We start from the raw sequence: 57,671 nt of genomic DNA on the forward strand, positions 1-57,671 counted from the left end.
GTTCCAGCACTGTACCTGTTGCAGCAGCACAGCATGTCATGCCCTACGAGAGTTTGCAGCATCCCTTATCGGTATATGACCAGTTGCTGGGATTTTCCTGATGAATCTGCAATACGACCGTATAGAGCAACTTTGCCAAAAGCTTAATCTGCCTGCCATCGCATCACAATGGTCACATCATGCACAACAAACATTAGGTCAGGATGGAAGTTATGCCGACTTTGTTGAAGCGATCTTGACGCATGAATATGCTGCCAGGCAACAGCGTAGCCAGCAGGTACTGATGAAACTCTCAGGCCTGCCTCAAGTCAAAACCCTGGAAGACTATGATTTTAATTATGCCCTAGGGGCCCCTAAATCACAGGTGATTGAACTGTTCAATCTGAGCTTTATTGCTAGAGCAGAAAATGTGGTGTTTCTCGGGGCTAGCGGAGTAGGAAAAACGCATTTATCTATGGCATTAGGCTATAAGGCCATCATGAACAACATTAAGATCAAGTTCATTACCGCAGCGGATTTAATGCTGCAACTGAGTACAGCCTATCAGCAAGGTAAATTGAAAACCTATATGCAACGTGCGGTACTGGGACCAAAGTTACTGATTATCGATGAAATTGGTTATTTACCGTTTGGACGTGAAGAAGCGAATCTGTTCTTTAACGTGATTGCCAAGCGTTATGAAAAAGGCAGTACGATATTGACGAGTAACTTACCCTTTAGCCAATGGTCTAAGTCATTTGCGGATGATGTTACGTTGACCGCTGCGATGTTAGATCGGCTATTACATCACTGTCATGTGGTACAGATATCGGGTGAGAGTTATCGTCTAAAAGATAAAAAGAGAGTAGGAATTCAACCACAAATTGAGTCTTAATAAATCATCAAAGGGGTCAATTTTACTTTGCTGTTTTTAAGGTAAAAGGGGTCAGTTTTAAATTGCCGTTGACAACCTGAACTTTCTTTCCAAATTCGTTTGATTTGCTCAGCATGATGCTCATCATGTAGATCTCGTTTCGCTCGATGTTCCCTTGCGAAGCAGTGCTTCTCATCGCAGAGATCTAAAGTCCGGTAATAGGTTGAAGGTGCGATAGGTAAAATTCTACAAATCGCCTCGACTCCGTACAGCTCTTTATTATGATGGATAAAATCCACCATTATTTGTGTGGGCGGTCGAGCTCCGCCTGGGCGAAAAAAGCAGCTGCTTTACGTAGAATTTCGTTAGCACGTTGCAGTTCTTTATTTTCACGTTCGAGTTGTTTAATAAGTTCTTGATCTGAAAGCTGCTGTACTTTAACTGGATTTTGTTTATCCAGATATTTTTGATGCCAAACACGTAATGTTTCAGGAGTACAACCAATCTTGGGTGCAATAGCTGTGATTGCAGCCCAATTCGATGGATAATCTTTTTCGGATTCAATCAATAATTGAACCGCTCTGTCTCTGATTTCAGGAGTATATTTTGGTTTTGTCATTGGGACATTCTCTCAAGAAAAATGGTCTCCGACAAACCCGGTACGGTTCAAAATGACGATGCTTGTCCTTTACGTAGTGCACGCATGACTTCAATACCTTTAATTGTGGCATAAGCCGTCTTCATAGATTTGAATCCTAATGTGGCCCTGATGATCCGCTTTAGCTTGCCATGATCACATTCAATCACGTTATTTTTATACTTAATCTGCCTGTGCTCAAGGTCTGGTGGACATTTACCTTCCCGTTTTAACCGTGATAAAGCACGTCCATATGTGGGTGCTTTATCCGTGTTGATCACTTGTGGAATTTGCCACTTCTTCACATTATTTAAAATTTTTCCAAGAAAACAATATGCTGATTTGGTATTACGTCTAGAAGAAAGATAAAAATCAATGGTATCGCCACGTTGATCGACTGCACGATACAGATAAGACCATCGTCCATTCACTTTTACATAGGTTTCATCAATATGCCACGAGCTCAGATCTGTAGGATTACGCCAATACCAGCGTAAACGTTTTTCTATTTCAGGAGCATAACGTTGAACCCAACGGTAAATAGTCGTGTGATCAACATTCACACCCCGTTCGGCCAGCATTTCCTGCAGTTCACGATAGCTAATGCCATATTTACAATACCAGCGCACAGCCCAAAGAATGATTTCGCCCTGAAAATGCCGACCATGGAAAGGATTCATATGCTGCACCTTTAGCTAAAACAGTCTTCAGCTTACCATTCGTGGTTATTTGCAACAGTGCCGTTTAAAGTGCGTGTGATAAATAGAAGTGTAATACAGGAAAATGGTAAGGTTTATCAGCCTAGTCATCTGTCCATTATGTAGAAAGAGCAGCACTTTAATGTTTATGCTGTTCCAATGTATTACATTCCGTACTTTCTATTTGTAACGTAATTTCAGTAATACTATGATTATGTTTTAGAACGTCTAAGGCCTTTTGATAGAGCTGATCTGGATCGCTATTAGGAGCAACTAAATGAGCAGTTAAATGAATGTTTTTTGAAGATATAGCCCAGACTTTCAACTGATGAATCCCTTCAACACCCTCTAGCATCAATAAATCATTTCTTAACGACTCAATATCAATCTCATCAGGAACCCCTTCAAGCAAAATATGGATACTTTGTTTTAATAAAACCCAAGTTCGAGGTAAGACCCAGAAGCCAATTAACACAGCGATTAAGGTATCTACCCACATCCACTGGGTAAAATAAATGACCACTCCTCCGATAATCACGCCTATCGATCCCAGTGCATCACTAAGAACTTCTAAATATGCGCCTTTCACATTTAGACTTCCTTCAGCACTCGCAGAAAGGATTTTCATTGAAATCAAATTTATGACCAAACCAATGACTGCGACAATCATCATTCCAATACTTTGAATTTCAGCAGGATTCGTAAAACGTTGGTAAGCTTCATAGACGATATATATCGCCACTACAAAAAGCATCACTGCATTAAACAGAGCCGCTAAAATTTCGAATCGCTGATAGCCAAAAGTTCTTTTATCATCTGCGGCTTTTTTACCAATTTTGATAGCGGCAAGAGCAATAGCTAAAGCGGCTACATCAGTAAACATATGAGCTGCATCAGATAACAAAGCCAAACTTTGGGTAATAAAAGCAGCGACAACTTCTACTATTAAAAAAGTAGTCGTTAAACCTAAGGCAACCATTAACTTCTTACTATTTTCTTCAGTAACAACCGCATGGCTATGATCATGATGTTCTGACATAAAATATTTTCCTTATTTAATCCATGATTAGCAGAGATATTTGAGACAGACCCAATATCTCTGCTAAAAATTGCTTAATCTAATGGATTAAGAAGCTTTATTTTCATTCATCCAGCGGTACAGTACGGGCAATAAAACCAATGTAAGCAGGGTAGAGGAGATAATTCCTCCAATAACCACTGTTGCTAAAGGTCTCTGTACTTCTGCCCCAGTTCCGGTTGCCAAAGCCATCGGGACAAACCCAAGGGACGCCACACAAGCTGTCATCAGCACAGGTCTAAGACGCAAAATTGCACCCTGCCACGTTGCATAATAAAGGTCATATTGTTGTCGCAACTCTTTGATAAAGGTAAGCATGACTAAGCCATTCAGTACAGCCACCCCCGATAGTGCAATGAAGCCAACCCCTGCTGACATGGATAATGGAATGTCACGCAACCACAACGCGATTAAGCCTCCACATAAGGCAAACGGTACACCACTAAAGACCAGTAAGCTTTCTTTGATATTATGGAATACAGCCATCAATAAAATAAAGATCGTCAACAATGCGAGCGGAACCACCAATTGCATACGCGCTTTTGCAGACATCAGATTTTGAAATTGACCGCCATAATCTATCCAATAACCGCTTGGTAATTCCTGTTTGGATAACGTGCTCTGAAGCTCTGTTACGAATGAGCCTAAATCACGTCCTTCTACATTTGCAGTAATAACCACTTGACGTTTACCATTTTCACGGCTGACCTGATTAATACCCAGGATATTTTCAACGCGTGCCACATCTTGCAGTTGGACTAAACCACCATTCGGCAATTGAATAGGAAGTACCGCTAACTGTTCAGGACTACGCTGGGATTCATCTAGACGGATGACAAAATCAAAACGCTTGTCTCCCTGTAAAATGGTTCCAACATTCTGGCCACCGACACTTGTAGCTACCAGATCCTGAATTGCTCTTACCGACAAGCCATATTGTGCAGCTCTGGACTTATCCACCTCTACATTCAACAAGGGTAAGCCACTGGTCTGTTCTACATTAACGGCTGTCGCGCCTGAAATTGAGTTAATTTTTTGAGAAATTTTATTCGCTTCGCGATTTAGAATCTCCATGTCATCACCAAATAATTTGACACCCACATCACTTCGCACCCCTGAAATTAACTCGTTAAAGCGCAGTTCAATGGGTTGCGAGAACTCACTGTTATTTCCCGGCAATGTCGCTAAGAAAGTAATCATTCTTTGGCGAAGCTCATCAATCGTTTGTTTTGGATCAGGCCATTCATCATGAGGTTTTAACAGTACAACGCCATCTGAAATGTTGGGTGGCATCACATCTGTGGCCACTTCTGCTGTACCGGTACGAGCAAAGATCGCTTTAATTTCAGGAAATTCTTTCAACAGTAACTTCTCAGTATTTTCCTGCATTCTCAGTGACTGTTCTAACCCTGTACTTGGGGAACGCATTTGCTTAACAGCAAAATCACCTTCACCCAGTTGAGGTGCAAACTCGCTACCTGTTTGAGTGGCTAGCACACCCGTAAGCACTAAAATACAGGCAGCCACAATAGTCACAAATAAACGAAGCTCATAGGCTTTATCTAAAAGCAGTTCATATTTAGTTTTAAGCCAATGCATCCAGCGACTTTCGGTTTCCTTGACTTCTCCAGTGACAAAAAGGGCAACTGCGGCTGGCACAAAAGTGACAGATAAAATCATGGCCCCAATTAAAGCCAGTACAACAGTCATTGCCATAGGATGGAAAAGTTTGGCTTCTACACCCGTCAGGGTAAAGATAGGTAGATAAACCACCAAAATAATTAACTGTCCAAAAATCAGAGGACGACGCGCCTGTTTTGCAGCCAAGAAGACTTCTTTAAATCTTTCAGAACGGCTAAGTAAACCACCTTTCAGCTTCTGAGCTTCTGCTAGCCGACGGATACAGTTTTCTACAATAACCACTGCACCATCAATAATAATACCGAAGTCCAGTGCCCCTAAACTCATCAGATTTGCACTAATCTTCTGCTCTGCCATTCCCGTCAAGGTAAACAACATTGAGAGTGGAATAACGCAAGCCGTGATCAGCGCAGCACGGAAATTACCTAGAAAGAGAAATAAAATAACAATGACGAGGATTGCACCCTCAATCAAATTTTTCTGAACGGTTTTGATCGCCCGATCAACCAAATGCGTACGGTCATACACAGTCTCAATCACCACACCTTTAGGTAGCGATTGCTGGATCGATTGCACCTTTTCATCAATGGCTTGAGCAACGGTACGGCTATTTTCTCCCATCATCATCATGGCAATACCCAATACAGTTTCTTCACCATTATAGGTTGCAGCCCCTGTTCTTAAGTCATGACCAATTGAGACATTGGCGACATCTGCCACCCGAATCGGATAGCCGTTTTTATTGGCAATACTGATGTTCTGGATATCTTCAATCGTGTTTAAAGTGCCAGGAACACGAACCGTTAGCTGTTGTCCATTTTTCTCAATATAGCCAGCTCCACGGTTTTCATTATTTTCTGTTAAGGCGGTTTGTAAATCAGTCAAAGGAATTTGCAATTGTTGTAATCGGTTCAGATCAGGGGCAACCACATAGGTTTTATTAAAGCCACCGATACTGTTGATCTCCGCAACGCCTTTTACACGCTGTAATTGCGGCCTTACAATCCAATCCTGAATTTCACGTAAATCCATCGCAGAATAAGCGGTTCCATCCGGTTTTTTAGCATTTGGTTCGGCTTTAATCACCCATTGATAGATTTCACCTAAACCTGTCGAAATAGGTGACATGTTAGGTTGCACATCTTCAGGCATTTCTCCCATTGCTTCTTGCAAGCGCTGGTTGATAAGCTGTCTGGCCCAGTAAATATCCGTGCCATCTTCAAAAATGATGGTCACTTGCGATAAGCCGTAGCGTGAAATAGAACGGGTTTGTTCCATTTTCGGCATGCCTGACATGGCATTCTCGATTGGATATGTAATCCGCTGTTCCATTTCTAAAGCCGTAAAACCATTGGCTGAAGTGTTAATCTGCACCTGAGTGTTGGTAATATCTGGTACAGCATCAATCGGTAACTTTTGATAACTATAAATACCAATAGCAATCCAAGCCGCAATAAACAGCATGACCCAGATTGCGTTATGGATAGAAAACTGGATCAGTCGATCAAACAGTCCTTCAGGTTTTACCGATTCGTGGTCTGGAATTTGAGGAGTTTCATTACTCATCTGAAGCCTCTCCTTTTTCCAGCTCGGATTTCAGTAAAAAACTGCCTTGAGCGGCATATTTTTGTCCCTGACTAAGCCCACTCACCACTTCAATCCACTGGCTATCCCCAGACGATTGCCCTAATTTCACAGGTTGCGGACTGAATTCAACTTTTTGTCCATGCTGAGTGGCGACAAAAACCACATCTTTTCCATCGACATTCTGAACTGCGGACTTAAGTACCCGTAATGCGGTACTTTCACTGCGTTGTTGCAACTGTACGTTCACCATCAAGTTTGGACGTAATTCGGTTGCATTCGATTCAACTTTTGCTCGCACCTGAAGACGACCTGTTTGAATATCCGCTTCAGTATTTAAAGCCTGAATAACAGCTTGATAAACCTTTTCTGTTTGCAAGGATTTAAATTCTATCTTTTGATTCGGGGCTAAGCCCACAATTTCAGAATTTGGAACAATAAACTCAAGCCAGAGCTGATCTAACCTGTCTATCGTAAAGAGTTGACTTGCTAACTGAACATTTTCTCCTTGCACCAAATCCTTTTTACTAATCACGCCGGAAATGGGGGCTTTCAAAATATAGCGGCCATTACTGGCATTCACAGCACCAAATGCACTTAAACGTGATTGGGCCGCTTGAACCTGAATTTGTGCCCGTTTATAGGCGTTGGAAGCACGTTGATAGTCCTGTTTTGCTGAGATACCCTGTGACCACAATTGACGCTCACGCTCAAAGTCTTGTTTCGCCAGTTCCAGATTGGTTTGTTCAATTTTAAGATTGGCCTGCTGATCAACTAGATCAGGAACAAGCAATGTAGCCAAAGGCTGTCCTTTCTGAACTTTTTGGCCGAGTTCTACATAAACATTTTCTACATGACCGCTAAAACTCGGTGAGACATGCGCTTGCTGATCCGTATTCACATTGAGTTTGGCAGGATAAGAACTTAATTTAACCACCGGACCTTGATCGACCGCTGATAACTGTATACCTTGTTCAACCAGTTGCTTGGCGGTCAGGCTCACGCCTTCGGCATGCTCTTCAGTTTCACCGCCATGTTCTTCTCCGCTTTCTTCCTCTGCATGTTCATCTGATGTTTCCGATTTATTCTTACCCGTTAAGATCAAAAAAATACTGAGGAGTACGGTAGCGCCGATAACCAAACTAATCAGTAGAGGTTGAGAGATTTTTCCGCTCTGTTTTTTTAAGCTTTTTTTAAGATCGAACATGTTAATTTCCCCCACCAATGACAGGCATGGCCTGTATGTCTTGCCATAAGTTTTGATTGATTTGTGCAATAGCATCTTTCGACATGACTTCACTTGGGCTAATGCCTAAGCTCAAACTTTCTGCTTCAATGGCCTTTTGCCAGCCATCCCGTAACAACTGGACTTTACGCAGACGGATGTCTTGTAATTGAAGCGTGGCTTGCTGAACATCGGTTAAAGCAAACTTGCCTGCCAAGAAACCTTGTAGCGTCTTACTTTGAACTTGAGTCGCCAAAGGAATTTGAGTCTCGTCAACGACTTTGAATTGCAGCTCTAAACCCTGCAACTCGGTTAAAATTGTGCCTATTTGCAGCGCATTTTGCTTTAGATAAAAGTCTTTCTGACGCTCTAATAAGTTCATTTTTTCTTGCGCGATTTTTATGCCATTTTGCTGACGATCGAAAATATTAAGCGGTACACTGACTCCGACTACTAATTGATTTTGTGTGGAGTTTTCCAAGGATTGGGTGCGGTTGACACCTAGGTTTAAAGTGGGGTTAGGACGTGCCTTTGCCCTTAGTTGATCAACCGTTGCTTGAGACTCTAATACCAGTAAAGCTCGATATTTCTCAACGTAGTTTTCCGCTAAATATTCTTGAACCTGCTGATGAGTCGATTTTGGCCAGAGCTTTTGTGAAGAGAGGTTTACCTTCAATGACTTATCAGAGGTTCCCCATAAATTTGATAATTGTTGGGTGGCCACTTGGACTTGTAAGTCGGCCTGTCTAAAAAGACGGATATTTTCAGCATGACTTAAACGTGCGCGATTCACATCTACTTGCGCGATACCGCCCGCAGTAAAGCGCTTCTCGATCGCTTTAAGGTTTTCTTCGCTCACCCGAAGTTGTTCATTGACAATGTTTCTTTCAAGTTCGGCAATGGCCAGTTGTGACCATACATATTTCACTGCAAGCTCAATTTGCGCTTGATAAATCTTCTGCTTCAGTGCTGTTTTATCTGTAGAGAGACTGGCTAATTTTTGGTTTGCTTTTCGCTCACCAAAAATATCCAAGGGTTGTGATATGCCAATGGCAAGCTCTTTTTCATTATTTGAACCAAATCCCGTTTGTTCAACTGACAGTTCAGGATTTTTAAACAGCTTACTTTGCTGAAGATTCGTGGCATTAATGCTGTTTTGCGTTTCCCAGAAATTTTGGGACGCTTGATACTGGTTGACCTGATCAATGGCTTGTCGCAGCGTTAAATCTTGAGGACTGGCGACTACAGAAGTACTCAAGCTGATCATTGCTGATAGCAAGACACCTGTACGGAATGCTGACCAGGATAAATTCAGGATAGAAGTATCCTGATATAATTTGTTTTTTGACATGAAATGCCCCACACATAATGAGATTAGGAGTGGTGGGCTTTTATAAGACTACCCCACCAATAGTAGGGGCAAATCAGGAGGGGGTGTTAATTGATTCAGATAAGGGGATTTATAAAAAGTTCTTCCCAAATAAGATGGTGTAAGGACTGTCTCAAAATGAGTTTTAAGCTTCAAATCATCGGGTGGGTCAATCTGAATCACGATTGTAATTGAGAAATGACTGCACTTTTCGTTAAAACAAACCTTCTGACAATAATCATAAATTTCTTTATAGTTTTCTAAGGAATAAAGTGCTTGACTAGGACTATCACTCTTTTCGTCTAAATCGATTGGATTATAGAGTATTGAATTGGGTATGTTTAGCATTTCATGCAGACACGCAGCCTCTGCCACACTCCAAATATTCTGGAATGTGAATAAGAGTACCAATATCTGGATTAGAAATGTTTTTCTCTTCATACACAAATCTGTATTTAAAACACCAATAAGAAGCTGTGAACCGTACCGGGTTTGTCGGAGACTTTTTTATTTAAGTTAGGCCACCTGACCTAACGGGTTAATCTTATCATAGTACATTGCTTCAAACTCAAAAGGCGATACATAACCCAGTGCACTGTGTACACGCTTTTTATTGAACCAATCTACCCAGTTTAGTGTCGCAAGTTGTACATCTGCTAAACCTTGCCAATCTGCTTTTAAATATTCAATCACCTCTGTTTTGTATAAGCCATTCACCGTTTCAGCCAGAGCATTATCGTATGAATCACCCGTTGTACCGACTGATGCTCGTAAATTTGCTGCTTCTAAACGATTGGTATAGCGAATAGAAAGATATTGAACACCTCTATCGGAATGATGAATCACATTCTTTGGCATGCCTCGATCGTGCAATGCTTGCTCCAATGCATCGAGCACCATATCTGTATTCATCCGTGTCGATACTTTCCATCCAACAATTGCTCGTGAGAACACATCAATAACAAATGCGGTATATACCCAGCCTGAATGAGTTTGAATATAGGTAAAGTCACCCACCCATAGTTGGTTTGGATGATCAGCATTAAAATTACGTTTCACTAAATCATCTGCCCGTTTTTGGTCATCTCGGCTACGGGTGGTTTGTTTATTCTTACCTCGCCAAACACCTTGTATACCTAGCTTTTTCATTAATCGAGCAACTGTACAACGTGCAATAACATAACCCTCACGTTTTAATTTTTGCCAGACTTTACGTACACCATATCGACCTGAACTTTCCTTCCAAATTCGTTTAATTTGTTCAGCATGATGCTCATCATGTAGATCTCGTTTCGCTCGATGTTCTGGATTGTCCGCGAGATCTAAAGTTCGGTAATAGGTTGAAGCTGCGATCGGTAAAATCCTACAAATCGCATCAACACCATATCGATCTTTATTGTTATGGATGAAATCCACCATTATTTGTGTGGGCGGTCGAGCTCCGCCTGGGCGAAAAAAGCGGCTGCTTTACGTAGAATTTCATTGGCACGCTTTAATTCTTTAATTTCACGTTCCATTTGCTTCATTTTTTCTTGATCAGATATCTGTTGTACTTTAATAGGATTTTGCTGATCTAAATGCTTTTGATGCCAGGCACGAAGTGTTTCAGGAGTACAACCAATCTTAGGCGCAATTGCTGTGATTGCAGCCCAAGTAGAAGGATAATCTTTTTCAGATTCAATCAATAATTGAACCGCTCTTTCTCTGATTTCAGGGGTATATTTTAATTTTGTCATCGGGATAGTCTCTAAGAATATTGACTCTCCGACAAACCCGGTACGATTCACTTTTCCACGCGATGAGCAGAAACAAAACGACTTATTTTGACTTCTCCTTGTTTATCCACAACTTTTTAAATTTGAATTTTAATCCCTGTTAGTAATATCATATTTAGACAAATTCTACTTCCAAACACGCCACTGTAGCGTAGGAGTATCACATGTCTAAGAAGTTGCCTATCTACTTCTCTGATGACGCATGGTCATCTTTGCAAGAGCTCATGGGTCCAGAGGGTAAGCCAAGCCCTACCATCAATACAGTTCTAGAGCAAATCGCTGTTCAAAATGAACTTGTTGAGAAATTAGGGTTAACCGCAGTACTACCCAAATCCAAAGTCTCAATTCCAGTCTCTTTAGAGCGCATTCCTGCTGGTCCTGCATTTAGTATCAAGGATGAACAAGATAAAGCACTCGATCTGAATGAATTCCTTATTCATAACCCTATTTCTACATTTATCGCTTACGTAGACAGTGAATCGATGCTTGATGCAGGTTTTGAGATTAATGATCCGATCATTGTTGATCGCAGTATAGAAGCAAAGCACTACGATATCGTAATTGCATTAATTGATAATAGTGCTTCGACAATTAAGCGGTTAATGATTACAAGCAAGATGTCTAAGTCTGAAATCAAAGAGATTTTCGGAGATGAAGACTACCCTCTTCCAGACCTTTGGTTAAAAGCTGAGAATCCTAGATACAATCACATCATTCCCAACGACAGTCAGACAATATCTATTTGGGGTGTAGTGACTTTTAATTTAAAACGTATTCATCACCGTTCATAAAAAGAAGAATAAAAATGAAAAGTGAAAATGAGATATTCGCGTTAGTTGACGTGAATAATTGCTACGTCTCGTGTGAACGTGTGTTTAACCCTGCCCTAAATGATTGCCCAACCATTGTGCTCAGCAACAACGATGGCTGTGCCGTGGCAAGAAGCCAAGAAGCAAAAGACTTAGGTATAAAGATGGGGGTTCCTGTATTTCAGATTCAGGATTTGATCAAACAACATAACATTCAGGTTCTCTCGAGTAATTTCTCTCTGTATGGTGAAATGTCCAGACGCTTTATGGAGCTTCTCGGGAGTTATGTTGCACCTGGAGAGCAAGAAGTCTATTCAATTGACGAATGCTTCCTAAAGCTCACAACGTATGAGCACTTATTTGACCTGACAGAATATGCGCAAGATATGAGAACTAAAGCATTCCAATGGTTAGGCCTACCCTGCTGTATTGGAATCGGTCGCTCTAAAACTGAAGCCAAGATTGCCAATCATTTAGCCAAGAAGAACAAGTATTTTGGTGGCGTGTGTAATTTAGTTCATATGGACCAGTGCTCTGCTGAGACTTTACTGGCGCAAGTCGATGTATCTGATGTTTGGGGAGTCGGCAGGCAGAACTGCAAGAAACTCAATGCTATGGGCATCCAGTCTGTTCTAGATCTGATTAACGCCAATCCTAAAGAAATTAAAAAGCAATTCAGCATCGTCATGGAAAAGACAGTACTTGAGTTACAGGGTTTGTCTTGTATCGACCTGACTGATGATGCAGTAGCCAAAAAGCAGATTATCAGCAGCCGTTCATATGGCAGCCCTGTGTATGAAGTGGATGATCTAAAGGCTTCGGTGCGACTCTATGCAGCCAGAGCAGTAAAGCGAATGCGTGATGATGGCTCAATCTGCAAGATGATTGGGGTTTATATTCAAACCAGTCGATTTGATAAGACTGAGCGTTACACTCCATACACCGTAGTTCAGATGCATGAGCATACAGACGACTGGTTACTTATCACCAAGGCTGCAATGAAAGGTATCGATCAGATATTTAAGAAGGGTTTTAAGTATAAAAAGGCAGGAATCGTACTTTTAGAAATTAAGGATAAATCCAAATTTGTGCCTGATCTATTCACGGACTATTCGCATAAGCAAGAGCGCGAAAAACTTTCAGATGTTATTGAAGCCATCAGTGAACGGTTTGGGAAGAATCTCGTTACGCTAGGCATTGCCAACAATCAAGAAGCCTCATGGCACATGAATCAAAACCTTAGATCACCATCGTATTTAACAAAATGGTCTGACTTACCTAGAGTAGGATAAAAACATGCACTTATTTAAATTAACTGACGAACAAATTACTCAACTCCTAATCCCGAAACGATTTGTACCACCTACTCCGCAAGAACATGAAGGCAAGAACATGGTTTATGTTTTTGATAGTGATGATAAGTTTGAACTGACTTATTATGAGCTGGTGGATATCATTAGCAAAGCGAGAATGGCTGGGCCGAAGTTGATACCTGTTTTAGGTACTGTGAATTAGATTGAGTAGAGGCGGCACGCCACTTGAATCATTATTTGATTGGAAGCGGATTTGGGCTGAGAATAATTTAGCTCAAATTTAACCTGACAGGCACACTATAAAATGGGTAACTGTCATATCGAGTTTGGACTACAACACTTTAGCTCAGCGATTTACCAATTTACACTAGTGTCTAAAATCCAGTGACGAAACTGTGATGCTAAAGCTTTTAAATTTCCCCTTTTTAAGATGCTTAGGCTATTTGATCCAGAGTTCATCTTCTTGCATCATTTTTAACATTAAATTAAATATAACCAGCGGAGTAACATTTTTTTTGTTAGAACCGACAACTCTTTGAAAACTAAATTTAACGGTTCGCTCAGGAGCACCCAAATTAACTGGGTAGTTTTGTTTTTCTAAATACAGATGATCTCCTAACATTGGCTCTATACCAGTAATAAAATTAACAATTTGTTGCTCATCACCTTTCATTCGGCATTGAAAATGTAGAAAATTCTTACGCAGTTTTCCAAGTAATAATAATATTTTAAGCGCCTTAAACATGTTCTTTTCTTTCAGTGCATCTTGCTGCCTATCATCTTTATAATGAAAATCAAGGAGAGGAATTATTTCATCTTGACGAGTCAGTTTTTTAGCCTTTTCGTAAAGTTCATCAAACCAACTCTCTTCTAAATTCTTACTATAAACATAATTCGTTTTTAAATTAAATTTTTGGCGATCCATCCATTTATTGCTCATCCATTGACATCGTTGCATCCATTCTTGAGCTTGAGTATCTTCGCTTAAACGACCTTCTCTAAAACTTATCAAACGTTGAAAAGGTGTCAGATTACTCTTCTCGATACTAAACTTCTTTTCTTGTCGGCCAGCAATCGTAACTGACTGTGTTTGCTGATAAGAATTAAACCATTTCTGCTGCTGAGTATAACGATTTAGGTTTATATAGTCTGTACTTGACTTCACTGGACTAAAACACTGTTCTAATACTTTTTTTGAAATGATACACGGCGAATTATAAATTCGATCGACTGCTAATAAATCCAAAACATGAAGGTAATTTGAAGCCGTTTGCTCAATACTGCTATGCCCCATCCAAGAGGCGAGCACCTGCCATTTATGTTGAATAATCTCTTCTTGAGCACGTGCTTTCATACCAAACAATAAATCCCTCATCTTTTTTGCTTTTACCCAAGGACAATCTGTGTAGGTCTTGATCATTTCTTTTGAACCGAGCAAAGTTATTGCTAGATAGTTAGCAGCACTGTGGCGTAATGTATGAAAACTAAAGCCATGATGCATACCTAATATTTGACTAAACAAATCTACTGTAATTTTGCTGATACATTGATCAGTTAATACACGATGATTCACACTAAAAAGTAGATCATCCTGCTGATTAACCAAATATTGCTCATAACGATGTTGTATGTAACGTTGTACTACTAAAAACTCATGTTCTGACAATGCAATTTTCAATGGTATTTGACGATTCGCACTTCGCGTTTTCAGACGGCGATATGAATTGTCTTGGATATGAAGCGTGATATTATTATAAACTGTATTTTCTTTTTCTTTATAAAGTAGCTCTGGGCAAATAATATCTTGTATTTTAAGACAACGAACTTCATTTAATCGAAGTCCAGTTCTATAACTTAGTAAATACATCAGCTTTAAACAACTCAGATGATCGACCCACTCTGATGCCGTTGGCTCTTGACTTAAATTTTCTAGTTTTTCCAATAATTTGCCAAATAGCAAAGGACTCACTAGCCGTGCATTGCAAATTTGTAAATGCTTAAAACTTGAATTCTGTAACACCAATACCCCTGGAGCATCATAATTCTCTATACAGAATTGATGAAAATCTTTTAGGCGACCAAAACGGTATTCTGCACTTTGGTGCATCTTACGAGAGGTTTTTCCTTTCACCGAATCTCGTTGAACTGCTTTTTCATCACGTTCACTGCTGTATTTCAATAGCTGCCGATATAAATCCTCATAGTCATCTATGGATTGTTGCTTTAAATCTAATTTATTGAGCCAAATCTCAAATATAAATTCTTTGCCAAACGATCCTAAGTAGCTTTCAATAGTTGATAATTGAAGCCCTCGTTTTTTTAAATGCATTAACCAGTGAATTAAGCGTAGTTGAGCATCAATTAAAGACTTTTCCTCCGTATTAGCATCAACTATCTTCTCCTCTAACACCCTTCTAGTTTCTTGCCAAAAACGTAGCGTGCGTTCTTCTTTATTCCTCTTTTTATCTAAACGCTCAACTTTTTGACCTTTACGTTTCTTTTGACCAAACAACATCAACTCATACGGAATCGTTTGTAATTTGCTTTGAACAGTCGGAACTTCAGGAAGTAACTGCTCTTGTTCAAAATGAATAGGGCGATTATCTGGTTCTGTGACTTGATTGTAATCATTATTCCACAGCAATCTAAATTCGGATGGCCTTAAAGCGACAGTATTAATCTCTTGCTGAAGCACATTACTCAAAAATATATCTATGCTGAGGTTTGGATTAAATTCGAGTACCATTTGCACATCATTAAATACACGAAATCCACGGCGTTTAATTTGATATTGCAGATCCCCAAGACTTTTTTTCCTGCCTATCTTACTCAAGCTTTCTAAAATACAATCTTCAACTGAATGTTGCAGACAAAATTCTTTCTGAGTAGCTTTCAACTTTTTTAAATATTGCAAAATGAACTGCGCATATGGGTTAAAAAAAACATGTTTCCATTGGTACAACTTTCCCTGTTCTACATCGTTGCCATATTGAGAGTTTTCAACACGATAATGTAGTAACAATGGATTAGTGATTTTTTTGTAGTCCGAATGGTATAACCGAAAACAATTCAGATCTGTACCAAGCTCAATGGCCTCCTGCAATTGCTTCTGAATAGCAATCAAATGCTGTTCATCTGCACAGCCTGAAATATATATAAAACTTAAGCATAAATTTCCCCATAAGTACTTTGGTTCATTCCAATATTCAAATGAATCTTGCCAATACTGCCTTAATTCATTAAGTACATGGATATGTAGATGCCCCTGTTCTAACCGTGACTGTGTACTCTCAATTTTTCTAGGCAGTACTATCCGTTTCGTATGTGGATTTAGCTTAATTCTGTATGATTTTTTATCTACATTCTGGTTGAATTGCCTCCTTCTTTTATTAAATTCATCTTCAGTAAATTGCATCAGTTTTGATTGTTCGTCTCGGCTCAACTTTTGACTCAAACAATCAACACTATCTTTAATGTCATGCCATTTTTCAGCGATCTGCTGATCAAGTTTTTGCTGCATGTCTTTCGTCAATACTTCAGGTGAAGAAGGCTGTCTATCTAGCGACTTTTTCACCAATTTATGAATATCAACAAATAGATCATCTAGTTGCGGTTTTATTAGTTCTTTGATTTTTTGCATACAACTATTTTCGCTCTAAGTGTTTAATCGATAAAAATTTGACATTATCTTGCAATTGCTGGCGGGCTTGCTGTACATAGACATTCGGAATAAGTGAAGAATGCGGATGAAAAGCCTCTCGGTCACGTTGATCATGACCATAAAGAGCCTGTATTAAATGGAATGCTAAAGCAGTTTTTTCTTCTTTTTTTTCTTCTTTTTCTTCTTTTTCTTCTTTTTCTTCTTTTTCTTCTTTTTCTTCTTTTTCTTCTTTTTCTTCTGCATACATCAAAAAATTCATATCAAAATGACGTAACCAATTCGAATACATATTCTTTGGAAAGATTCCTTCCATATATAAATTTACCCAGTTTCGAGATAAAGGGATTAACTTAATTTTTCTGCTCTGCCACTCTTTGACAGTTATCGGCAAGATATCTTTACTATCAATGAACTTGCCAAAAAGATCATTTACAGTAATTTTCTTTGCAAAGACTTGTCTAAAAAACGAACCGTACGCTTCAATAATTTGTTCTAAAAAGACTGTGTAATTTTGCAGTGTTTTTATGAAAAAATCAGATAATGGGATAAAACGACCATCTTTTCTTGCTTTACTATTTCTTTTATCGTTTACATATAAAAGCTTAAGCTCAACACAATAATCATCCAAATTCCCCAACAGATTTTTTTTAGGCCGACTTGCCAAACTCAACAAGCTGATATGCCACATCCAACATGCGTATGCATTCAGTTGATTAATGATATGTTGATCTTTTTGAACACTTTCCTGACAATGCCTATGTAAAATATCAAATTGCTCTTTCACAAAATTGGGTTCAAGTGCCAGTTGGCTCCCTATCCTTTCTATTGATAATGCAGATTGCACTTTGAATTGTTGTTGCAATATTTTTAGTTCAGCCGTGTCTTCAGTAAAATGTGTGGAATGTGGTGTAAGTGCTTTTTCTAAAAAGGCTAGATATGTGCTACTGAGTTGAGTTTTCGGTAGCCCGCCATAATAGATACCAGGCATGTGATGCTGACTATCCCGCCCAGCAATTACATGAGCTAGATATTCATTATATGTTTCATAATATATATGAAAATATAATTGAGCCTGCAGTTTTTCAACAGTGATCGAACCTACAAACCGATTATCAAGCCAATTCTTAAGTTTTGTATTAATGTCTGTTGAAGAAATTATTGGATTCGATGCTTGTTCTATATAGTCAAACCAAGCAGAAGGTAAATGTAGTTGATGTGTCATCACTTCATTCCATCGCTCATCATTTAAGCTCTTAATCTTCTGCTCTGTAATTTTAAGATTTAATTTGAGTAAATATTCGCGACGTCTACTTGAACCATTTTGAATCAACGTACCCTCCTGAATAAGGTCATTAAAATCCATCAGTGCTATGGGAGATAATCCAGTCAAAAGTGACAATAAACATGCGGCAGCGATTGCAGCATCATCCCAGTCCCTATTTAACTCAGTTCTCAACACATAAACAATTTGCTTCAGTATATCTGGCGCCAAATAATGTGGATTTGTAATAAATGGCGCATGACGGCGTTGGCGATGCCGCGTGTAATACGCAGCATAATCACTAATTAAATGATTAAAATTTTTAGTTTTTTCATCTTCAGAGTATAATTCTACTTCAGTGTCCAATAACTCAATTTCACGATCTTCATCTTTGTGAAGAGAGGCATCATAAAAACTGATCTTTGCGTTATGTCCGATATCTTCATGCTTACCTGATTTTATTTCACGAAATTTTTTGAGTTCATTTTTAGTGGGCCATTTCAAAACTTTGCTTTTTTTTGACTTACGCTGACGATGAACAACACGACGATCATCTAGTCTTTTAAAAATTATTAATAGAGCCGATAAATACTCTATGACTTGTACTTGTTTGAAATCTTTAATATTAAAAAGTTGATTACGATCCTCTTTTTTCAAATTACGTTCGTACGTGACATAACAATTTAGCAGCTTACTACACTCATGAAATAATTCAGCATTATTAGAATCCAGCACATATCGTGAGACATAGCGTAATAGGTCACAAACATGTTTTTGCTTATTCTCAGCTTTATCAATTTTTGCAAATTCTTGATACTGCCGATATGTTAAAAAACTCGCTTGTAGAATCAAATAACGTTGCGATGACAGCTCTTGTGTATTACTAGTATCTGGACATGCAAAATAACTTAAAGAAGCTAGAAAATAATATTTACCTAATTGTCTAGAGCTAGATATATAGCCATATATCTGTTGCGCTTCCTTATATAGAGCGTGGGCTTTTTCACGTAAATCATCTGATAGATCGACAAATTGTGTATTCACAACAAGATCACGTAACAGACAATAATCTTTTTGGAATTTTTCTGCTAAATCTAAAAAGTGCTCTTGTGTTTCAATGTTCGGCATATTCATTTTCGCTTAATATTTTTATCACATTGCATTGTCTAAATTCATTTCGATCTGAACAATTTGGTATAAGTTGATCTTTTATTGAATTCTTTGTTAGCTTAAAAAATCTAGCAAAAAATTTAGCATCCAGCTCTTTCTGAGCTTTCCTTTCAAAGCACAAGTGTTGCTGTGATTTTTCGATAAAATCATCAAGATTATGTATCAACTGTAAGATTGCAACATAATTAGAATGCACACGTAAGCCAGGCTCCGTTTGCATCAATAGCAAGATTTTTTGCCAAATTTTGACGTAGATTGCTTTGAACTTTGCTTGTACTACGGCTTTCTGACTCTGTTTAATCTTTTTGATTTTCAGTAATTCTGAGTTGATTTTTACTATCTCAAGTTGAACATTTTTTCGACCAAAGCAAAAGGGCATTATAAATTGCCCCATAAAAATCTCTATATTTTTTACTAAATAGGCAAATTTTAACATTTTTATCGATATAAAAAATGAGCATATCTTTGTATATGAAAATTCATTTAATTAATCAATCAAATCTTCTTAAAATTACAATTATCAACAACTACATAGGTTTTCCTTATTAAAGTTGATCTAAATTTCAAATATTCTTCCAATTTTTTTTAGTTTTCTGTTATTGCTAGCAAGAAAGCTGCAGTAGGCGAGAGCTACGCTAATCTTGAGAAAATACTTCTGATTGAACTACAAGATGGATTTAGAGATCGCTAAATTGAAACGATCTCTATGAAGCACACATTTTAGTTATTGTTTAGTGATATGAATTAAGCTGTAGTTGCTAACTCATCTGCCAATTGCTCCGCCTGCTCTAAGACAGTCTCTGTTGCGAGTAAAGCCATATCAGGTGGGTAGCCATACTTCTTGAGTAAGCGCTTCACAATGACTCTCAGCTTCGCCCTGGCAGCTTCTTTGATGGTCCAATCCAAAGTTACATTCTTACGAATAGACTCAGTCAGAACAACAGCAAGTTCGCGCAGGATCTCCTTCTGCATTAACTCCCGAGCACTCTCGTTATCCGCGACAGCCGAGTAGAAGGCATATTCATATTCAGTCAGGTTGAGTTCCTCTGCCATTTTGTCTGACTCTTGGATTGCCTTAGCCAATTTGATGAGTTCATCAATCACTTCGGCTGCAGTCAGTACCTTGTTCTGATAGCCCTTGATCGCAGAGCTCAGCATCTCCATGAGCTTTTTACCTTGCGTGACACTACGCTGCTCTCGCATCTTGATCTCATCGCCTAAGAGCTTCTTGAGGGTCTCTAGTGCAATGTTCTTGTGCTTATATCCTTTCATCTCTTGCATGAACTCATCAGACAGAATGGAGATGTCTGGTTTTTGGATTCCTGCTGCATCAAAGATGTCGACCACCTGTTCAGTCACAAGCGCCTGGTCAATGGTCTGTTTGACCTTGGCTTCCAATTCAGTATTGCTGAGGCCTGAGATTTTGCCTGAACCACCACTGAACTTGGCCAGTCGTGCTTTCACAGCCTGGAAGAATGCAACCACTGGCGCTGCTTCCATCGCATTTGGATGAGGTACAGCTAATGCAAATGCTTGAGACATGGCTGATACAGCATTAAGGAATCGTGTCTTACCTTCGCCCTGATCTACACCAAGGATGTGTTCCTCAGCTTCAAGGATGATGTTGAGCTTTCGAGAGGTATCGGCTGTGAAGTATTCCTGATAATTGAAGCCATGCATAATGCCATCAAGCACTTCAAGCTTCTCTTGGAGGATGGTTGCAGCTTCGTCTTGCACTAATGCCGGATCACCCTTACCACCTGCCTCAGAGTAGAAGGACAGAGCCTCTTTCAGATCTGATGCAATACCGAGGTAATCTACGACCAGACCACCAATCTTGTCTTTATAGACACGGTTTACTCGTGCAATGGCTTGCATGAGGTTATGACCTTTCATTGGCTTGTCGATGTAGAGCGTGTGCATGCTTGGTGCATCGAAACCAGTCAGCCACATATCACGAACAATCACGAGCTTCAGCTTGTCATCATTGTCCTTCATGCGATTGGCCAGAATTTGACGCTGTTGCTTGGTCGTATGGTGCTTGGCAATTTCTTCACCATCAGAAGCAGATGAGGTCATCACTACCTTGATTACACCATCATGCAAGTCATCGCTGTGCCATTCTGGTTTGATTGCTACAATCTCGTTGTAGAGGTCTACCGCAATCCTACGAGACATGCTGACGATCATGCCTTTACCTTGGTTTGCATTGGCTTTTAGACGCTGCTCAAAGTGTTCTACGATGTCTTTAGCAATGGCTTTGATACGTTCTTTACTACCAATAAGTCCTTCGACTCTTGCCCACTTTGCCCGTTCTTTTTGTGTCTGGTTTAGATCGTCTTCGGTGAACTGGTCGTCAAAGTCCTCAATCAGTTCTTTGCCTTCCTCGCTGATGGCAATCTTGGCGAGTCGGCTTTCATAGAAGATACGAACAGTGGCGCCATCCTCTACCGCCTGAGAGATGTCATAGATGTCGACATAGTTACCAAAGACTGCAGGCGTGTTGACGTCAGTCTTCTCAATTGGTGTACCAGTGAAGCCAAGGTAAGTGGCATTCGGTAAAGCATCACGCATGTACTTGGCAAAACCATAGACAGTCCGCTTACCGACAACCTTGCCATTCTCGTCTTTGACATCGACCTCTTTTGCATTGAAGCCATACTGAGAACGATGTGCTTCGTCTGCTATTACGACAATATTGGTTCGGTCTGAGAGCTGCTCATAGACACTGCCACCATCATCAGGTTGGAACTTCTGGATAGTGGTGAAGATCACCCCACCTGAACTCACCTTCAGCAGTTCTTTGAGCTCATCTCTATTCTCTGCTTGCTTCGGTGTTTGTCTGAGTAGTTGGCTTGATGCTGCAAAGGTTCCAAACAGTTGGTCATCTAAGTCATTACGGTCTGTAATCACAACAACAGTTGGATTATCCAAAGCCAAGACAATCTTACCTGTATAGAAAACCATGGACAGAGACTTGCCTGAGCCTTGTGTATGCCAAACAACACCTGCCTTCTTGTCACCTACAGCTTGTTGCTGGACCAGCTCCAGCTTGCTTCTACCTTGCTGTTGCATTGCGACTTCTGCAGACTTCGAGTCCGAGTTCACTGCAGACGCACGAATAGTAGAGAGGACTGCTGCATTCACTGCATAGTACTGATGGTATGCAGCCATCTTCTTGATGGTTTTGATGGTGATCAAGCCATTGGCATCTTCTTGTTTATTGGATTCAAACACAATGAAGTGCCTGATCATGTCCAGTAAAGTCACTGGATTCAGCAACCCATGTAGTAAGACCTCGAGCTGTGCCTGAGTACTCTTTGCCTTGGTTTGTCCATTAGTCGTCTTCCAAGCCATGTACCGACTGAGATCTGCTGAGACCGTTCCTGCTTTCGCCTCTAAACCATCAGAGATGACGTTAAAGGCGTTGTAGGTAAACAGACTAGGGATTTGGCTTTGGTAGGTCTGAATCTGCCTGTAAGCGCCATCTACAGTAGCATTTTCATCAGTAGCATTCTTAAGCTCAATGACCACCAAAGGTAAGCCATTCACATACAGGATCAAGTCTGGTCGTCTGGTCCAGCGATCCTCTTTGATGGTGACTTGGTTGATAACCAGAAATTCGTTGTTGGTTGGTTCATTGAAATCAATCAGCCAAGCATACTCACCTTGAGTATTACCATCCTTACTGACTTCGATGTTTACACCTTCGGTCAGCAAGCGATGAAATGCTTGGTTGTTACTGAGCATATCCGGGGAGTGCAGATTGGTGACTTGCTTCAGTGCTTCAATGCATTTATCTTCGCTCAAATGAGGATTCAGACGCTGTAATGCTTCTAGCACCTTGGCTTCTAAGATGACCTGCTTATAACTTCGCAGAGGATTGCTTCCCTTGGATTCAATATCAGGACCATACACATAGCTATAGCCCATTCCCTCCAGTTGCTCTATCGCCATCAGCTCTATGTCTGATTCAGTCATCTTAGTCACTATCTTCCCCCCTTGCTCACTTCTTCTTTAATCAGTATGTACGTTGTAGCCGTAATTCGTTGTCATTTCTTCTAGTGTTCCATTGAAATCGCCATGACACGCATGAGCATAAATTTCAGCATCCGACATCAAAATGCCTGGTACACCTAGATCTTTGTTCAATGGGACTACTGTCACTTGTCCTTCCATACGAACTGTCGGCTTCTCAATAGAGCAAGTAATTTGGATTGTATGAGTAGCATCATTCCACTCAGTAGACTCATCCTCCCACCCTTTGCTTCCACCCAACAAGGTCAATTCGATATCTACGTCATTTGGAGTTTGGCTTAATATTTCAAATCCTTTGACCTGTGCAACAGAACATGGATCACGATAGCAAAATTCCATGACTTTACCGACTTGAGCACCAGAGTGATTAAAGACTGTTTGAGATATTGTTGGTCGATCTTGTACTTTTGCCTCAAGTACTTGTTCGCTTGATGTATCTTGAAGATTAGATTCTTGATCCAAAGCAACTGAATTCTGATCTAGGTCTAAAGCTAATTTGGTTACCTTCCAACTTAAGCCATTACGATGCATAATGACTTTCAGCTTCTTGTCTGTATCCAATCGCTTAAGCGTTAACTCAAAATCATTAATAGTTAAATATCGAGTACTCGACTCAAACTTTACATTCTGTTCTTGCTTGACATCTTCAGTTGCCAAATCTTGCTTAATTGCATCACGAATATCCTTACCTTGAAGCATGAGTGTTACACCCTCAGGTGTCACCATAGCATCAACGACTTTATCCACCATAGCAACAGCCAACATTTCACCTAATGCTTCCCAACCATCACTATTGCTATTCGCCATGTCCTTCATAACACTGGCTTTCACCTGAGATTTAAAGCTTTCTCGAACGCTTGGATAATCAATGTAGGTTGATAGCTTTTCAGTATCACCTGCTTCTGCTGCTTTTTTAATGTTATTGATGGCAAGATATGGCGAAGCATACAAATAGCCACAGATCACGACTATGATTGCTATTAAAGCCCCTAGCAGCTTCTTGTTCATGGTTTACCCCCTGAATGTAAAAAAGGTGAAGCCATCAAATTGCTTCACCTCAATGTTATGCAACTTGTTCTGTTTGGTATTGGACCCGCACTTCACCACTCATGAGCTTTGGTAGAAGCGTATCTCTTAGGTTTTCTAGTGTTTGGATTTGCTCGACGTTATTTAGCTTATTCTCAAATAATGGTGCTATCTCTAACTCGAAATCAGTGATCATACCTATTGGTGGAAGCTTAAGCTCAACATCTTCGAATGTGCGAGTTGTGATCGTATCAAATACACTTCCATAAGCTGCTGCTGAAAGCTCATCAACGATGTAAGCCAACAACAAGTACACGAAGTAGTAGTGTGTATGCCCTTTAGGGATAATCCCATAATTGGACTGACTAAATGTCATCGGTCTAGATAACATTGCATACTTACCTACTGTACCTCTCGCACTGATGACAGAAGCTAACTTAGGTAACAACTTGGTGGAGCTTTTCTCTAAACCAAGTTCTGTAATAGCTTTCTCTGCTCTAACAATAAAGCCTTGGTGAGCATTCGCAATATCACCACCTGAAAGCCAAGGAATATCACCATCCCAATAGTCAGCTTCAGATGTTTTAGGCGTACCACCACCAACTAATGAGAATACATCCAATACTTTGGTTTCGCTCCAATCCTCTTTCGCTTCCTCAATAAACCATTGACGAAACAGCGTTTCAGCCATGGCTTCCAAGGTCTTGTTCTGACGATGCAGTAAGTCAATCTTGTCATCTAATGATGAAAGGACTGAGGCTATGGCTTTTTGTTCGGGGAGAGATGGTAACTTAAATTTGTACGCTCGTATCCCTTTCAAAGGTACATTAGGAATAGTTGTCCCTGTTGCTACATTTTCGAGGTGTGACTGAAAGTTATCAGATAAACACTCATAGTAGAAAAAATCTCGATTAACAAGATTTGTATCTAAATTTATGTAGCAGGCACTTTTCCCTAAAGCACATAATTCACCTTGATACTTAGCTACATTACCAATTGTGCCATTAATTGAAATTAAGATCGTAGACTCATCTAATGGTTTTACAATCTTAAGATACTCTTCTTCGGTAATTCTCTTGGTTTCTGGTTTTATGACAATACGCCCATTTAGCAAATTATTGCCATTGATGAAGCTGTAAAGGCCTTTATCATCATAGGTTGGTGTGCCATGTAGCCCATCCCCAATTTTTGAGCTTACATCGTCTAATACAACCTGATTCCATTCACTCATACCATCACCTTTGCCAAGTTCTCAGCAATGGCTTGATTGAGCTTGGCTTCCTCTGCAAGCTGCGCCTCAAACTCTACTTTCAAACTGGTGAAGCGTTCCTTAAAGTCGAACTCGTCCTCGTCATCGGCTAAACCAACATAACGACCTGGGGTAAGCACATAATCCAGCTCAGCCACTTTCTCAAGCGGGACAGATGCACAGAAGCCTGCCACATCTTCGTACTCACCGTCTTTGTTACGCCAGTTGTGGTAAGTGTCCGTGATCAGCTTAATGTCTTCATCAGACAATACTTTTGTTCTGCGGTTAATGAGATGCCCTAAGTTACGAGCATCAATGAATAGGATTTCATTGCTACGATCTTTGTATTGGGTTGAACCAACACGATCACGACGCATAAACCATAAAGCTGCAGGAATCTGTGTGTTCAGGAATAGCTTGGCAGGTAGGTTCACAATACAGTCAATGACATTGGCTTCAGAAACCAAGGCTTTACGAATCTCACCTTCGCCACTGGTCTTAGAAGTAAGCGCACCTTTCGCAAGGACTACACCTGTCTGACCTTTAGGACTCATGTGATACAAGAAGTGTTGCATCCAAGCGAAGTTCGCATTACCTGCAGGTGGTGTACCAAGCTGCCAGCGAGCATCACCTACTAATTGCTCACCACTCCAGTCAGAGACGTTGAATGGTGGATTCGCAATGATGTAATCCGCTTTAAGGTCTTTGTGTGCATCGTTGAGGAATGAACCCTCAGAGTTCCATTTCACATGCTCTGAATTAATGCCACGAATTGCCAGGTTCATCTTGGCCAAACGCCAAGTGGTCTGGTTACTTTCTTGACCATAGATGGAGATGTCATCTACCAACCCCTGATGCGATTCTACGAACTTCTCAGACTGTACGAACATACCGCCCGAACCACAGCAAGGATCGAATACACGTCCTTTGTATGGCTCAAGCATATTGACCAATAGGCTCACAATAGATTTAGGCGTGTAGAACTGCCCACCTTGCTTGCCTTCAGCTAAAGCGAACTCACCCAGGAAGTATTCAAATACGTGCCCTAGAACGTCAGCAGAGCGCGATTTCGCATCGCCTAGTGCAATGTTACCAATCAGATCAATCAGCTCTCCTAGGCTCGTAGGATCGAGATTCTGACGTGCATAGACTTTAGGAAGTACACCTTTCAATTGAGGGTTGTCATTCTCGATGGCTTCCATTGCATCATCGACTAACTTGCCAATGTTAGGTTGTTTGGCTTGGTTTAACAGGAATGACCAACGTGCATTCTCAGGAACGAAGAAGACGTTGTATGCAGTGTATTCATCACGGTCTTCAGGGTCAGCTCCTGCAAACTCTCCTTCGCCTTCTACAAGCAGATTGTAGTGAGCTTCAAATGTGTCGCTAATGTATTTGAGGAAGATTAAACCAAGGACTACATGCTTGTACTCTGCAGCATCAATATTTTTACGAAGTTTGTCTGCTGTCTTCCATAACACAACCTCTAAGGGTTCTTGTTTGGTTTGCTTTGGAGTACGAGCCATATTGAATCCTATGATTATGCAGGTGTTTTCATTAAGGCAATACTACCAACAAGCACATGAGTAAGTAAGTAGCACGTCGACATTACTTGTCGTATATCTTTGAGATACCGAAATTATCGTAATACTTAAATTTCGAGGGATTGGCTTTGTATTGCTCAGATATAATAGGATTACCGCCACCTTTACTCTTACTAGGTTCAGCTCGGACAGGAAACTGACTGTCGTTACCGAATAAGATGAGTATGTTACTGAAACTTACCTACTTTGAGTGTTTTCATAGACACTATCAGCTTATGGGCATTACATCATTTATGAATGACGAGAGTTGGCATCATCATAGACAGCATTGTTTTCACGTCTGCCTACAGCAATCACGAGGACAACTACTTCATCATCAATGACTTCATAAACCAAACGATAACTAATGCTGCGAATTTTGATCTTGTAGCGATTAGGATGTCCTAACAGCTTGTTTTTGGGAATGCGAGGATTCTCCAAAACCTTGATCAACTTCTTCTTCAATGGCTGCTTAAAATCATGATGAGTATGTATAGTTTACCAATTTAAAACCTCCTGTTTTTTCAGCACATATCAGAATCTTTCAATCGGTATATTTCAGGTAAAAACTAGTAATCAGAAGTTATTCTCATACACATATAAAACAAGCATAAACATAAAAACAATAACTTAGTAAATTATTCTTCCACTTTTTTTATATTTAGTGTTATTAGTGCGTCGGCTTTAGCATTTCAGTCCTTGTCTGCCCTGCATTTAAACTTAAACCTGTTTGGACTGTTGGTTTATGTTGAACCGATATTGTTAGTGGCGGTTTCAAACGCCTTAGGGGAAAGCATTACTTCAGCAGAATGGCCAACCTATATCGCTATTTCGCTCGCAGTTTTTACCCTCATGCTGGAAGGATTACGCAGCTTTAAAAAGAATCGTAAATTAGCGACATAGGCATTTTTTATGCATATTTTCCTCTAGATCTCTTAAATTTAGCCGTCTAGGCATGATTTGGTGCTGAATCGAGAACAGACTTTTTAATCGTATTTAAATGGCTATTTGACTCCGCGAGTTACGTGCTGACACTTCATATTTAAAACGACATACCGTGAATTACAGCGGACCTTTTAAATGATGATATTGTCTCACAATACTATTCAATAAGCTGGAAAAGTTGATTGCAGGTTGGCTATGCAAATCTGCCTTGAAGGCAATACCGAGTCCAATCGTCGCGGTCTTATTCTTCAGGTATTTATATTTAATCCCTTCAATTTTGAGCTGTTGGGTAGACTCAGGCACCAAAGAAACACCCAAATTCGCCGCAACCAACGATAAAATTGAAACAATCTGAGGAGCTTGCTGTCCAATTTTAGGCGAGAAGCCATGCTGTTGACAGCTATTTAAAATCGCGGCATACAGCCCCGCACTCACCTCTGGTGGAGAGACAATGAAGCTCTCATGCTTAAATTCTGCCAAATCTACCACCTCATCTTCTGCTGGATATTGAATCGGCAAGGCTGCAATCAATTTTTCATCGATCAAATTACGAATCGTAATGGCTTTAGGATACTGCGCAGGTGGTCGCACAATCACAATGTCTAATTCATTATTCAACAAACTCTCAATCAAAATCAAAGAATTGGCTTCTTTTAATACCAAATTCACCTGAGGGTATTGCTGTTGAAATGCTTGAATGGCTGTTGGAATTAAAGTGTTTAAAATTGAGGTGCCTGTAAAGCCGAGCCGTAGTTCTCCCAATTCGCCATTGGCCGTACTTTGGGTCAATTTCACCGCATTTTTCAGTTGGTTCTGAACGGGCAAGACCATTTTAAGAAAAGTTTCCCCTGCTGGTGTCAGAGCTACACCATGAGAGTAGCGATAAAAAAGTTCTACACCGATTTCCCTTTCCAATTTTTTAATTTGCATACTCAACGGCGGCTGACTTATGCCGAGACGTAAGGCTGCTTTAGAGAAACTTTGCTCTTCCGCGATAGCAATAAAATATTGAATATTGCGCAACTCCATATATTAAAGCTATACCATTATTGAGTTATATATATTATACATATATGCATGTAGTTATTAAAATAAAGCTTCTCTCCATTTTAAATCCGCCAAGTTATGAAACTGAGCTCTTCACTAGAAGCAGATTGGTCTACCCCTCAACAGCCGATTCCACAGACCATCAGCCAAGGTACAGTTGAATATAAAAGAGCGGGCATGGCGCTGTTTTTGTTGGGCTTTGCCAGTTTTTCACTGATTTATTGCGTACAACCCTTACTGCCTAATTTAAGTCAGAGTTTCCATATTGCACCCAGTGCAAGTGCTCTAGCACTGTCCTTAACCACAGGCTTTTTAGCCATGTCGATCGTGCTATCCAGTGCCTTTTCACAAACATTGGGCAGAAAAGGCCTGATGTTTTTCTCTATGCTTTTGGCTTCTATACTCAATGTGGTATGCGCGATTTCACCGAGTTGGCATGTGCTCATGGTTTCAAGAAGCTTAGAGGGTTTTGTTCTAGGTGGAGTTCCCGCAGTTGCAATGGCTTGGATTGCAGAAGAAATTAGTCCCAAAAACTTAAGTAAAACCATGGGGCTGTATATTGCAGGCACAGCATTTGGCGGCATGATGGGACGTGTTGGCATGGGCATTTTGACCGAGTTTTTCTCGTGGCGTATTTCCATGGCCATTCTCGGCGTCATCTGTCTGTTCTGTGCATTAGGTTTTTTGAGACTCTTACCCAATTCACGAAATTTCATTGCCCAGCAAAGTATTTCTTTTAAGTTCCATCTACATGCATGGTATGCACACTTAAGTCATACACGACTGTTAAAAATCTATGGAATTGGCTTTTTACTCACCAGTGTATTTGTCACGCTGTTTAACTATGTGACCTTCAGACTGTTTGCAGCACCATATCATTTAAGCCAAACCCAGATTAGCCTCATTTTTTTATCTTATAGTTTGGGTATTATTTCCTCTTCGATTGCAGGCCATATTGCAGACCGAATAGGCAAAAAGCAGTTAATGGTTTTGGGCTTTTTGTGCATGCTCTTAGGCGTGCTACTCACTCTTTCTGCCTCGTTGTTTTTGATTATTCTCGGGATTGGCTGTGTGACCACTGGCTTTTTCATTGCCCATGCCATTGCTAGCAGTCGAGTTGGAGAACTCGCAATATCTAATAAAGGTCATGCTACTTCTTTATATCTGCTTTTTTATTATTTAGGTTCAAGCATTGTAGGTGCGTATGGCGGAAATATCTGGCAAAGCCATGGCTGGAATGGCATCGTTATATTAAATATTTTTCTGATTCTAATTGCACTCATCGTTATTTTTTCAATAAAACCGCTTCATTCTCCATCTGTTACCCATTAGGAATATTTACATCATGCAACAACACTTATTTGTTTACGGTACTTTAGGACCAAACAAACCCAATGCTCATATTTTAGAAGTGATTGCTGGTACATGGAGCAAAGGCTCTGTGAAAGGTTTGCTTAAGGAAGCAGGTTGGGGAGCAGAACTTGGCTTTCCTGGGCTAATGCTAAGCCCAGATGGACAAACTGTTGATGGATATATATTTAGTTCAGAGCAATTAGATACGCTGTGGAACAACTTGGATGAATTTGAAGGAAGTGAATATCAGCGTGTTTTAACTGAAGTCACTTTAGAGAATGGGCAGACGCAACAGGCTTATGTTTATGCGTTAAACCCAAATACATAAAAAGCATGACATCATATCGTTAGCGTATAAATGTTGCGCATACATCGAAAACTTATGCGGTATTTGAATGTTACCCTCTAATATTCAAGTACCGCTAATTTTTGAACCCTTGATATGCATTATCAAATTCATGCAAAGTTCTGTTTTTCTAACCATACCAGCAACCCAGACCAACTTTTAAAATCATCCACCGCACGTACAATACAATTTGGACTACGCTCCAAGAGCATTTTACTTAAGGCGTTGCCCGGCCCAATTTCTAAGACAACATCAGGCTGATTTTCTTGTATTGCAGTTAAACAAGCATCCCAGTCAATTGGATGATTCATTTGGTGAATTAGCGCGTTCACTGCGTCTGTGGTCTTAAAAAACTTATGTCCACCCGAACCACTAATCATGGCCGTGCATAAACGAGCAAAGTCTTGCTGCTGTAAAACTTGCCGATACGGCTGAACCGCAGCATCCATACATACGGTATGCGATGCAATGGTGACATTCAAGCGTTTAACAAAACGTGTTCCTCGTAATTCGAGTTGCAGAGCCAGCTGCTGTAAATTGGCATCATCCCCACCCACAACAAAAACTACTATCACTCAGTTTGATGGAAAGTGTTTAGTACGGGCATTTGATGGATCGGATCAATCTTAAAAAGTTCAGGTTCATCTGTCCACTGTTTGCAGATGAATTCGTAGGGAGTCAGGCCCCTGAGTGTTTTGAGTCTGCGGCCGAAGTTGTATGCAGCAATAAAATCAGCAAGGTAAATGCATAGCTGAGTGTGATCGTCGTAATGGAACCGTTTGACAGTAGCTTCTTTAATTGTTCGGTTCATCCTCTCGACCTGTCCATTGGTCCATGGATGCTTAACCTTGGTAAGACGATGTTCAATGCCACATTCAGTACAAATCCGATCAAAGATGTGCTCAGAGGCGTAGCGATCACAGGTGCGGTTCGTGAACTGGATGCCGTTATCTGTTAGCCCGTATGGATTCTATAGGGCACAGCCTTAACCAGATTGCGCATGAACTCCGCGGCTGCCATCTTACTGGCTTTAGTATGCAATTCAGTGAACGCGAACTTGGAAGTGCGATCAATTGCAACGAAGAGATAAAGCTTACCCTGTGCTGTTTGCATCTCAGCGATGTCGATATGAAAGTAACCAATGGGGTAGCTCTTGAAGCGCTTCCTGACAGGGCGATCACCTTGTACCTCAGGTAGTCGTGAAATACCATGCCGCTGCAAGCAGCGGTGTAACGACGAGCGTGTCAGATAAGGAATACTGGGCTGCAATGCATAAAGGCAATCGTCTAGCGGCAACAAAGTGCGTTTTCGAAAAGCAACAATTGCCGCCTCATCTTCAGGCGATAACACGCTTGAGCGAGGATTCTTTGGCCCGGTTGAAGATCATCTACTGAAGTACGTTTCTTCCATTTTGCGACGGTCTTTTGATTGATGCCGTAACGCTTGGCTAGCGTTCTTAAGCTCTCTTGACTATTTTGTATTGCTCGACGCACTGCCTATGTCGTTGTGGCGATGCTGTGTAGAACTTGTCCCATAGTGCTTCCTTCCATTTATCTGAGAATATTGCACCATTAAAATCTGGGACTAAACAACTATATAATTTTTCCCAATTACAAAAAAATAGTGTAGCAACTTGCTACACTATTTTTTTACTTTATTTTTCTAACATTCGTTTTAGGAACGTTTCTAATTCTTGTAAATTTAGATCATCAAATTGTCCGATTTTTAAAGATACCTTTAATGTATTATGGTCAAATTTGATATTACCAGCAACTTTCCCATCATATTCAATTTTATGTACAATTGAAGTTTGAATAACATCTTTCGTTTCTCTTGACTTAAAGATTTTTTCAGCTAGTGATGCCAATTTTGTCTGTTCAACTTCTTTTTTAAGCAGATATGACCAGGCTTCGAATAATGCTTCTTTAGCATATTCATGGTTTTCTTCATGATCTGATAGAAACTTTTTCACTGCTGTAGCAGCAGTCCGTGCTAATAATGACGGCTGTTTTTCCAAATCTTCAATCAACTCTCCAGGTAATTTTTCAAAAGATAAATATTTATACATATCTTCACGATTCATACCTAATGACTTTGCTAACTTCTGCTTATTTTTTTTTAATTTTTCATCCAAAGAAGTTAATCCAACATATATTTCATAATCTGTCAGATCTTCTCGCTTTAAATTTTCAGCTAATGTTAATAAAGCAACTTCTTCATCTGATGCATCAATAATGATTACTTCAATGGTGTTCTTATTGAGAAATTGGTGAGCTTTCAATCGTCTTTCACCAGCAATCAACTCATATTTATCATTTATTCTACGAACCGCAATTGGTTGCAATAGCCCTATTTCCTCAATTGATGCTGCTAAATCTTCAATATCTTGTTGATTAAAGAGTTTTCGAGGCTGGTTCGGACTAGCTTGAATATCTGTAATTTGTACATTACGTCTTAGCTCTTTGACATCTTTTATATGCTCCTTTTGGGCATTTTGATGCTTTTGAGTATTTTGCTGAAGACGTTTAGCCAATAGCTCTTTATTACTTACCATAGTATTTCCAGAATTATATTATCCGACACGTTGAACAATTTCTTGTGCTAAATTTTCAAAAGCTTTTCTAACTTTTGAGTTTTTATCAACAGATAATAAAGGTTGTTGCAAAATTGCAGCTTGATTAACCTTAGTGCTCATTGGAATTGTGGTATGCAATAATTCTCCAACTTGATTAAAAGCTTCATCTTTTATTAATTTACATACATTATGACGCTCATCATGTTTAATTAATAAAGCACCTAAGAGTTCTAATTTAGGGTTAACTCTTCTAATTTTACTTAAATGATTAATTAAATCAGTAACACCATAGAGACCGTATTGTGAACCAGATTCAATTGGGACAATAACATGTGTCGAAGCAGCTAAAGCATTGCTAGTTAGTAATTTTAAGCTCGGAGGGCAATCAATAAGAATGTAGTCATATAATCCTTCTAGAATTTCCAATTTATTTGAAAGTTCCTCGGATGGTCTTGGTACATCATCTTTCAATTGATCTTCAGTTTTACCAAGAGTTAATGAGCCATATATTAAGGAAACATTCTTAAATTTTGTTTCTTCTTCTAATGCTTCCGATAATAGACTTATATCACCAATAAGTAATTCAGCTGATGTAGTTTCAACTTCGCTAGGGTGTCTTAATCCTATATGTAAACTTGCATTTGCTTGTGGATCAAGATCAATGACTAAGACTTTATTTCCTAATTCAGCAAGTTCTGAAGCAAGATGTACTACGGTAGTTGTTTTCCCGCAACCACCCTTATGATTAGCTACAGCAATGATTTTAGTTGACATATTTGTATTAAGGAATTTACTTTGATTTCATTTAATATAAAGTTATTTGTAGCAACTTGCTACAGTTCCTTTGTCATATTTTTAAATTTAAAAGAAGTGGAAAAAAATTTAACTTTTTTAAAAATATAGCTAGCTAATTTTAATTAGTATTAATTAGTTAATTAGTTAATTATAATTAGACATATTTTATTTGTTTAAAAACAAATAGATATGATTTTTAAAGTGGAAGACATGTCACTAATAAGTGGAAGGTCTGTCATTGATAAGTGGAAGGTCTGTCACTGACAAGTGGAAGGCTTGTCACTAATGAGTGGAAGGTCTGTCACTGATAAGTGGAAGACTTGTCACTATGGTGGAAGACTTGTCATTATGATTTATTTTAACGTGGATTTTTTAGTTTAAAATATTATAATTCAATTATTTATGGTGTTGATAAGTTTGCTTTTCTTAGAATAAAGGTGGAAGGCTTGTCATTAGATGTTTTTGATTCTGTGGATAAACTATTTGTTTAAAATTTAATTGATAACATGATGTTTGATAGTCAAGAATATCTGAATGGTGGAAGGTTTGTCACTTGAATGGTGGAATATTTATGAAGTAATTCCACTTTAGATATGTTATAGGCTAGTCCTACTTTCAAGTTAATTGCTTTATCGACAAGGATGAACTATCAAAGGTGGAAGAATTGTCACTTATAAGTGTTTAATTCTATATTTATTCCACCATAAGATTGAATAGTATCTAAATTGCACTTTTATAGTGACACTTCTTCCACTCTTAGGGTGTTTGATGGTCATAAACTGAGTAAACTTAATATAAGAAAGTGAAAATAGTGAGCGGTTTGCATCTTCTTCCACTTTTGTGTATAACATATAGAAAATATTTTAATCTTTCCACTTATGAGTAATCACAACGAACCAGAAGAATTAGAACATCTACCTTATTGTATTGGTAATATTCGACATAATGGAGTAGTCAGTACAAGTAACCGTCTGATTAGACCCATTGAATTATCATCTAATGAGTATAAAGCTCTACTTTATGCAATGGCTGTTGCAAATTATGGTGAGAAGAATAATCAAGATCGTGAAATTACAGAGCAAACTTATATTTATTTGCATAAAGATGATTTAGGTGAATTATTAGGATTAGACAAAAAGAATTCCATTAATGTTGCTATTGATCGTATTTATAAAGAATTATCATCACGAGTAGCTCATTTTGTAATTGAAGAGCCCGTGGATGACAATAAGCGTAAAGTTAAAAAAGTACACTCAGTAGTTCCAATTATTCGTGAACTCCGTTGGGAAGATGATGCTAAAAATGCTTTGCAGATACGTTTCACCAGTGAAGTACTGCCATATTTTACTCGTTTAGCAAATGGAAATTTTACGACTTATCAATTGAAAGATTTATTTGCTTTGGACTCCGTAACCAGTATGAGTTTGTATTCATACTTTATCAAAAATGAATTTAAGTATGCTAATCAAGATTCTTATGAGGTTGAACTTTCACTGGAGAATATCAAAGCATTAATTGATATTGGGGAGAAAAAATATGATCGTTGGGTTGATTTTAGACGATACGTTTTAGACAAAATTATTGAAGAAATTAATGATAGGACTAGTCTTCAATTACAATACGATACCATCAAGAAAGGTCGACCTATTGTCGGAGTTCGATTTAAAATTCTTAATAGGCACGCCACTGAAGTCATTGCATCTAATACTAATGATAAGACTCAAATCTATTTAGACGTCAATTTTGATGATAATGCGCTTGTTAAAGAATTAGGTGCGAAGTTCGATATGACTGTAAGGTCTTGGTACATCTATGCAAACGACCCAAATTATAAACAGTTTAGTAAGTGGTTTAAGACAGAAGGGTGCTTAACTGAATCTCAAGCAAATGTGATAGTGAATGATATTATGTTCCAAATGGATTTTGCTGTAGCTGGCAGTTCAATGAGTGAATTTAAGCGAGAAATGAAATATAAACTAAAAAATAATCCAAATTTTGTAAAAGAAAATAGAAAACGTTTGAATGAAATATTTGGAAAAGACGTTATATGACTGTGTAGCAACTTGCTACACTTTTCACTATAAGGTGTAAAATAAGATTGATATCAGTTTACTTCATATTTTGATAGCTAATTATTAGACCTATGAACAAATTATTCATCCATTAAGGTAGAACATGAAAACTAATCCTTACATTCCTAACCACACACTTACGAAGACAGATCAAGGTTATGTTGTTAATTTTATCGTTAAACAAAATAAACCGATACCCGTATTTGAGAATATGTCACTTTGAACCGTACCGGGTTTGTCGGAGAGTCAATATTCTGAGAGACTATCCCGATGACAAAATTAAAATATACCTCTGAAATCAGAGAAAGAGCGGTTCAATTATTGATTGAATCTGAAAAAGATTATCCTTCTACTTGGGCTGCGATCACCGCTATTGCTCCCAAGATAGGTTGTACTCCTGAAACACTTCGTGCCTGGCATCAAAAGCATTTAGATCAGCAAAATCCTATTAAAGTACAACAGATATATGATCAAGAAAAAATGAAGCAAATGGAACGTGAAATTAAAGAATTAAAGCGTGCCAATGAAATTCTACGTAAAGCAGCCGCTTTTTTCGCCCAGGCGGAGCTCGACCGCCCACACAAATAATGGTGGATTTCATCCATAACAATAAAGACTTATATGGTGTTGATGCGATTTGTAGGATTTTACCGATCGCAGCTTCAACCTATTACCGGACTCTAGATCTCTGCGATGAGAAGCATTGCTTCGCAAGGGAACATCGAGCAAAGCGAGATTTACATGACTTGCATCATGCTGAGGAGATTAAACGAATTTGGAAGGAAAGTTCAGGTCGGTATGGTGTACGTAAAGTCTGGCAAAAACTGAAACGTGAAGGCTATATTATTGCACGCTGTACTGTTGCTCGATTAATGAAAAAGCTAGGTATACAAGGTGTTTGGCGAGGTAAGAACAAACAAACCACCCGTAGCCGAGATGACCAAAAACGGGCAGATGATTTAGTGAAACGGAATTTTAATGCTGATCATCCAAACCAACTATGGGTGGGTGACTTTACGTATATTCAAACTCATTCAGGCTGGGTCTATACCGCCTTTATTATTGATGTGTTCTCGCGAGCAATTGTTGGATGGAAAGTATCTACACGGATAAATACAGATATGGTGCTCGATGCACTTGAGCAAGCATTGCACGATCGAGGCATGCCTAAGAATGTGATTCATCATTCCGACAGGGGTGTGCAATATCTTTCGATTCGCTATACCAATCGTTTAGAAGCAGCAAATTTACGAGCATCAGTCGGTACAACGGGTGATTCATACGATAATGCTCTGGCTGAAACGGTGAATGGCTTATACAAAACAGAGGTGATTGAATATTTAAAAGCAGATTGGCAAGGTTTAGCGGATGTACAACTTGCGACATTAAATTGGGTAGATTGGTTCAATAAAAAGCGTGTACACAGTGCACTGGGTTATGTATCGCCTTTTGAGTTTGAAGCAATGTACTATGATAAGATTAACCCGTTAGGTCAGGTGGCCTAACTTAAATAAAAAAGTCTCCGACAAACCCGGTACGGTTCAGTTCAAAACCTATTTAGGGCATACCATTGTGAAAAAACATACCCAGATTGATAACTGTCACTATATTGATGTCGGTTCCTCTTATACCCAGAAGCTGTGTATAGTCAAAATTAAATAAGGATAAAGACGGTGATATAAAAGATCTCCTTACGAAGAAATGAAAAGCCATCAATATGATGGCTTTATCAAACGATAAATTAATAGGTTTTATAAGGTAAAAACTTGCCAGACAATACGACATTTACCCGGTCACCGTTCGGGTTTTCCTCACGCTGAATATCCATGCTGAAGTCGATTGCGCTCATAATGCCATCACCGAATTCTTCATGGATCAGCTCTTTAATAGTCGAACCATATACATTTACAACTTCATACCAGCGGTAAATTAAAGGGTCCGTAGGCACACTGGTCGGTAAAGAGCCTTTGTAAGGTACAATTTGCAGCCATGCTACTGCCTCATCACTAAGGTCAAAAATCTGACCAATTTTCTCTGCCTGCTGTTTATTAAATGCCATTTGTCCCAGGCAGGCAGCCGTTACCCATTCTTTAGAAAGACCAATTTCTTTGGCGACATCTGCCCATTTAATTGACTTTAAAACTTTCGCTGAAATGATCATGTCAGTTACTTGTTGACGATGGGTAATCATAAAAATCTCCAGATTATTTTTGAAATACATTTATGTGAATTTTCATTAATGCAGTTCTCATGCCAACTAGAGGACGAAATTAGCTTTAAATAGAGCGTAAAAAATTGAATGATTTTTAAATAATTTATGGTACAGCTTTTGCTTTATTTATAACAAGCATGGCAATGGCGCCATAACAAAATTACCTGTTCTGATATTTAAGGCAACGACGCCTAAGGTTTCAAAGACCTTAGGCGTCTTTTTGTTTAAAAACAGGTCCAGATATTAAAAATGAGGACGATGACATGGCATATCTTGCTCCTGCAGAGTTTGCAAAAAAAGTGGTAGATGCGGGTGAATCCAAATTACATATGGCAACCCGTGATGTATTGATTCGTGCCTTTATGGCAGGTGCGATTTTGGCACTGGCAGCAGTATTTGCCATTACCATAGCCGTGCAAACAGGATCAGCACTAATTGGTGCGCTCCTGTTTCCAGTTGGTTTTTGTATGTTGTATTTATTGGGCTATGACCTGTTAACTGGGGTATTTGTACTTACGCCGCTGGCATGGCTAGATAAACGCCCAGGGGTGACATGGGGACGTATTCTAAAAAACTGGGGCTTGGTGTTTGTAGGGAACTTTACAGGCTGTTTAGTCGTTGCAGTGCTCATGGCAGCGGTTTATACCATGGGTTTTGCAGCGGATCCAAACCCTGTCGGCGTGAAAATTGCGCATATTGGCGAGGAGCGGACATTAGGTTATGCCGAATACGGATTCGCCGGCTGGATGACTATTTTTATCCGTGGCATGCTGTGTAACTGGATGGTGTCATTAGGTGTCATTGGCGCGATGATGTCTACTACGGTGAGTGGCAAATTCATTGCCATGTGGATGCCAATTATGCTGTTCTTTGCCATGGGCTTTGAGCACTCTGTCGTTAACATGTTCCTGTTCCCATTTGCCATGATGATGGGCGGTGACTTCTCGATTGCTGACTACTTCCTATGGAATGAACTGCCGGTTGCTTTAGGTAATCTGGTGGGTGGTTTGGCATTAACAGGTCTGGCACTTTATACAACCCATGTCCGTACTGGTGTTAAAAAAGAATTTTAATATTCACCATTTTATAAAGGGATCATATAGATCCCTTTTTGAGCTTTCAGCATGAAAAAAACATTAAAAGTCAGTATTGGGCAATATTCTACTGCCGGAATTAAACACCAGAACCAGGATTTCCATGGAGTATATCTGCCCGAAGGACATGTGCTGAAACAGAAAGGTATTGCCTGTGTTATAGCGGATGGAATCGGTAGCAGTAATGTCAGTCATCTTGCAGCAGAAACCGCCGTTGGCAGTTTTTTATCTGACTATTATTCTACTTCAGATGCCTGGAGTACACAGACTTCAGCAGAACGGGTGATCCGCGCGACCAATTCATGGCTTTATGCACAGACTCAACAAAGTCAAGGACGTTTTGATAAAGACCGAGGTTATGTCTGTACCTTATCTGCACTGATTTTAAAACAGCAACAAGCCCATGTTTTTCATGTTGGTGATAGTCGTATTTACCGCATTCGCGATCATGAAATTGAATTACTGACCCATGATCATCGTGTCTGGTTGTCTTCAAGAGAGCATTATCTTAGCCGAGCCTTAGGTGCCGACTATCGTATTGAAATTGATTATCGAAATATTGAGCTCAAAGAAAAAGATATTTTTTTACTGATGACGGATGGGGTCTATGAATTTGTCACAGATCAACAATTATTAGATTTAATTTTAGTAGATGCAGATTTAAATCAACTTGCCAAAGCATTCGTTGAAAAAGCTTTAGAACAGGGCAGTGATGATAACTTAAGTCTCCAGGTGATCCATGTAGAACAGCTGCCTGAACTGAATCAGTTTCATATTCAGCAGGATTATGTATTTCCACAACAGCTCAGTAAAGGTGAAGTGTTTGAAGGCTATGTGATTGATAAAATTTTGCACCAAAATCATCGCAGTTGCCTGTATTTGGCACACGATACTCAGCAGCAGCCCTTGGTTATAAAAACTTTGGGGGTAGATTTACAGCAAGATAAAAATGCCGTAGAGCAGTTTCAACTCGAAGATTGGGTATCGAAACGTCTGAAACATGACAACCTGATGCAGTGTTATCCACATAACACTGAGAAAAAATATTTATTCCAATGTTATGAATATTTACAGGGTGAAACCTTGGCTCAATGGCTGCATCGCCAAGAAAAGCCTTTAAATCTGGATGAGATTTTACCAATTTTGCAACAAACAGCCTTGGCTTTAAATGCAATGCACCGGCTGGAAATGCTACATCAGGATATACGACCAAAAAACATCATGGTTATAAATGCAGAAAATGCCATGAAAATTAAACTGATTGATTATGGTTCAACGGCAGTAAGAGGCCTGGTCGAAATTAATCCTAAAAATGCGAATCGAGCACTCGGAACCTTGGCATTTATGGCACCGGAGTATTTTATTGATCATTCGCCATCTGTACATTCAGACCAATTTTCTTTGGCGGTAATGGCCTATTATTTATTCACCAAACAATTACCTTATGGGACAGATTTAGCTCGCTGTAACAGTTTAAAGCAGATGAAAAAAGTTCAATATCATTCCATCAGGAAATATCGGCCAGATTTACCTATATGGTTAGATAAAATTTTAGGCCAAGCGCTGAGTATTGAACCGATACATCGTTTTGAGGCCTTGTCTGAACTCATTCATAATCTAATGCATCCTTCCAAAGAATTATTAAACTCTAAACCACCAGCAATCATTGAACGAGATCCTTTACGTTTTTGGCAAATGAGTTGCGCCGTATTAGGGCTATTATTTTTACTGAGTATTGCATGGCCATTTATTTGAAAAGATAGGATCAAACCATGCTTAAAATTGAAGGTACATAGATAAGTTTTTATTCAAACAGCTTTGTTGCACAAAGATTTGAAATGCAAAGCGCCCCTAATTGAGCTAAATTTAAGGCGTAATTTGGGTAAGTGGTCGACCTAATTCCGTAAATCTGTTGAGGACTGCTACACGTGCATGAATCTCATTGACTTGGCTATCAAAACGCCTTGCTCTGAGTTTATCTCCTAATAATTTAATGCAGTGCATCTTAGTTTCAACCAAACTTCACCGATGATAGCCTGATTTTTTCCATAGTGTCCTGCCTGAGAAGCACTGCTTCCAAGATTAACTGTTCGAAGTAATTCATTTCGATCTAGCGAGCTGCTCTTTGTATCTTTCCAAGGTTTCGCATTTTTTTCTAGGTGGAATCACCGCATGCGCTTGCTGATCTGCAATGACCTCACGGCATTGCTTGGTGTCATAAGCTCCATCGGTATAAACAGAGTCAATCTGCTCATCTTGTGGAATCTGATTAAGTAAATCACCAAGCACCTGTGAATCACTGACATTATTGGTTGTAAGCTGAATAGCGCGTATTTGTAGAGTTTTAGCATCTATGCCAATATGAAGTTTACGCCATTGGCGACGATATTCAGGTCCATATTTCTTGCGTTTCCATTCGCCCTCACCTAGAAACTTCATGCCTGTAGAGTCTATGAGTAGATGCAGCCCATCGCTACTTTTTTGGTAATTGATTGCAATATTAATATGCTTTTGTCTTCTACAAAGCGTGGTGTACGAATATCACTGATATTCGTAGCTGCTCATCCGCAAAGTTTAATCAGACTTTGCACAAAGCCAGTGACCATACGTAAAGACAGACGGAGTAAGGATTTAATCATTAAGCAGCATTGGATGGCTGCATCGGAGTAGGTTTGATTTCGCCCTTATTTTGCCTTTTGATGGAGCATACCATTGCGTAGCAGGATGAAACCAAATGGCAATATTTCCGCGATGAACGAGTGCTCGGTTATATGCGGGCCAATTGGTTGTGCGGTAGATTTTATGTGTAGGCTTCTTCATTTGAAAATTATATCGCTGAAAAAGCCTTTACAGATAGGTTTGTGCAACAAAGCCTCTATGAACTTAAAGTAACATGTTCTAAATTTAACATAATGGCGGTTTTACGAAATTAAAAAATCCTAGACTCAAATCTAGGGTTTAAATTTAAAAAAATACATAAAAATTAATAACATGGTATTAATATTGTCCCATTGTAATTTGTTTCAATTCTAATGAATTATGAAACTCAAAATGTAAATAATTATCAAATATTTTGTATTTAAGCCAACTGTTACTTTCTCTTTCGGGGGTTCCAAATAAATTAGCTACAGATTGCATCGTACTTTTGTGATTAATACCTGTGATCAGATTTTCTAAAAATGGGTATGGGTAATATTCTTCATTCTCTTTGACGTAGATGAAAATGGTATCTAGTATCTGATGTTCATTAAACCTGAACGTAATACCTCTCTTAAAAAATTGCCAATAGGATAGCTTTTCTCCACCAAAATTAGTCTCTAATGAGTCAAACTCACTTGCAACAAGAATAACTGCTTTCAAAATATCTGAACTTGACTCTTTAGTTCCAAGACAAGATAAAAAAACCTCTACATCACCTGAAAAATTCACTTATGACATACCTAAATCAAAATTTTCTTTATCCTTTGGTTTTTATCATATTAAAAATGAAATCTCTGATTCAAAGTTAAAATTTTCAAAAGCTGTATCCATTTAACATAAATCTCTTATACGAATTCTAGCCCTGCATAGGGCGGGCTAGATATAGCGATTAGACCCAATTCTCTAGCTTCAGACCATCAATTCGTTCAAATTCTTTTGTATTGTTCGTAACTAATACAACATCCAATGCCAAAGCATGAGCAGCGATCAGCATATCTAAGCTACCAATCGGTTTACCTGTAGATTGAAGATTCTGGCGTAATTTGGCGTAATGCCAAATCGCCTGTTCATCGTAAGGAAGAATCTCTAAAGGTGACAAAAACTTGTTTAACGCCTGTTTATTGCGTTCAGATCCAGACTTCTCTACACCAAAAGCCAGCTCAGATGCCGTGATACTCGAAATCGCAAGCTGGCCGAGTTGATATTGCTTAAAGCGCTCAAAAACTTGTTGAGGCTTATTGTTGATGACATAGATACAAATATTTGTGTCTAAGAGGTAAATCATCTGAACTCCTCACGGAGCTGTTCGCCTTGATCAGCTCGCTCCAATTGGAATCCAACCTCAAACTCATTTATTGCTTCTAACATGACATCCCAAGGATTGTCGATGGGCATGAGTAATACACCACGACCGAAGCTTTTGATGGCCACTTCCGTGCCATTAAAGCGAAAGGCTTTAGGCAAGCGAACAGCCTGACTGCGACCAGTTTGAAATACTTTCGCAATTTCCATAATTACCTCCCGAAACCAAGATATATATCATTGATATATATCTTAACATTAAATCTTGTAAAGTCAAAGTGAAATTAAAATCATAAGGCAATAAAAAAGCCCGACATCCTGTCGGGCTTTTTCATATCGGGGTGCTCGTCTTACTGATCTCGTGCTGCCCATTCCTTGCGCTATTTTCTTATTCTTGTTTTCTGGAAACATCCAGTTCCCTTATGTATTCATCATAGGGCTAATGCTTTGGATTACCAATCCTCAAAAATCTTAAATTCATGTAAGTTTTAGCTTACAAAGTTGGCCTATTTTATCCCAAGAGTTGTCCGCAGAAATTGGGGATTATTTCTGAACTGTGACCCTTGAGAAATCAGGAAAAAATGCAAAAACGAATGTTTTTTGATCAACTTTATTGGCTAAAAGTTACAGTTTTGCTTAAAAAGAAACCGACTTGTTTCCAAGTCGGTTGAACGAGAACGTTCCAGAGGGTATGAATAACGATAAGATACTGATCTTAAAGTAATATTAAAAACACTGTTATTCACCAATTAAAATGTCTATGCGATAAACCATTTAAAATGTCCTGTTTTTAACCACAAGAGTCAAGCACAGGATTTAAATTTCTTTGTTCAATAACAGCTTTCTGAGCTTTACGACTCGGCATACTTTTCTTGGCCCGGGAACATTTATTTTGTTTTTCCAATACTTCATGTTGCTGTTGAATATGCGCCAGGACTGAACCTAACCGTTTATTCTCAACAATCTCATTTTGCTGTAGCCCAGCCAATTTATTGAAGATGCTGTAGTTGAGCTTTCGTCCTTCATGCATGAGGGCCAAAGTGCCATCCGGATACTCCAGAATTGAAATGTTTTGATGATGTGTTTTCGATGCGTATAGCAATTTTAAATAGGCAAGAGTTAGGGACTTCAAAGTGGATTGGTGCATCTTTGAGCTCTAATTTAATACCAGATCAAGATAAGCAAAAACATCAAGATACTGTAGAGAGAGGTTTGTTAGAAATGCAAAAATTTATTGGAGATTTAGGTCTAGTATGATTGATTTTCATGCACATTTAGACCTCTATCCTAATGTGGTTCATGTTATACAGAATATCGTAAATATGAATATGTATGTTCTATCTGTAACTACAACACCAAGTGCATGGGAGGGGACGAATGCACTTAGTATCAATTTTCCTCGTATAAAGACTGCATTAGGACTACATCCTCAAATTGCACATGAGCGGTATTCAGAACTCCCATTATTTGATCGATTGATTTCTAAAACTAGATATATTGGTGAAATTGGTTTGGATGGTGGAAAGGAATTTAAAGATCATTGGAATATACAAACGATGGTTTTTGAACATATTTTAAGAGCATGTACAAACGCTGGTGGAAAAATACTTAGTATTCATAGCCGTCATGCAACTAGCGAAGTTCTAAACTTTATTGAAAAGTATCCAAAAGCTGGAGTGCCAATTTTACACTGGTTTACAGGCAATAAGACTGAGTTGAGAAGAGCAATAAGTCTGGGCTGTTGGTTTAGTGTGGGACCTGCGATGTTAAAAAGTAAACGTGCTATAGAGCTCGTCAAGGAAATACCTATTGATAGGTTAATAACAGAAACGGATGGACCATTTGCTCAAGTTAATAAAGTATCTGCAATGCCGTGGGATGTTGCAATCGCACTCAAACAATTAAGTGAAATTTTAAAAATGCCATATAGCGAAATAGAAAGATTGATTCATAATAATTTTTCTAACTTATTATTAAGTTAGAAAAATTTAAGGATGTTGAGGAAATCATGGTTGAATAGCCACCAAAATTCTAAACACATATAACCTTTTTTGACCTACTTTTCCTAATAGTTGATTAATATCTTGGTTTGGCATGAAGAGTCATAGGTAAAGTGCCTTATCCCGTTGCATTAATTTCTAAATAATTGATAGGAATCTTATTGAATTTTCGGTGTATCATATACCTATATAGTTGAATTAAATAATATAAGTTTCTATCTATTCGTTTAAATTTAGAGAATGTACTATGGCTGCAAATCATGTCGAGCATTCAAGGGATTGGTCGAAGATTAAATCTCTTTTGGAGCTATCCACACGAGCCCCATCTGATTCGCAGAAATTCTACAGTTTAGAACAACAAAAAGAAGCTGAGGATTTAGCAACATTTTTAATGTACTCTTCACTTACAACAGAACCTCTAGATAGAAACTGTGTAACTGGGCTTCTTGATGGTACTAAGTTATGGGAACGTAATGGCGAACTTGTACCGATTAATAAAGGCATTGAAATTGAATATTTAGAAAAATGCTGCCTTATAACATTTGAGGCTGATTTCCTTTTGCTTACTTGTAACTTAGAACACGACCTTGAGCGGCAAGTTGATGACTCTCTAGTTCCCATAATAGAAACTCTTAGAACTTTACAACATATCCAGTATGGTCAAGATGGATATAAAAAAACCAACCTCTGTGTATCGGAAGATATATGGGATAGAGAATTCCCTAGCACATCCATTTTATTCAACTATGTTAAAAAAGAAGATAATTTTTATGTATTTAACGGAAGAGAGCATAACCTTAACCAGTTAGTTAGTACCTTTTTATGGCAGATGTTACTTTCCAACTCCGCTAACGCTAATGAAGCCTTTGGAAAATGGCTACGTATCATGCGATTAACGTGTAGTTGTGCTCTCCCTATTCTTAATTATGTGACTTCAGAAGCAGAGTACAAAGCTTATACAGTCGAGCTGACAAAACATTTACTAGAGCTACCTGTACCTAGAGATTTAACACGTTCAATATCAAATAGTAATTTTTTTTCAGACATTGTTCGCAACTATACTCCAGTGATAACCATGTCAATTGACCTTTTACCAACGAGCGGAACAACGAATAATACTGACAAATGTGTAAACCAGCCTAGAAAAAATGTGATTACAGAAAGCTCTCTGCCTTCCTTTAATTCTCATTCATCACTTCAGGTTAGTAAAAATGAATTTTTTCAGATACAGGAGCATTTAGAAAGCAGAACTTATCACCACAGGGTTGGATACTTTTATAGTTGGTTAGTTTCGGATTTTTTAGAGGAAAGCATTTGTATTGATAACCATTCGCTATTTTATCCTCATAAACTTATAGAACTGATTGAATTTTCTTTGGAACACCCTTTACTTAAACAACTACTCTTTAGTGATTTGTTTCGATTTCGATTATTACCTAAATATTTCTGCTTTCTCCTATCTAGAGTAGATACATGTAATTTCGCAATATTTTGGTTTTCCTATTTCTATAATGACATTGCGAATCAGATTTCAAATCGCAGCATTTTAGAAGAATTAGAGATTTTTATTTCCCGAAAATATTCAGAAACAAATTCTAACAACTTTCATTGTAGTGAAGACTTTATTGATATTGTTTTTGTATTAACTGATAACTTACGGTTGTTTAAAAATGACTTTAAAGATTCACGTTACTACACATGGCAGAGTAAAACTTGAAGTGCGACATAAACCACCTAATTAATTTAAAGGGTTTATGGAGTATATAAAATTGTCATACCATCATCTTAACTTTGAAGATCGTACTGCATTAATGCTTGAGTCAAGAAAAGAAGGCTTTTCAGCCAGAAAATTTGCTGAACTCATTAAAAGACATCCTAGTACGATCTATCGTGAGCTTAAAAGAAATAGCATCAATGACGTTTATCAAGCTCGATATGCTTCTGATAACACCTTCGCTAGACGTAGACGTGGTCACAGAAAACTCAAAATCGATTCAATCCTCTGGAAATTTATTGTTGAAGCGATCCGTTGTTTATGGTCTCCTCAGCAAATAGCAAAGCGTTTAAAGACATTTCCTGATTTGGATCAAACAATGAATGTAAGCCATACAACGATTTATTCAACGATACGAGCATTACCCAAGGGTGAGTTGAAAAAAGACTTATTATCCTGTCTGCGTCATGAAAATAAAAAGCGAAAAGCTAACGGTGAACCTAAAAAAGATTCTATATTACAGGATATTAAAACTATTCATGAGCGCCCAGCCGAAGTTCAAGAAAGAAAAATACCGGGTCATTGGGAAGCTGATTTAATTAAAGGTAAAGACAATAAAAGTTCGATAGCAACACTTATTGAACGAAATACACGGCTCTGTATCTTGGCAACATTACCTGATGCAAAGGCAGAATCAGTGCGCAAGGCTTTAACTGAAGCTCTGAAATATTTACCTGCAGAACTGCGTAAAACGTTGACCTATGACCGTGGACGCGAGATGTCAGAACATAAAATACTCGAAGAAGATTTAGGCATAGATGTATATTTCTGTGACCCACATTCACCTTGGCAAAAAGGCACATGCGAAAATATGAATGGTTTAATTAGGCAATATTTACCTAAAGGGATTGATTTAAATCAGGCAGATCAGCATTATTTAAATCAAGTTGCCATGTCACTGAATACTCGTCCTAGAAAGGCGTTAGATTGGCTTACACCATTAGAGAAATTTGCTCAGCTTGTTGATTATCATATGGCTTTTGAAACTGTCGCACCTCATGTTTGAATTCGCCCATTATTTGACAACTTTTTAAAGCATCAACAGCCTAATCAAATACTATCAATGATTGATAGTATTAAAAAAGTGGATTTAAGCGAACACGCTTATCCGAATCCAGCGATTTTTAATCTCAGTAATAACAAATATTTCTTGTTATGGTGGCTATATGATTTCATCGATAGGAATTCTCTTGATACCGCTCAGGTGTATATAAGTGAATTAATTAACCTTATTACTAATGAGCTAGAGCAAGATCTAATATTAAATCTTGAAGGGAAAAAATCAAACCTAGATGCTTCAATCCTTATTAAACAGTTCCCTTGGTACAAATTAGTTATTGAAGATAATGTACAACGGATATTGTCAATTTCTAAAAGACATAAAACTGATTGGTCATCTGCTCTGCTATGCACAAATGATTCTCCGTATGAAGCGAAAAGAGCTATAAGTTGTTACTTTCAAATACTGATGTCGGTTGCAAATCATGACTCTTGCCAACATTTAAATAAATTGCATAAAAGAAATATATCTATCGTTGACAATTTAGGCTTTGGCACTAATGAAAGAGTTGGATTATTTCACACTATTGGAGTAAATGCTTACGATCTATGGCCTGATTTTTGTGTCTACATAAACAAAATCGATGATTCAGACTTCGAAAGCTTTCTTGATTCAAATGACGAGATCCTAACAAACTCACAGCTTTTCCAATTGATGGAGGCTTGTATTCATCCTGCAAGAAAAGAGCTTATCAAATTAGCAATCACAAAACTCGCAGTAGACAATATTGATAAAAGCTCTTTAGATGTCTTAGAAAAAACATTCGTATCAGCATACAGTGCTTCTGAATTTGACCTAGCTCTGACCGTTCTCACTCAAGCTAGTCATGAGCTGAATGAAGGTAGGTTCAAAAATCAGCACCATCACCTCTTTGCTGAAAAACGCCAATTGATAAAGTGTTATCAATATAAATTAGACGTTACATTATTTGCTATTAATCAAGATGAATACGACCCTGATTTTCAATCTCATATTAACGATATCCCTATTCCATTTACCTATAACGAGAAAAATCATTACAACGAATGTGAACATTTTAGACGCTACTATCTAGCATACTATTTAATCGATAAAGATACCAATAAGAGCATTCGTATTTTGGAAAGATTGGTCGAAGATACTAATAACCCAGAACATATTCTAATGCTATTACATGCGTATCTTGCTAACCATCATGAAGCTTCAAATATTACTTTGATTCGAAAGGCTTTGTCAGAAGTAAAACAGTCGGCAAAAGCACAATGGTCTGATATCCCGAGTTATCCATTACCGTGGATATCAGGAGTAATGCATGCTTACTTAACGATTAATGACATCAGTTCAATGAGGGAAACATGGAAACTATTGAGCTCAGCTCAGAAATTTCTTCCTCAGTTACTTGCACCTTACTGTGAATTACTGCTCAAGCATAAATTCGTAAAAGAAGCAGATATAGCATTTTCAGCTTATATTAAATTCCTAGGTCAATACGAAGCTCTGTCAGATGAATTAGCCAAAATCAACGACTCTATAATGAATGCTTTAGCGAAGGAGTCATCTGCTACGCAATATATCCATCGTTTTGCAGAAAGGAATCAAAGAAGTACTCAGCAACTAGCAACTAGCTTTAAACTGATTAACGGTAGTAATGTCGAAACATATGTGAAGATAACAAATAACAGCACTGTTGAAGAGTATTTAGTTGAAATAGTTTCTTCAGTCTCTAAAGAATTGCTTAGTCGCAGTAAAAATATTTACATACCTGTTAAAGATGAGGAATCCTCATCTGGATATTCTAGTAAGCCAGCAAACGAAGATCGAATTAATCAATGGTTTTGTAGTCTTTTTAACATGAGAGAAAAAAGCTCTCCACTTCATATTTCGGATCAAAGTCAAATAGGTAGTTCATCTTCAGGTAAAAGCTATGGTGAGGTGGATGGCGTTATAGTAGATAACAATCAAAGTAGACGTATTGCGTTATTTGAAGCGTTTCGCCTTCTTAAATGGGGTACTACCGATATCAATGACCATATGGATAAGTTGGCGGGGTATGATCAAGAGGGCTTTAATACGATATTTGTTGTCGTATATGCATTCGATAAAGATTTTGTCACTCTCTTAGATAAGTATAAGAACCACATAAAACAACGTCAGCACAAAGGTTTTGCCAAAGTAAAAGGTTATGTTCTTGAGACTGTAAATGGTGAAGATTCAGACACCTTTTGGATGGGGAAAGAAGAACTTCAACGTGGTAACATTACCGTTTCGATTTATCATGTCGTCATTAACTTTTACTGTGAAAAAAGTATTGAACCATAAACTTGTTCAATGCGGTTGAATTTTTCCATACATTTTCTCATGCAAACTGGATTTGTTTTATTTCTATTCGTAATACGAAATTGTCCAAAAATGAGATAGAAATTCTTTAATTTCTTTATGATATTAATAAATATTTCCAATATAGCTTATTTATATACATAAATAAAAAATCAGCAAGCCACTGATAAGCTTGCTGATTTTTTTGCTTCTTCAACTTATACACTTTCAACTAGAAAGATCACATGAAGCTCCTTTTTTTATTTCTGTTGATAGCATTAATGAATGATTTCACATTAATGTAACAATCTCGAAATATGTGTCAAAAATCTCGCATTATCTGTCATTCAGCGGCTATAAGTCTAAATTTAAATGACACCTGTCATGTCGTTCCATGACAGGTGTTGTGTCGTTTATGACACCTGATGTGTCGTTCAACGAGAATATAGACATTTCTATTTTGGAGTTACACTTAGTGTTATTCACCAATTAAAATGTCTATGTGATAAACCATTTAAAATGTCCTGTTTTTAACCACAAGAGTCAAGCACAGGATTTAACTTTCTTTGTTCAATAACAGCTTTCTGAGCTTTACGACTCGGCATACTTTTCTTGAGACGGGAACGTTTATTCTGTTTCTCCAACTCTTCATGTTGTTGCTGGATATGCGCCAGAACTGAGCCTAATCTTTTATTCTCAACCACTTCATTCTGCTGTAGTCCAGCCAGTTTATTGAAGACGCTATAGTTGATCTTCCGTCCTTCATGCATGAGGGCCACAGTGCCATCCGGGTACTCCAGAAATGAAATGTATTGCCCAACAAGCTTATGATTCAGCTCTGTCGGTTCAAGCAAATAAATACACTTGTCATAGGTGATGGTTAGGTTCTTCGTGACCTTACGCGGTTCCTGCCAAGTGAATATATCCTCCAGCTCAGCATCAGATTCCGTTAAAGATCGATGTAAATTCTTCGAGTTTCTCGCACACTTGGCAAACTTCTGATTGAAGTGCTCAATGAAGCAGGGTAGCCATGCATTGGCTTCGGCAATTGAACTGATGCCTTCCAGACGCATCTCCTTGATCAAACGGTCTTGAAGGGTTCTATTCGCGCGTTCTACGCGACCTTTAGCCTGTGGTGAGTTGGCAAAGATAATATCAATATTTAACTCGTTCAGAATCCGCCCAAATTGCGTGATCTGGCTGTCTTTCCTGGATTTCTGATTAACTCTGAATACCGAATGTTTGTCGCTATAAAAGGCCAGAGGTTTGCCGTATTGTTCAATGTAGGCTCGGGTTGAAAGCATATAGTCGAAGGTGGTTTCCGCCTCACAGAAGCGTAGATGCAACAGCTTTCCAGTGGCATCATCGATATACACCAATAAACAGCACTTAGCAGCGCGTCCTTCGAACCAGTCATGATATGAGCCATCAATCTGGATCAGCTCACCGAAGCAATCCCGGTTATAACGTGGCTGATATGGACGTTTAAGGCGCTTGGATCGCGGAATCCAGAGGTCATTGGCCATCATCCAGCGCCGAACCGTTTCTACCGGGATATTCAGGTCAAATATGCTGCTGAGCTTCTCATGCGCCAAGGTAGGTCCAAAGCCCAGCAGATGTTCAGAAATAATGGAAAGACATTTTGATTTTAATAACTCATCATGGCGATGATGGCCAGGTTGACCACGACTGGCATGTGCCAGACCTGAAACACCGTCTTGATTGAGTTTCTGCAATAACCGGGTAATTTGACGAGTGGAAAGATTCAGGATTTCAGCAGCACGGACCTGGGTAATACGATGATCTCGAACGTCTTGCAGAACTGCAAGACGTTGAATTTCCTTGTCAGACATAGTGATCAACATCTCTAATTTATATCCAGTCCATGATGGTAAAAACCATCATAAACTAGACATTTTTATTGGTGAGAATATAGACACTTTAAATGGTTTCTAACAAAGGCATTTCGTATAACGCCCATTATGTTAAATGGAACCTTCTTTAGTTGAATATTCATACTTTCAATGGAGCAAAACTTGCAGAATCTTGTCTAATTTGTAATCCTTGCAGCCAAGGGTGTCTAGCTGAGCTAAGGCAGGTATTTGTTGTAGTCGGGCCGCTATAATATTGATAAAGAGCGCCTGTATGTTTAATTTCAAGATTTTTAATAAAGTCTCTACGGAAGTGTTGACGATAAAAAATGACCTTCAGCTTAATTCTGAAATTCAACTTATAACAAAATATAAGACCTCTACTTCTGAAGATTATAAAAAAGCAATTATTTTGATCTTTAAAGAACGTGGTTATTCAGCTTTAGAGATTGGTCAACTATTGGAAAATTAAAGTAAAAGATTTATTCTGATCAGATAGGCACCCTTATTTAAAGGTGCCTATTCATTTTAGAAATTCTTAAATTTCAATCTGACTACCTAGCTCTACCACCCGGTTAGAAGGGATTTTATAAAAATCACTGACAGGGCTGGTATTTTTTTGCATTGCGACAAATAACTTTTCACGCCATGTAGACATCTTGCTGGACAGACTTGGAATTAATCTTTCTCTAGAAACAAAGAAGCTGATATTCATTAAGTCATACTCAAGATCCAGTACTGAAAAAGCTTGTTTCAATGAATGAGGCACATTAGGCTCTTCTTTAAATCCATAATGGATCGTTATTCTGAAAAAACCATTCTCTAGTACTTCAGTAACGATTCGCTTAGCTTCATCAACATACGGGATTTCAGAAGTCTTGATTGTCACCAAAAAATTACGTTCATGCAGAACTTTATTATGCTTTAGATTATGTAAAAGCGCATGGGGTACGACTTGAGGCGTTCCAGTTAAAAATACGGCATTTCCACTCACTTTCTGACCTGTCTGTTCAAGGTGCTCAAGAAACACATTCAGTGGAAGCGTGTCCTTCTGCAGTTTGTCCTGAAGAATCTCTCTGCCTTTTTTCCAGGTCATCATGAGGGTAAAAACAATAACCGCAATAACGACTGGTACCCAGCCTCCAATCAGGACTTTTAATAGGTTTGAACTCAGCAAAACCAGATCAATAAAGGCGAATGGAATAATGAACAGTAAGACTTTCCATGTTTTCCATTTCCAGTAACTATAAGCCAGAAAAGCTACTAACAGTGTGTCACAGAACATGGTCACAGTGACGGCCAGACCATAAGCACCTGCCAACTTGCTGCTACTTTCAAATATTAAGATCAAGATGGTGATAGAGATAAACAGGAGCCAGTTCAGTAATGGAATATAAATTTGTCCAATTTCCGAAGCGGAGGTATGTAAAACTGTAAGCCTAGGTAGATATCCCAACTGTATTGCCTGTTTAGCCATAGAGAATACCCCACTGATTAAAGCCTGTGAGGCAATCACTGCAGCTGCAGTAGCCAGAATAATCATAGGATATAGAAGGGCTGAAGGCAGAAGCAGGTAAAAAGGATTGGTGATAGCCGAAGGATCTCTTAACAGTAATGCTCCTTGTCCAGCATAATTCAGCATCAGACATGGCAGTACAATTAAAAACCAGCCTAACTTGATCGGTAAAATACCAAAATGTCCCATATCCGCATATAAGGCTTCACCACCTGTTACTGTTAAAACCACAGCTCCCATCACAAAAAATGAAATAAGAGGATTGTTAATAACGAATAAAAAAGCCCAGTGTGGGCTGAATAATGCAAGAACAAATGGACTTTGAATAATACTCATAATGCCAATGGCACCAATAGATAGGAACCATAACAGCGTAATAGGACCAAAAAACTTCCCCATCATTGCAGTCCCATGTTTTTGAACGGCAAAGAGAGCTATAAGAATTCCAATACTGATTGGAATAATGAAGCGATCAAATGACGGGGCAGCAACAGAAAGTCCCTCAACTGCAGATAAAACAGAAATAGCAGGGGTGATGATACCGTCACCGAAGAATAAGGATGCTCCAATGAAACCTAAGATAATGATTGCCAGTCTTTTTCCACGGGACAATCCTTTTTGCCTAAGGTTTAAGGCGAGTAATGCCATGATACCCCCTTCACCATTGTTATCAGCTCTCATGATCACCAAAACATATTTAAGCGAAACAATTAAGGTAATGGTCCAAAAGATTAAAGAGAGAATTCCCAAGATATTAAGTTCATTAATAGGTAGCCCGCGTGTCGCATGAAAGCTTTCTTTTAATGCATATAATGGACTCGTTCCTATATCGCCGAATACTACTCCTAGTGCAGCCAGTGTTAATGCTGGTACTGCCGACTTACTCACATTATTTTGCATATATTTGATTTACAAAATTGGGGAGCCTCGAATTTTATCATCTGGCTTCTCATGAAATTGCCTTGTACATAAAAACCCATACTTTCTTAGAGTGTTATAGTTTTTCTAGCTAAGCCTGCACTATATAGGTGCTATTTCACTTATAAGTAATCCAAAAATATATGATTCTCTAATAGATAATTTTAAGTTTTTTCTAAAATTAACATAATACACCTTATACGAAGGCAAAAATGGGAGCTATAAGCTCCCATTTTTAGTCTTTAATTCGCTTTTTCGCTTCGTCATAAACTATGCTATCAGCTCGTTTTCCGACGGTAATGAGCAGGATAACTACCTGATCATCTTTAACTTGATAGACAAGTCGGACACCAGCTTTTAATAATTTGATTTTATAGCAACCTGCAAGATCGCCTCTAAGCATATTCTTTGGAATATGTGGCTGCTCTATGACTTTGGCTAGTTTCTTTTTAAATTGATCTCGTATAGCAACAGGGAGTTTTTCCCATTCTGCTATAAAGTCCTTGTGACGTAAAAGCTTATAAGTCATCTAATGTGACTTCCTCAAACATCTCTTTAGGATCATTAATGCGCTTACGGACAAGAGCTAATAATTCTTCATCTTCTTCCGAAAGCAAAGCTTTTTTGACAGGCAGTTTCCCAGTCGTAGCAACATACTCAAGAATACTAGTGAAGAAATCCGTAGGTGCAATACCTTGCTCTTTAAGGATTGAATAAGATTTTTCTTTAAGGGCTTCATCGACCCTGAAGTTAACAGTAGCCATCATATTTCCCAAGTATTTAATGTACTAGGAATAGTGTAATGCAAATTGCATTACAAGTCTTCAATTTCGCATAACAGCCATTATGTTAAATGGGGAGTGATTTAGTGGAATATTCTTTAATTTTTTATATGAAAGAAGATACCTTGAATCGTGTCAAAAGAAGCATAGATTTTTTATCCATACCTCTAGTGTTCATTCTTTATAGTAAAATTTTAATCGTTAAACCCACTAAAGCAGAACCGATGATGACTCTGAGCACACTTTGATTAAATTTAAATAATGCGACTACAGCTAAAATTGCAATAATGGCAGAGATATAATCAAAATTCCCTTCAAAACCCTGTGGCCAAAGCACGTGGTAACATAAAAAGAGTGCCAAATTTAAAATTACGCCCACCACGGCAGCGGTAATGGCGGTTAAAGGGGCAGTAAATTTAATTTGATTGTGTGTGGACTCTATAACAGGTGCTCCGGCTAAGATAAAGAAAAATGAGAAAATAAAAGTAAACCACGTGACGATGATTGCACCTAATGCACCTGCAATAAATTGATGTTCAGCACCCAACAGCGAATGGTTATAAGCTGCTAAGAAGCCGACAAAAGCCACCACCATGATCAATGGGCCGGGAGTACTTTCACCTAGGGCTAAACCATCGATCATTTGAGTTGGGGTGAGCCAGTGATAAAAACCGACAGCGCCTTGATAAACGTAAGGCAGAACAGCATAAGCACCACCAAATGTCAGAAGTGCAGCTTTAGTAAAGAACCAAGCCAGTTGAGTATAAGAATGACTCCATCCCAAAACTGCTGTTAAAGAGATGAGTGGAATTGCCCATAAAAGTGCTGAAATTACAGTTATTTTGATCAGATGAGACCATTTAAAAACAGCATGTTCAGGTGTAGGGGTATCATCATCAATAATTGCACGTCCATAGGATTTTTGACTGGACTGATGTGCATTTAGCTTAAATAAATCAGGATACTTTTTACCGACCAAATAACCCGATATCGCTGCACATAAAACGATTAAAGGGAAAGGAATATTAAAAATAAATATTGCAAGAAAAGCGATAACTGCAATCGCCCATAGAAATTTATTCTTTAATGAACGACTGCCAATACGATACGTGGCATGAAATACAATTGCGGCAACTGCGGGCTTAATGCCATAAAACAAACCGGCAATGATCGGGACGTCGCCATATTTCACATAGACCCAAGACAGCCCAATGAGGATAAAAAGAGAAGGTAGAACAAATAAAACCCCTGCAACGATGCCACCTTTGGTTTTATGCATTAACCAGCCAATATAAGTTGCAAGTTGTTGAGCTTCGGGGCCGGGTAAGAGCATGCAATAATTCAATGCGTGCATAAAACGCTGTTCTGAAATCCATTTTTTTTCTTCAACTAACTCTTGGTGCATAACAGCGATTTGCCCGGCAGGGCCACCAAAGCTAATGAATCCCAGTTTTAACCAAAATTTGAATGCTTGCCAAAAGCTGATAGATTCAATTTCTGTTTCATCTATTAAAGATGGCTTATTATTCATGTTAAATTCCTTTGAAAGTCTGCATATAAGCCATCAAAAATATGGTTTGAAAGATGGAGTAATTGATCATCATCTGTGATCGTGCTTCTTAAGCCTTGCAAGATTTTTTCAATGCCTAAGGCTTCGGCAGGCTCATTTCCCCCAACATCTAAAAAATGAACAATTTCAGCGATTTTATTTAAAGCAGGGTTTTGTAATTCAAAGCTATGCATTAACACTTCAAAAGTGACTAGATGATTGATATGGGTAAATTGGGCATCATCAAAATCAAAACCTAAGGTATCTTTGGGGCAATCATTGGGATGCTCTAACCAAATAAATTTTGCCTGAGGGTCTACAAATTTCTGAATGATCCATGCCGATGCCAAACGGTCAACCCAAGGACGCTTTCTGGTTGCCCAGATTTTATTTTGAAAATCTTGCTTGCATAGGACTTTTAATTGCTGTTCAAAATTATTGGGTTCATCGTATTCACCTAACCGGGCAATAACTTGTTCTAATCGGGTGAGTTCA

At 38.7% G+C, this 57,671-nt stretch carries 46 protein-coding genes, 6 pseudogenes and 3 other annotated features (1 of these 55 running past the window's edge); of the genes and pseudogenes, 18 read left to right on the plus strand and 34 right to left on the minus strand.

From position 1 onward, the window contains the following. Positions 1-100 precede the first annotated feature (100 nt). The gene (gene istB / locus ACSC9N_RS17055; protein WP_034686254.1) at positions 101-874 is read left to right on the plus strand and encodes an IS21-like element ISAba8 family helper ATPase IstB; all 774 of its coding nucleotides are present in this window, start codon (positions 101-103) and stop codon (positions 872-874) included. Between the two features lie 74 nt (positions 875-948). Here the strand turns inward: istB and ACSC9N_RS17060 are convergent. From ACSC9N_RS17060 to ACSC9N_RS17095, 8 genes and pseudogenes are all read right to left on the minus strand, one after another. Next, positions 949-1,472: pseudogene (locus ACSC9N_RS17060) on the minus strand (transposase); the annotation flags it as partial. Beyond that, positions 1,081-1,197: a sequence feature (AL1L pseudoknot), on the minus strand. (Overlaps the previous pseudogene by 117 nt.) 47 nt (positions 1,473-1,519) lie before the next feature. After that, entirely contained in the window at positions 1,520-2,170 is a 651-nt protein-coding gene (locus ACSC9N_RS17065; RefSeq protein ID WP_004777953.1) for an IS6 family transposase, read from the minus strand. 157 nt (positions 2,171-2,327) lie between these two features. Beyond that, on the minus strand, positions 2,328-3,227 hold the full coding sequence (locus tag ACSC9N_RS17070; protein ID WP_248603972.1) for a cation diffusion facilitator family transporter: 900 nt from the start codon (positions 3,225-3,227) through the stop codon (positions 2,328-2,330). A gap of 87 nt (positions 3,228-3,314) precedes the next feature. After that, positions 3,315-6,473 carry an efflux RND transporter permease subunit gene (locus tag ACSC9N_RS17075; protein WP_439036139.1) on the minus strand — a complete coding sequence of 1,053 codons (3,159 nt, stop codon included), beginning with the start codon at positions 6,471-6,473 and terminating at the stop codon, positions 3,315-3,317. Further along, on the minus strand, positions 6,466-7,698 hold the full coding sequence (locus ACSC9N_RS17080; RefSeq protein WP_439036140.1) for an efflux RND transporter periplasmic adaptor subunit: 1,233 nt from the start codon (positions 7,696-7,698) through the stop codon (positions 6,466-6,468). The genes ACSC9N_RS17075 and ACSC9N_RS17080 overlap by 8 nt, the downstream gene beginning before the upstream one ends. A 1-nt stretch (position 7,699) precedes the next feature. Beyond that, positions 7,700-9,067 carry a TolC family protein gene (locus tag ACSC9N_RS17085; RefSeq protein ID WP_439036141.1) on the minus strand — a complete coding sequence of 456 codons (1,368 nt, stop codon included), beginning with the start codon at positions 9,065-9,067 and terminating at the stop codon, positions 7,700-7,702. A 48-nt stretch (positions 9,068-9,115) separates the two neighbouring features. Then, positions 9,116-9,526, minus strand: coding sequence for a hypothetical protein (locus ACSC9N_RS17090; protein ID WP_439036142.1), 411 nt, complete (start codon positions 9,524-9,526; stop codon positions 9,116-9,118). 75 nt (positions 9,527-9,601) lie between these two features. After that, positions 9,602-10,821 (minus strand): IS3 family transposase gene (locus ACSC9N_RS17095; RefSeq protein WP_439036143.1). Its coding sequence is split into 2 segments (ribosomal slippage): positions 9,602-10,545 and positions 10,545-10,821, totalling 1,221 coding nucleotides; the frame shifts between segments, so codons are not numbered across the junction. Then, positions 10,430-10,546 (minus strand) — a sequence feature (AL1L pseudoknot). (Overlaps the previous gene by 117 nt.) A 203-nt stretch (positions 10,822-11,024) precedes the next feature. On the opposite strand from ACSC9N_RS17095, the gene ACSC9N_RS17100 reads away from it, so the two are divergent. The 3 genes from ACSC9N_RS17100 to ACSC9N_RS17110 are packed head-to-tail and all read left to right on the plus strand — an operon-like array spanning position 11,025 to position 13,184. Next, positions 11,025-11,651 (plus strand): LexA family protein, encoded by a 627-nt coding sequence (locus ACSC9N_RS17100; protein WP_004637145.1) that lies wholly within the window; start codon positions 11,025-11,027, stop codon positions 11,649-11,651. Between the two features lie 14 nt (positions 11,652-11,665). Next, positions 11,666-12,961: a Y-family DNA polymerase gene (locus tag ACSC9N_RS17105; RefSeq protein ID WP_439036144.1), complete on the plus strand. Its 1,296-nt coding sequence runs from the start codon at positions 11,666-11,668 to the stop codon at positions 12,959-12,961. Between the two features lie 4 nt (positions 12,962-12,965). Next, the gene (locus tag ACSC9N_RS17110) at positions 12,966-13,184 is read left to right on the plus strand and encodes a hypothetical protein (RefSeq protein ID WP_000550046.1); all 219 of its coding nucleotides are present in this window, start codon (positions 12,966-12,968) and stop codon (positions 13,182-13,184) included. A 237-nt stretch (positions 13,185-13,421) separates the two neighbouring features. On the opposite strand, the gene ACSC9N_RS17115 is transcribed toward ACSC9N_RS17110, so the two are convergent. The 8 genes from ACSC9N_RS17115 to ACSC9N_RS17150 form a co-directional block, all read right to left on the minus strand. Then, the gene (locus tag ACSC9N_RS17115) at positions 13,422-16,622 is read right to left on the minus strand and encodes a tyrosine-type recombinase/integrase (RefSeq protein WP_439036145.1); all 3,201 of its coding nucleotides are present in this window, start codon (positions 16,620-16,622) and stop codon (positions 13,422-13,424) included. 4 nt (positions 16,623-16,626) lie between these two features. Beyond that, positions 16,627-19,032, minus strand: a complete 2,406-nt coding sequence (locus tag ACSC9N_RS17120) for a hypothetical protein (protein ID WP_439036146.1) — start codon at positions 19,030-19,032, stop codon at positions 16,627-16,629. Then, a complete protein-coding gene (locus tag ACSC9N_RS17125) occupies positions 19,019-19,510 on the minus strand; it encodes a hypothetical protein (protein ID WP_395474828.1) in 492 nt (163 codons plus the stop codon). Before ACSC9N_RS17125 ends, ACSC9N_RS17120 begins: the two co-directional genes overlap by 14 nt. A gap of 308 nt (positions 19,511-19,818) precedes the next feature. Further along, positions 19,819-23,055: a type I restriction endonuclease subunit R gene (locus ACSC9N_RS17130; protein ID WP_439036147.1), complete on the minus strand. Its 3,237-nt coding sequence runs from the start codon at positions 23,053-23,055 to the stop codon at positions 19,819-19,821. Between the two features lie 36 nt (positions 23,056-23,091). Then, positions 23,092-24,120 (minus strand): DUF2939 domain-containing protein, encoded by a 1,029-nt coding sequence (locus tag ACSC9N_RS17135; RefSeq protein ID WP_439036148.1) that lies wholly within the window; start codon positions 24,118-24,120, stop codon positions 23,092-23,094. Positions 24,121-24,175: 55 nt separating this feature from the next. Beyond that, positions 24,176-25,369, minus strand: a complete 1,194-nt coding sequence (locus tag ACSC9N_RS17140; RefSeq protein WP_395474824.1) for a restriction endonuclease subunit S — start codon at positions 25,367-25,369, stop codon at positions 24,176-24,178. Further along, on the minus strand, positions 25,366-26,913 hold the full coding sequence (locus tag ACSC9N_RS17145; RefSeq protein ID WP_395474823.1) for a type I restriction-modification system subunit M: 1,548 nt from the start codon (positions 26,911-26,913) through the stop codon (positions 25,366-25,368). Before ACSC9N_RS17145 ends, ACSC9N_RS17140 begins: the two co-directional genes overlap by 4 nt. A 309-nt stretch (positions 26,914-27,222) precedes the next feature. Further along, positions 27,223-27,465: a type II toxin-antitoxin system RelE family toxin gene (locus ACSC9N_RS17150; RefSeq protein ID WP_395474867.1), complete on the minus strand. Its 243-nt coding sequence runs from the start codon at positions 27,463-27,465 to the stop codon at positions 27,223-27,225. Positions 27,466-27,636: 171 nt separating this feature from the next. Between ACSC9N_RS17150 and ACSC9N_RS17155 the strand changes: the two are divergent. After that, a pseudogene (locus ACSC9N_RS17155) lies at positions 27,637-27,873 on the plus strand (EamA family transporter RarD); the annotation flags it as partial. A 159-nt stretch (positions 27,874-28,032) separates the two neighbouring features. Here the strand turns inward: ACSC9N_RS17155 and ACSC9N_RS17160 are convergent. Beyond that, positions 28,033-28,944 (minus strand): LysR family transcriptional regulator, encoded by a 912-nt coding sequence (locus tag ACSC9N_RS17160; RefSeq protein WP_439036149.1) that lies wholly within the window; start codon positions 28,942-28,944, stop codon positions 28,033-28,035. A gap of 96 nt (positions 28,945-29,040) precedes the next feature. On the opposite strand from ACSC9N_RS17160, the gene ACSC9N_RS17165 reads away from it, so the two are divergent. Continuing rightward, positions 29,041-30,294, plus strand: coding sequence for an MFS transporter (locus tag ACSC9N_RS17165; protein WP_439036150.1), 1,254 nt, complete (start codon positions 29,041-29,043; stop codon positions 30,292-30,294). A gap of 13 nt (positions 30,295-30,307) precedes the next feature. After that, on the plus strand, positions 30,308-30,643 hold the full coding sequence (locus ACSC9N_RS17170) for a gamma-glutamylcyclotransferase family protein (RefSeq protein WP_063454625.1): 336 nt from the start codon (positions 30,308-30,310) through the stop codon (positions 30,641-30,643). A 128-nt stretch (positions 30,644-30,771) separates the two neighbouring features. Here the strand turns inward: ACSC9N_RS17170 and ACSC9N_RS17175 are convergent, their stop codons facing one another. From ACSC9N_RS17175 to ACSC9N_RS17190, 4 genes and pseudogenes are all read right to left on the minus strand, one after another. Next, positions 30,772-31,236, minus strand: a complete 465-nt coding sequence (locus tag ACSC9N_RS17175) for a hypothetical protein (RefSeq protein WP_227556956.1) — start codon at positions 31,234-31,236, stop codon at positions 30,772-30,774. Continuing rightward, positions 31,233-32,154: pseudogene (locus ACSC9N_RS17180) on the minus strand (IS481 family transposase). The gene ACSC9N_RS17175 and the pseudogene ACSC9N_RS17180 overlap by 4 nt, the downstream one beginning before the upstream one ends. Positions 32,155-32,315: 161 nt before the next feature. Further along, positions 32,316-33,215 (minus strand): ParB/RepB/Spo0J family partition protein, encoded by a 900-nt coding sequence (locus ACSC9N_RS17185; protein WP_063454626.1) that lies wholly within the window; start codon positions 33,213-33,215, stop codon positions 32,316-32,318. A gap of 18 nt (positions 33,216-33,233) precedes the next feature. Continuing rightward, positions 33,234-34,010 carry a ParA family protein gene (locus ACSC9N_RS17190; protein WP_063454627.1) on the minus strand — a complete coding sequence of 259 codons (777 nt, stop codon included), beginning with the start codon at positions 34,008-34,010 and terminating at the stop codon, positions 33,234-33,236. 899 nt (positions 34,011-34,909) lie between these two features. On the opposite strand from ACSC9N_RS17190, the gene ACSC9N_RS17195 reads away from it, so the two are divergent. The 3 genes and pseudogenes from ACSC9N_RS17195 to ACSC9N_RS17205 all read left to right on the plus strand — a co-directional run. Continuing rightward, positions 34,910-36,082, plus strand: coding sequence for a replication initiation protein (locus ACSC9N_RS17195; protein WP_004763141.1), 1,173 nt, complete (start codon positions 34,910-34,912; stop codon positions 36,080-36,082). A 291-nt stretch (positions 36,083-36,373) separates the two neighbouring features. Then, positions 36,374-37,608, plus strand: a protein-coding gene (locus ACSC9N_RS17200) for an IS3 family transposase (RefSeq protein ID WP_439036151.1) whose coding sequence is annotated in 2 segments (ribosomal slippage) — positions 36,374-36,650 and positions 36,650-37,608 — 1,236 coding nt in all. Because the reading frame shifts where the segments join, the coding sequence is not laid out codon by codon here. Then, positions 36,649-36,765: a sequence feature (AL1L pseudoknot), on the plus strand. (Overlaps the previous gene by 117 nt.) A gap of 49 nt (positions 37,609-37,657) precedes the next feature. Then, positions 37,658-37,765, plus strand: a pseudogene (locus tag ACSC9N_RS17205) (metallophosphoesterase); the annotation flags it as partial. A 79-nt stretch (positions 37,766-37,844) separates the two neighbouring features. Here ACSC9N_RS17205 and cynS read toward each other — a convergent pair. After that, positions 37,845-38,294 carry a cyanase gene (cynS, locus tag ACSC9N_RS17210; RefSeq protein ID WP_000628076.1) on the minus strand — a complete coding sequence of 150 codons (450 nt, stop codon included), beginning with the start codon at positions 38,292-38,294 and terminating at the stop codon, positions 37,845-37,847. Between the two features lie 284 nt (positions 38,295-38,578). On the opposite strand from cynS, the gene ACSC9N_RS17215 reads away from it, so the two are divergent. After that, positions 38,579-39,388, plus strand: a complete 810-nt coding sequence (locus ACSC9N_RS17215) for a formate/nitrite transporter family protein (RefSeq protein WP_000323725.1) — start codon at positions 38,579-38,581, stop codon at positions 39,386-39,388. A 51-nt stretch (positions 39,389-39,439) separates the two neighbouring features. Beyond that, on the plus strand, positions 39,440-41,164 hold the full coding sequence (locus ACSC9N_RS17220) for a protein kinase domain-containing protein (RefSeq protein WP_395474818.1): 1,725 nt from the start codon (positions 39,440-39,442) through the stop codon (positions 41,162-41,164). 345 nt (positions 41,165-41,509) lie between these two features. Here the strand turns inward: ACSC9N_RS17220 and ACSC9N_RS17225 are convergent. The 6 genes and pseudogenes from ACSC9N_RS17225 to ACSC9N_RS17250 form a co-directional block, all read right to left on the minus strand. Then, positions 41,510-41,935: pseudogene (locus tag ACSC9N_RS17225) on the minus strand (IS5 family transposase); the annotation flags it as partial. A 35-nt stretch (positions 41,936-41,970) separates the two neighbouring features. Next, entirely contained in the window at positions 41,971-42,048 is a 78-nt protein-coding gene (locus tag ACSC9N_RS17230; RefSeq protein WP_261484713.1) for a hypothetical protein, read from the minus strand. A gap of 358 nt (positions 42,049-42,406) precedes the next feature. Beyond that, on the minus strand, positions 42,407-42,838 hold the full coding sequence (locus tag ACSC9N_RS17235) for a hypothetical protein (protein WP_004763240.1): 432 nt from the start codon (positions 42,836-42,838) through the stop codon (positions 42,407-42,409). Positions 42,839-42,998: 160 nt separating this feature from the next. Further along, positions 42,999-43,394: a type II toxin-antitoxin system tRNA(fMet)-specific endonuclease VapC gene (gene vapC / locus ACSC9N_RS17240; protein WP_000639719.1), complete on the minus strand. Its 396-nt coding sequence runs from the start codon at positions 43,392-43,394 to the stop codon at positions 42,999-43,001. Next, the gene (locus tag ACSC9N_RS17245; protein WP_000401521.1) at positions 43,391-43,621 is read right to left on the minus strand and encodes an antitoxin; all 231 of its coding nucleotides are present in this window, start codon (positions 43,619-43,621) and stop codon (positions 43,391-43,393) included. The genes vapC and ACSC9N_RS17245 overlap by 4 nt, the downstream gene beginning before the upstream one ends. Positions 43,622-44,201: 580 nt before the next feature. Beyond that, positions 44,202-44,540: pseudogene (locus tag ACSC9N_RS17250) on the minus strand (ISNCY family transposase); the annotation flags it as partial. Between ACSC9N_RS17250 and ACSC9N_RS17255 the strand changes: the two are divergent. The 5 genes from ACSC9N_RS17255 to ACSC9N_RS17275 all read left to right on the plus strand — a co-directional run bounded on the left by ACSC9N_RS17255 (position 44,501) and on the right by ACSC9N_RS17275 (position 50,543). Continuing rightward, entirely contained in the window at positions 44,501-44,668 is a 168-nt protein-coding gene (locus ACSC9N_RS17255; protein WP_171494589.1) for a hypothetical protein, read from the plus strand. The pseudogene ACSC9N_RS17250 and the gene ACSC9N_RS17255 sit on opposite strands and share 40 nt — an antisense overlap. Further along, positions 44,665-45,393 (plus strand): Qat anti-phage system TatD family nuclease QatD, encoded by a 729-nt coding sequence (gene qatD, locus ACSC9N_RS17260; RefSeq protein ID WP_151707590.1) that lies wholly within the window; start codon positions 44,665-44,667, stop codon positions 45,391-45,393. The genes ACSC9N_RS17255 and qatD overlap by 4 nt, the downstream gene beginning before the upstream one ends. Positions 45,394-45,658: 265 nt before the next feature. Further along, complete coding sequence (locus ACSC9N_RS17265) at positions 45,659-47,128, plus strand: hypothetical protein (RefSeq protein WP_439036152.1); 1,470 nt, start codon at positions 45,659-45,661, stop codon at positions 47,126-47,128. A 37-nt stretch (positions 47,129-47,165) separates the two neighbouring features. Beyond that, complete coding sequence (locus tag ACSC9N_RS17270; RefSeq protein WP_004994718.1) at positions 47,166-48,191, plus strand: IS30-like element ISAba125 family transposase; 1,026 nt, start codon at positions 47,166-47,168, stop codon at positions 48,189-48,191. Between the two features lie 57 nt (positions 48,192-48,248). After that, positions 48,249-50,543 carry a hypothetical protein gene (locus ACSC9N_RS17275; protein ID WP_439036153.1) on the plus strand — a complete coding sequence of 765 codons (2,295 nt, stop codon included), beginning with the start codon at positions 48,249-48,251 and terminating at the stop codon, positions 50,541-50,543. A 527-nt stretch (positions 50,544-51,070) separates the two neighbouring features. Here the strand turns inward: ACSC9N_RS17275 and ACSC9N_RS17280 are convergent. Then, a complete protein-coding gene (locus ACSC9N_RS17280) occupies positions 51,071-52,405 on the minus strand; it encodes an ISNCY family transposase (RefSeq protein WP_042084965.1) in 1,335 nt (444 codons plus the stop codon). 280 nt (positions 52,406-52,685) lie between these two features. Between ACSC9N_RS17280 and ACSC9N_RS17285 the strand changes: the two genes are divergently transcribed. Then, positions 52,686-52,883, plus strand: a complete 198-nt coding sequence (locus ACSC9N_RS17285) for a hypothetical protein (RefSeq protein WP_004282105.1) — start codon at positions 52,686-52,688, stop codon at positions 52,881-52,883. A gap of 66 nt (positions 52,884-52,949) precedes the next feature. Here ACSC9N_RS17285 and ACSC9N_RS17290 read toward each other — a convergent pair whose 3' ends face one another. The 5 genes from ACSC9N_RS17290 to ACSC9N_RS17310 all read right to left on the minus strand — a co-directional run. Continuing rightward, positions 52,950-54,827, minus strand: coding sequence for a potassium transporter Kup (locus ACSC9N_RS17290; protein ID WP_151726438.1), 1,878 nt, complete (start codon positions 54,825-54,827; stop codon positions 52,950-52,952). A gap of 253 nt (positions 54,828-55,080) precedes the next feature. Then, positions 55,081-55,374 carry a type II toxin-antitoxin system RelE family toxin gene (locus tag ACSC9N_RS17295; protein WP_125280690.1) on the minus strand — a complete coding sequence of 98 codons (294 nt, stop codon included), beginning with the start codon at positions 55,372-55,374 and terminating at the stop codon, positions 55,081-55,083. After that, positions 55,364-55,609 carry a type II toxin-antitoxin system RelB/DinJ family antitoxin gene (locus tag ACSC9N_RS17300; protein WP_000246756.1) on the minus strand — a complete coding sequence of 82 codons (246 nt, stop codon included), beginning with the start codon at positions 55,607-55,609 and terminating at the stop codon, positions 55,364-55,366. The genes ACSC9N_RS17295 and ACSC9N_RS17300 overlap by 11 nt, the downstream gene beginning before the upstream one ends. A gap of 199 nt (positions 55,610-55,808) precedes the next feature. Next, positions 55,809-57,158 carry a chromate efflux transporter gene (gene chrA, locus ACSC9N_RS17305; protein ID WP_004644748.1) on the minus strand — a complete coding sequence of 450 codons (1,350 nt, stop codon included), beginning with the start codon at positions 57,156-57,158 and terminating at the stop codon, positions 55,809-55,811. Continuing rightward, positions 57,155-57,671, minus strand: the 3' portion of a protein-coding gene (locus tag ACSC9N_RS17310; protein WP_026055779.1) for a chromate resistance protein ChrB domain-containing protein. 410 nt of this gene lie beyond the right edge of the window; 517 of the gene's 927 nt are visible here — the last part of the coding sequence; the start codon falls outside the window, past its right edge; its stop codon occupies positions 57,155-57,157. The genes chrA and ACSC9N_RS17310 overlap by 4 nt, the downstream gene beginning before the upstream one ends.

It is taken from the genome of Acinetobacter sp. PC34 (assembly GCF_051789135.1).
GTDB classification, from domain to species: Bacteria; Pseudomonadota; Gammaproteobacteria; order Pseudomonadales; family Moraxellaceae; genus Acinetobacter; species Acinetobacter johnsonii.

Coding starts and splice junctions, on each gene's coding strand:
- ACSC9N_RS17110 (WP_000550046.1), top strand. CDS start 12,966: ATGCACTTATTTAAATTAACTGACGAACAAATTACTCAACTCCTAATC.
- ACSC9N_RS17290 (WP_151726438.1), bottom strand. CDS start 54,827: ATGCAAAATAATGTGAGTAAGTCGGCAGTACCAGCATTAACACTGGCT.
- ACSC9N_RS17255 (WP_171494589.1), top strand. CDS start 44,501: ATGCGTATAGCAATTTTAAATAGGCAAGAGTTAGGGACTTCAAAGTGG.
- ACSC9N_RS17270 (WP_004994718.1), top strand. CDS start 47,166: ATGGAGTATATAAAATTGTCATACCATCATCTTAACTTTGAAGATCGT.
- chrA (WP_004644748.1), bottom strand. CDS start 57,158: ATGAATAATAAGCCATCTTTAATAGATGAAACAGAAATTGAATCTATC.
- ACSC9N_RS17300 (WP_000246756.1), bottom strand. CDS start 55,609: ATGGCTACTGTTAACTTCAGGGTCGATGAAGCCCTTAAAGAAAAATCT.
- ACSC9N_RS17100 (WP_004637145.1), top strand. CDS start 11,025: ATGTCTAAGAAGTTGCCTATCTACTTCTCTGATGACGCATGGTCATCT.
- ACSC9N_RS17215 (WP_000323725.1), top strand. CDS start 38,579: ATGGCATATCTTGCTCCTGCAGAGTTTGCAAAAAAAGTGGTAGATGCG.
- ACSC9N_RS17105 (WP_439036144.1), top strand. CDS start 11,666: ATGAAAAGTGAAAATGAGATATTCGCGTTAGTTGACGTGAATAATTGC.
- ACSC9N_RS17245 (WP_000401521.1), bottom strand. CDS start 43,621: ATGGAAATTGCGAAAGTATTTCAAACTGGTCGCAGTCAGGCTGTTCGC.
- ACSC9N_RS17165 (WP_439036150.1), top strand. CDS start 29,041: ATGAAACTGAGCTCTTCACTAGAAGCAGATTGGTCTACCCCTCAACAG.
- ACSC9N_RS17135 (WP_439036148.1), bottom strand. CDS start 24,120: ATGAACAAGAAGCTGCTAGGGGCTTTAATAGCAATCATAGTCGTGATC.
- ACSC9N_RS17185 (WP_063454626.1), bottom strand. CDS start 33,215: ATGGTAAGTAATAAAGAGCTATTGGCTAAACGTCTTCAGCAAAATACT.
- ACSC9N_RS17145 (WP_395474823.1), bottom strand. CDS start 26,913: ATGGCTCGTACTCCAAAGCAAACCAAACAAGAACCCTTAGAGGTTGTG.
- ACSC9N_RS17125 (WP_395474828.1), bottom strand. CDS start 19,510: ATGTTAAAATTTGCCTATTTAGTAAAAAATATAGAGATTTTTATGGGG.
- ACSC9N_RS17065 (WP_004777953.1), bottom strand. CDS start 2,170: ATGAATCCTTTCCATGGTCGGCATTTTCAGGGCGAAATCATTCTTTGG.
- ACSC9N_RS17140 (WP_395474824.1), bottom strand. CDS start 25,369: ATGAGTGAATGGAATCAGGTTGTATTAGACGATGTAAGCTCAAAAATT.
- cynS (WP_000628076.1), bottom strand. CDS start 38,294: ATGATTACCCATCGTCAACAAGTAACTGACATGATCATTTCAGCGAAA.
- ACSC9N_RS17075 (WP_439036139.1), bottom strand. CDS start 6,473: ATGAGTAATGAAACTCCTCAAATTCCAGACCACGAATCGGTAAAACCT.
- ACSC9N_RS17190 (WP_063454627.1), bottom strand. CDS start 34,010: ATGTCAACTAAAATCATTGCTGTAGCTAATCATAAGGGTGGTTGCGGG.
- ACSC9N_RS17080 (WP_439036140.1), bottom strand. CDS start 7,698: ATGTTCGATCTTAAAAAAAGCTTAAAAAAACAGAGCGGAAAAATCTCT.
- ACSC9N_RS17115 (WP_439036145.1), bottom strand. CDS start 16,622: ATGCAAAAAATCAAAGAACTAATAAAACCGCAACTAGATGATCTATTT.
- ACSC9N_RS17265 (WP_439036152.1), top strand. CDS start 45,659: ATGGCTGCAAATCATGTCGAGCATTCAAGGGATTGGTCGAAGATTAAA.
- ACSC9N_RS17230 (WP_261484713.1), bottom strand. CDS start 42,048: ATGATTAAATCCTTACTCCGTCTGTCTTTACGTATGGTCACTGGCTTT.
- ACSC9N_RS17280 (WP_042084965.1), bottom strand. CDS start 52,405: ATGTTGATCACTATGTCTGACAAGGAAATTCAACGTCTTGCAGTTCTG.
- ACSC9N_RS17070 (WP_248603972.1), bottom strand. CDS start 3,227: ATGTCAGAACATCATGATCATAGCCATGCGGTTGTTACTGAAGAAAAT.
- ACSC9N_RS17120 (WP_439036146.1), bottom strand. CDS start 19,032: ATGCCGAACATTGAAACACAAGAGCACTTTTTAGATTTAGCAGAAAAA.
- ACSC9N_RS17275 (WP_439036153.1), top strand. CDS start 48,249: ATGATTGATAGTATTAAAAAAGTGGATTTAAGCGAACACGCTTATCCG.
- ACSC9N_RS17130 (WP_439036147.1), bottom strand. CDS start 23,055: ATGACTGAATCAGACATAGAGCTGATGGCGATAGAGCAACTGGAGGGA.
- ACSC9N_RS17220 (WP_395474818.1), top strand. CDS start 39,440: ATGAAAAAAACATTAAAAGTCAGTATTGGGCAATATTCTACTGCCGGA.
- vapC (WP_000639719.1), bottom strand. CDS start 43,394: ATGATTTACCTCTTAGACACAAATATTTGTATCTATGTCATCAACAAT.
- ACSC9N_RS17295 (WP_125280690.1), bottom strand. CDS start 55,374: ATGACTTATAAGCTTTTACGTCACAAGGACTTTATAGCAGAATGGGAA.
- ACSC9N_RS17160 (WP_439036149.1), bottom strand. CDS start 28,944: ATGGAGTTGCGCAATATTCAATATTTTATTGCTATCGCGGAAGAGCAA.
- ACSC9N_RS17170 (WP_063454625.1), top strand. CDS start 30,308: ATGCAACAACACTTATTTGTTTACGGTACTTTAGGACCAAACAAACCC.
- istB (WP_034686254.1), top strand. CDS start 101: ATGAATCTGCAATACGACCGTATAGAGCAACTTTGCCAAAAGCTTAAT.
- ACSC9N_RS17085 (WP_439036141.1), bottom strand. CDS start 9,067: ATGTCAAAAAACAAATTATATCAGGATACTTCTATCCTGAATTTATCC.
- ACSC9N_RS17090 (WP_439036142.1), bottom strand. CDS start 9,526: ATGAAGAGAAAAACATTTCTAATCCAGATATTGGTACTCTTATTCACA.
- ACSC9N_RS17285 (WP_004282105.1), top strand. CDS start 52,686: ATGTTTAATTTCAAGATTTTTAATAAAGTCTCTACGGAAGTGTTGACG.
- qatD (WP_151707590.1), top strand. CDS start 44,665: ATGATTGATTTTCATGCACATTTAGACCTCTATCCTAATGTGGTTCAT.
- ACSC9N_RS17195 (WP_004763141.1), top strand. CDS start 34,910: ATGAGTAATCACAACGAACCAGAAGAATTAGAACATCTACCTTATTGT.